At 73.9% G+C, this 55457-nt stretch carries 49 protein-coding genes and 2 riboswitches (2 of these 51 only partly in view); of the genes, 15 read left to right on the forward strand and 34 right to left on the reverse strand.

The genetic code is table 11. The features are described from left to right. Both KLI87_RS29295 and KLI87_RS29300 read left to right on the forward strand, forming a co-directional pair. Positions 1 to 30, forward strand: partial view of a MarR family transcriptional regulator gene (locus KLI87_RS29295; protein WP_308166280.1) — the 3' end only. Its footprint begins 501 nt before the window's first position; 30 of the gene's 531 nt are visible here — the last part of the coding sequence; its start codon lies off the left edge, out of view; the stop codon is at positions 28 to 30. Positions 31 to 287: 257 nt separating this feature from the next. Next, positions 288 to 776 (forward strand): NUDIX hydrolase, encoded by a 489-nt coding sequence (locus KLI87_RS29300; RefSeq protein WP_156216362.1) that lies wholly within the window; start codon positions 288 to 290, stop codon positions 774 to 776. Between the two features lie 33 nt (positions 777 to 809). Here the strand turns inward: KLI87_RS29300 and KLI87_RS29305 are convergent, their stop codons facing one another. From KLI87_RS29305 to KLI87_RS29315, 3 genes are all read right to left on the reverse strand, one after another. Beyond that, positions 810 to 1058, reverse strand: coding sequence for a hypothetical protein (locus KLI87_RS29305; protein WP_156216361.1), 249 nt, complete (start codon positions 1056 to 1058; stop codon positions 810 to 812). Between the two features lie 78 nt (positions 1059 to 1136). Then, complete coding sequence (locus KLI87_RS29310) at positions 1137 to 1847, reverse strand: maleylpyruvate isomerase N-terminal domain-containing protein (protein ID WP_214619520.1); 711 nt, start codon at positions 1845 to 1847, stop codon at positions 1137 to 1139. Positions 1848 to 2090: 243 nt separating this feature from the next. Then, positions 2091 to 2504, reverse strand: coding sequence for a plectin (locus KLI87_RS29315; RefSeq protein ID WP_156216360.1), 414 nt, complete (start codon positions 2502 to 2504; stop codon positions 2091 to 2093). Positions 2505 to 2627: 123 nt separating this feature from the next. Between KLI87_RS29315 and KLI87_RS29320 the strand changes: the two genes are divergently transcribed. Further along, complete coding sequence (locus KLI87_RS29320; RefSeq protein ID WP_156216359.1) at positions 2628 to 3197, forward strand: TetR/AcrR family transcriptional regulator; 570 nt, start codon at positions 2628 to 2630, stop codon at positions 3195 to 3197. Positions 3198 to 3260: 63 nt separating this feature from the next. On the opposite strand, the gene KLI87_RS29325 is transcribed toward KLI87_RS29320, so the two are convergent. Genes KLI87_RS29325 through KLI87_RS29335 form a run of 3 tightly spaced genes read right to left on the reverse strand, consistent with a single transcriptional unit; the run spans position 3261 to position 6159 of the window. Further along, on the reverse strand, positions 3261 to 3920 hold the full coding sequence (locus KLI87_RS29325; RefSeq protein ID WP_214619521.1) for an LUD domain-containing protein: 660 nt from the start codon (positions 3918 to 3920) through the stop codon (positions 3261 to 3263). Between the two features lie 56 nt (positions 3921 to 3976). Then, entirely contained in the window at positions 3977 to 5434 is a 1458-nt protein-coding gene (locus KLI87_RS29330) for a lactate utilization protein B (RefSeq protein ID WP_214619522.1), read from the reverse strand. Further along, entirely contained in the window at positions 5431 to 6159 is a 729-nt protein-coding gene (locus KLI87_RS29335; protein ID WP_214619523.1) for a (Fe-S)-binding protein, read from the reverse strand. The genes KLI87_RS29330 and KLI87_RS29335 overlap by 4 nt, the downstream gene beginning before the upstream one ends. Before the next feature lie 354 nt (positions 6160 to 6513). Here KLI87_RS29335 and KLI87_RS29340 point away from each other — a divergent pair, with 354 nt between their 5' ends. Next, positions 6514 to 6717 carry a DUF5999 family protein gene (locus KLI87_RS29340; protein ID WP_067468352.1) on the forward strand — a complete coding sequence of 68 codons (204 nt, stop codon included), beginning with the start codon at positions 6514 to 6516 and terminating at the stop codon, positions 6715 to 6717. A 96-nt stretch (positions 6718 to 6813) separates the two neighbouring features. On the opposite strand, the gene KLI87_RS29345 is transcribed toward KLI87_RS29340, so the two are convergent. The 3 genes from KLI87_RS29345 to gcvP all read right to left on the reverse strand — a co-directional run bounded on the left by KLI87_RS29345 (position 6814) and on the right by gcvP (position 11632). Next, entirely contained in the window at positions 6814 to 7440 is a 627-nt protein-coding gene (locus tag KLI87_RS29345; protein WP_214619524.1) for an alpha/beta family hydrolase, read from the reverse strand. A 51-nt stretch (positions 7441 to 7491) separates the two neighbouring features. Continuing rightward, complete coding sequence (locus KLI87_RS29350; protein WP_156216355.1) at positions 7492 to 8619, reverse strand: lipopolysaccharide assembly protein LapB; 1128 nt, start codon at positions 8617 to 8619, stop codon at positions 7492 to 7494. Positions 8620 to 8761: 142 nt separating this feature from the next. After that, on the reverse strand, positions 8762 to 11632 hold the full coding sequence (gene gcvP, locus KLI87_RS29355) for an aminomethyl-transferring glycine dehydrogenase (RefSeq protein WP_214619525.1): 2871 nt from the start codon (positions 11630 to 11632) through the stop codon (positions 8762 to 8764). Positions 11633 to 11807: 175 nt separating this feature from the next. Beyond that, positions 11808 to 11903, reverse strand: a riboswitch (glycine riboswitch). Positions 11904 to 12241: 338 nt separating this feature from the next. Here gcvP and KLI87_RS29360 point away from each other — a divergent pair. Further along, positions 12242 to 14647, forward strand: coding sequence for a lysylphosphatidylglycerol synthase transmembrane domain-containing protein (locus tag KLI87_RS29360; protein ID WP_308166283.1), 2406 nt, complete (start codon positions 12242 to 12244; stop codon positions 14645 to 14647). Between the two features lie 204 nt (positions 14648 to 14851). Here the strand turns inward: KLI87_RS29360 and KLI87_RS29365 are convergent, their stop codons facing one another. The 8 genes from KLI87_RS29365 to KLI87_RS29400 all read right to left on the reverse strand — a co-directional run bounded on the left by KLI87_RS29365 (position 14852) and on the right by KLI87_RS29400 (position 21113). Then, entirely contained in the window at positions 14852 to 15454 is a 603-nt protein-coding gene (locus tag KLI87_RS29365; RefSeq protein WP_214619527.1) for a MerR family transcriptional regulator, read from the reverse strand. 404 nt (positions 15455 to 15858) lie between these two features. Beyond that, on the reverse strand, positions 15859 to 16329 hold the full coding sequence (locus tag KLI87_RS29370) for a bifunctional nuclease family protein (RefSeq protein ID WP_214619529.1): 471 nt from the start codon (positions 16327 to 16329) through the stop codon (positions 15859 to 15861). Positions 16330 to 16470: 141 nt separating this feature from the next. Next, the gene (locus KLI87_RS29375) at positions 16471 to 17199 is read right to left on the reverse strand and encodes a MerR family transcriptional regulator (protein ID WP_214619530.1); all 729 of its coding nucleotides are present in this window, start codon (positions 17197 to 17199) and stop codon (positions 16471 to 16473) included. A gap of 153 nt (positions 17200 to 17352) precedes the next feature. Continuing rightward, a complete protein-coding gene (locus KLI87_RS29380; RefSeq protein ID WP_156216352.1) occupies positions 17353 to 17886 on the reverse strand; it encodes an FHA domain-containing protein in 534 nt (177 codons plus the stop codon). A 313-nt stretch (positions 17887 to 18199) separates the two neighbouring features. Then, on the reverse strand, positions 18200 to 18979 hold the full coding sequence (locus KLI87_RS29385; protein ID WP_156216351.1) for a DUF881 domain-containing protein: 780 nt from the start codon (positions 18977 to 18979) through the stop codon (positions 18200 to 18202). Beyond that, a complete protein-coding gene (locus KLI87_RS29390; RefSeq protein WP_214619531.1) occupies positions 18976 to 19308 on the reverse strand; it encodes a small basic family protein in 333 nt (110 codons plus the stop codon). Before KLI87_RS29390 ends, KLI87_RS29385 begins: the two co-directional genes overlap by 4 nt. A gap of 40 nt (positions 19309 to 19348) precedes the next feature. Continuing rightward, positions 19349 to 20185 (reverse strand): DUF881 domain-containing protein, encoded by an 837-nt coding sequence (locus KLI87_RS29395; protein WP_214619532.1) that lies wholly within the window; start codon positions 20183 to 20185, stop codon positions 19349 to 19351. Positions 20186 to 20468: 283 nt separating this feature from the next. Then, complete coding sequence (locus tag KLI87_RS29400) at positions 20469 to 21113, reverse strand: LysE family translocator (protein WP_214619533.1); 645 nt, start codon at positions 21111 to 21113, stop codon at positions 20469 to 20471. Between the two features lie 91 nt (positions 21114 to 21204). Here KLI87_RS29400 and KLI87_RS29405 point away from each other — a divergent pair, with 91 nt between their 5' ends. The 3 genes from KLI87_RS29405 to KLI87_RS29415 all read left to right on the forward strand — a co-directional run bounded on the left by KLI87_RS29405 (position 21205) and on the right by KLI87_RS29415 (position 26533). Continuing rightward, complete coding sequence (locus KLI87_RS29405) at positions 21205 to 22545, forward strand: PLP-dependent aminotransferase family protein (RefSeq protein WP_214619534.1); 1341 nt, start codon at positions 21205 to 21207, stop codon at positions 22543 to 22545. Positions 22546 to 22730: 185 nt separating this feature from the next. Continuing rightward, positions 22731 to 25010 carry an ATP-binding cassette domain-containing protein gene (locus KLI87_RS29410; RefSeq protein ID WP_214619535.1) on the forward strand — a complete coding sequence of 760 codons (2280 nt, stop codon included), beginning with the start codon at positions 22731 to 22733 and terminating at the stop codon, positions 25008 to 25010. 95 nt (positions 25011 to 25105) lie between these two features. After that, positions 25106 to 26533: an aminotransferase class V-fold PLP-dependent enzyme gene (locus KLI87_RS29415; RefSeq protein ID WP_156216347.1), complete on the forward strand. Its 1428-nt coding sequence runs from the start codon at positions 25106 to 25108 to the stop codon at positions 26531 to 26533. 642 nt (positions 26534 to 27175) lie between these two features. Here the strand turns inward: KLI87_RS29415 and KLI87_RS29420 are convergent. Next, complete coding sequence (locus tag KLI87_RS29420; RefSeq protein WP_214619536.1) at positions 27176 to 29674, reverse strand: mannose-1-phosphate guanyltransferase; 2499 nt, start codon at positions 29672 to 29674, stop codon at positions 27176 to 27178. Continuing rightward, on the reverse strand, positions 29671 to 30372 hold the full coding sequence (locus tag KLI87_RS29425) for a CDP-alcohol phosphatidyltransferase family protein (protein WP_374225484.1): 702 nt from the start codon (positions 30370 to 30372) through the stop codon (positions 29671 to 29673). Before KLI87_RS29425 ends, KLI87_RS29420 begins: the two co-directional genes overlap by 4 nt. An 80-nt stretch (positions 30373 to 30452) precedes the next feature. Here KLI87_RS29425 and KLI87_RS29430 point away from each other — a divergent pair, with 80 nt between their 5' ends. Next, complete coding sequence (locus tag KLI87_RS29430) at positions 30453 to 31004, forward strand: NUDIX hydrolase (RefSeq protein ID WP_214619537.1); 552 nt, start codon at positions 30453 to 30455, stop codon at positions 31002 to 31004. On the opposite strand, the gene KLI87_RS29435 is transcribed toward KLI87_RS29430, so the two are convergent. Both KLI87_RS29435 and KLI87_RS29440 read right to left on the reverse strand, forming a co-directional pair. Beyond that, positions 30984 to 32156 (reverse strand): sensor histidine kinase, encoded by a 1173-nt coding sequence (locus KLI87_RS29435; protein WP_250904406.1) that lies wholly within the window; start codon positions 32154 to 32156, stop codon positions 30984 to 30986. The genes KLI87_RS29430 and KLI87_RS29435 overlap by 21 nt on opposite strands. 179 nt (positions 32157 to 32335) lie before the next feature. Continuing rightward, positions 32336 to 33580: an exo-alpha-sialidase gene (locus KLI87_RS29440; protein WP_214619540.1), complete on the reverse strand. Its 1245-nt coding sequence runs from the start codon at positions 33578 to 33580 to the stop codon at positions 32336 to 32338. 230 nt (positions 33581 to 33810) lie between these two features. Here KLI87_RS29440 and KLI87_RS29445 point away from each other — a divergent pair, with 230 nt between their 5' ends. From KLI87_RS29445 to KLI87_RS29455, 3 genes are all read left to right on the forward strand, one after another. After that, positions 33811 to 34362 (forward strand): AAA family ATPase, encoded by a 552-nt coding sequence (locus KLI87_RS29445; protein WP_214619542.1) that lies wholly within the window; start codon positions 33811 to 33813, stop codon positions 34360 to 34362. Positions 34363 to 34423: 61 nt separating this feature from the next. Further along, positions 34424 to 34537, forward strand: a riboswitch (TPP riboswitch). Continuing rightward, entirely contained in the window at positions 34532 to 36265 is a 1734-nt protein-coding gene (gene thiC / locus KLI87_RS29450) for a phosphomethylpyrimidine synthase ThiC (protein WP_214619543.1), read from the forward strand. (Overlaps the previous riboswitch by 6 nt.) A 516-nt stretch (positions 36266 to 36781) precedes the next feature. Next, the gene (locus tag KLI87_RS29455; protein ID WP_214619545.1) at positions 36782 to 37306 is read left to right on the forward strand and encodes a hypothetical protein; all 525 of its coding nucleotides are present in this window, start codon (positions 36782 to 36784) and stop codon (positions 37304 to 37306) included. A gap of 30 nt (positions 37307 to 37336) precedes the next feature. Here the strand turns inward: KLI87_RS29455 and KLI87_RS29460 are convergent, their stop codons facing one another. Next, the gene (locus KLI87_RS29460; RefSeq protein ID WP_156216340.1) at positions 37337 to 38161 is read right to left on the reverse strand and encodes an IclR family transcriptional regulator; all 825 of its coding nucleotides are present in this window, start codon (positions 38159 to 38161) and stop codon (positions 37337 to 37339) included. Between the two features lie 181 nt (positions 38162 to 38342). On the opposite strand from KLI87_RS29460, the gene KLI87_RS29465 reads away from it, so the two are divergent. Next, a complete protein-coding gene (locus KLI87_RS29465) occupies positions 38343 to 39017 on the forward strand; it encodes an MSMEG_1061 family FMN-dependent PPOX-type flavoprotein (RefSeq protein ID WP_156216339.1) in 675 nt (224 codons plus the stop codon). Between the two features lies 1 nt (position 39018). Next, positions 39019 to 39960, forward strand: a complete 942-nt coding sequence (locus tag KLI87_RS29470; RefSeq protein ID WP_214619546.1) for a PDR/VanB family oxidoreductase — start codon at positions 39019 to 39021, stop codon at positions 39958 to 39960. Positions 39961 to 40018: 58 nt separating this feature from the next. Here KLI87_RS29470 and KLI87_RS29475 read toward each other — a convergent pair whose 3' ends face one another. The 12 genes from KLI87_RS29475 to KLI87_RS29530 all read right to left on the reverse strand — a co-directional run bounded on the left by KLI87_RS29475 (position 40019) and on the right by KLI87_RS29530 (position 54442). After that, positions 40019 to 41146: a branched-chain amino acid ABC transporter permease gene (locus KLI87_RS29475; protein ID WP_214619547.1), complete on the reverse strand. Its 1128-nt coding sequence runs from the start codon at positions 41144 to 41146 to the stop codon at positions 40019 to 40021. Next, positions 41143 to 42027, reverse strand: a complete 885-nt coding sequence (locus KLI87_RS29480) for a branched-chain amino acid ABC transporter permease (protein ID WP_214619548.1) — start codon at positions 42025 to 42027, stop codon at positions 41143 to 41145. Before KLI87_RS29480 ends, KLI87_RS29475 begins: the two co-directional genes overlap by 4 nt. Next, positions 42024 to 42782, reverse strand: a complete 759-nt coding sequence (locus KLI87_RS29485) for an ABC transporter ATP-binding protein (RefSeq protein WP_156216336.1) — start codon at positions 42780 to 42782, stop codon at positions 42024 to 42026. The genes KLI87_RS29480 and KLI87_RS29485 overlap by 4 nt, the downstream gene beginning before the upstream one ends. Next, positions 42779 to 43579 (reverse strand): ABC transporter ATP-binding protein, encoded by an 801-nt coding sequence (locus KLI87_RS29490; protein WP_214619549.1) that lies wholly within the window; start codon positions 43577 to 43579, stop codon positions 42779 to 42781. Before KLI87_RS29490 ends, KLI87_RS29485 begins: the two co-directional genes overlap by 4 nt. Beyond that, complete coding sequence (locus tag KLI87_RS29495) at positions 43576 to 44823, reverse strand: ABC transporter substrate-binding protein (RefSeq protein ID WP_214619550.1); 1248 nt, start codon at positions 44821 to 44823, stop codon at positions 43576 to 43578. Before KLI87_RS29495 ends, KLI87_RS29490 begins: the two co-directional genes overlap by 4 nt. 276 nt (positions 44824 to 45099) lie before the next feature. Beyond that, a complete protein-coding gene (locus tag KLI87_RS29500) occupies positions 45100 to 45948 on the reverse strand; it encodes an LLM class F420-dependent oxidoreductase (protein WP_156216334.1) in 849 nt (282 codons plus the stop codon). Positions 45949 to 46098: 150 nt separating this feature from the next. Then, complete coding sequence (locus tag KLI87_RS29505) at positions 46099 to 47397, reverse strand: 2-oxo acid dehydrogenase subunit E2 (protein ID WP_250904312.1); 1299 nt, start codon at positions 47395 to 47397, stop codon at positions 46099 to 46101. A gap of 15 nt (positions 47398 to 47412) precedes the next feature. Next, positions 47413 to 49188 (reverse strand): hydantoinase B/oxoprolinase family protein, encoded by a 1776-nt coding sequence (locus tag KLI87_RS29510; RefSeq protein ID WP_156216333.1) that lies wholly within the window; start codon positions 49186 to 49188, stop codon positions 47413 to 47415. Positions 49189 to 49190: 2 nt separating this feature from the next. Further along, positions 49191 to 51305 (reverse strand): hydantoinase/oxoprolinase family protein, encoded by a 2115-nt coding sequence (locus KLI87_RS29515; RefSeq protein WP_214619551.1) that lies wholly within the window; start codon positions 51303 to 51305, stop codon positions 49191 to 49193. Positions 51306 to 51373: 68 nt separating this feature from the next. Beyond that, on the reverse strand, positions 51374 to 52351 hold the full coding sequence (locus KLI87_RS29520) for an alpha-ketoacid dehydrogenase subunit beta (protein ID WP_156216331.1): 978 nt from the start codon (positions 52349 to 52351) through the stop codon (positions 51374 to 51376). Next, positions 52344 to 53384, reverse strand: coding sequence for a thiamine pyrophosphate-dependent dehydrogenase E1 component subunit alpha (locus KLI87_RS29525; RefSeq protein ID WP_214619553.1), 1041 nt, complete (start codon positions 53382 to 53384; stop codon positions 52344 to 52346). The genes KLI87_RS29520 and KLI87_RS29525 overlap by 8 nt, the downstream gene beginning before the upstream one ends. Before the next feature lie 11 nt (positions 53385 to 53395). Further along, positions 53396 to 54442 carry a hypothetical protein gene (locus KLI87_RS29530; protein WP_214619554.1) on the reverse strand — a complete coding sequence of 349 codons (1047 nt, stop codon included), beginning with the start codon at positions 54440 to 54442 and terminating at the stop codon, positions 53396 to 53398. 250 nt (positions 54443 to 54692) lie between these two features. Here KLI87_RS29530 and KLI87_RS29535 point away from each other — a divergent pair, with 250 nt between their 5' ends. Further along, positions 54693 to 55457, forward strand: partial view of an alpha/beta hydrolase gene (locus KLI87_RS29535; protein ID WP_173390747.1) — the 5' portion only. Its footprint extends 141 nt past the window's final position; only the first 765 of its 906 coding nucleotides appear in the window; its start codon is at positions 54693 to 54695; its stop codon lies off the right edge, out of view.

The following is a 55457-nucleotide window of genomic DNA, read 5'->3' on the forward strand; positions in this document are numbered from 1 at the left end:
CCGCCGCGCGAACCCCACCCGAGGCCGTGACGGGCCCGCCTCGGCGCGCGGTCCGCCCCGGACACGTTCCACCAGCTCACAGGCCCTGCGACCGGGACGGCCGACCCGCCCGGCGGCGCCTTGACGATCTCGTGTCAAGCGTTGTCGACCGCTGTCATGGCCCTTTCGCGCGCCGCCCGCGCGGACCCCGAACGGATTCGCGGCGCCCCGGCGATCTCGCGGACGGATGCGGCCCCGCCCCGCACCGCCCGGGATCGTCCGGTGCCCGGCGCACCTAACCTCGGTACATGCCCGACCTTGCTTACTACGCCTCCCTGCCGCGTGCCCGCGGCGCCGCGGCGGCCCTGCTCCTGGACGACCTGGGGCGGGTCCTGCTGGTCAAGCCCACCTACAAGGAGGGCTGGTTCCTGCCCGGCGGGGTCATCGAGGCCGACGAGTCCCCGCTGTCGGCCTGCGTCCGCGAGTGCGAGGAGGAACTCGGCTTCGTCCCCCGCCTGGACGGGCTCGTCTGCGTCGACTGGGGCTCCCCCCGCGACGGCATCGACTCCGTCAACGTCTTCGTCTTCGCCGGCACCGTCACCGGCGCGGAGGTCGAGGCGATCCGGCTGCCGCCCGACGAGCTGTCCGACCACGTCCTGGTCGCGCCGGAGAAGATCCCCGAACTGGCCGCCCCGCACATCGCCCGCCGGATGGAGCCCAGCCTGCGCGCGCTGGCCGAGGGCCGCGCCGTCTACCTGGAGGACGGACGGGAGCAGCCGTTCGGCGCCGCCACCTGACGCCCCCGGCGCAGGCCGGAGGGGGGCCGCGGTTCAGACGGGCGCGGCGTCGTGCATGCCCCGGGCGTGCTCGGGGTCGGCGACGCGGGCGCAGTGGGCCGAGCAGTACCAGTGCCGGCCCACCTCCACCCCGTGGCCGAGGACCCGGCACTCGCAGTGCTCGCAGATCGGCGCCATCCGGGTGATCGCGCACTCGAACGAGTCGAAGGTGTGGACGCTGCCCTGCGCGTGCACCTCGAAGGACATCGCGTAGTCGTTTCCGCAGACCTCGCAGGTCGCCATCGGGTCACTCTCCTCTCCCCCGCCGCGTCGCTGTGACTGTCTACCCAGGTCACAGCCCCGCTACCCGGGCCCGAGGGCCTACCCGCGGCCGCGGCCGGCGGGCGCCTGGCGGGCGGGGCGGCCGCCCCGCCTGCGCGCGGACCCGCCGGCGGCGACCGGCCGGTCGGCGGGCTCCGGCCAGCGCGGCGAGCGCCCCGAGGAGCACAGCACCGACTCCCACGGGTCCCCCGCGGCGAGCGGCAGGTGCGGGACGCCCCAGTGCCACGCCGACACCAGCAGGTCGGGGTCGCGCGGGCGGTAGTCGGCGCCGGACGCGCGCGCCATGTCCCACGCGTGCAGGTGCCACTCCACGCACGCCGCGCCCGCGTGGTCGCCGACCGTGTACTTGGTGCCCCGGTAGATCAGATGCGTCCGGTCCCAGGTGTCGGGCGTCAGGTCGGCGTAGGCGCCCGCCGACACACCGAACGCCATGATCCGCTCCGGCCCCGGCTCGGCGGGCAGCACCGCCAGCTCCGCCGCGTTCTGCCGGGCCTGCTGCCGGATCAGCACCGCCGACGCGGCGTCCTGCGCGAACAGCTTCGCGAGCCTGCTGTCGGGCGCGTCCTGCAGGTATTCGAGGAAGTTCTCCGCCACGCACCGCAGGTGCCCGGCGAGGTCGATCAGCCGCCAGTCGGCGCACGGCGTCGGCACGTCCCAGTCGGCGACCCCGTCCGCCAGCGCGACGATCGCCCGCACCCCGTCCTGGTAGGACTCCAGGACGCGGTGCCGGTCCGGCGGCGTGCGCTCCACGTGACTTCCCCCCGCGTCCAGAGCACCGTGCGCGTGCCCTCCCCGCCGCGGCGTGCCCCGCACCCCGCCGCCGTCCCCGCGGCGCCTCGGTGCGGACCGCCCCGGCGCTCCCCGAGAGGGCAGACTCTCAGAGTTCGGTGGCCGGTGCCACCCGGTGATGCTGTGTCGTCCCACGTCCGGGGACATCCCGCCCGGTTCCCCGCGGACGGGTGACGCCCGCCGCGCGCCGCGCGGCGGGCCCGCTCACACGGCCGCCGGCCGCGTCCGGAAGCTCAGCCGGTGCGCCTCGCGCGCGGTCCGGAGCCGGTCGACCTCGTCGGTCCACGGCCGGACCGACGGCCGCGCCTTCGCCTTGCGGTAGGCGATCTCGGCGGCCCGGCGGGTCGCCGCGTCCTGCGCCGGGGTCGAGTACACCTTCGGGCCCATCTCGGTGCGCTCGGCGGCCTCGGCGGCGGCGAGCGCGGCGGTCAGCGCCTTGTCGAAGGCGACCACCAGCTCCCGCACCTCCGGCGCGGGCGTGTCCGCGCCCTGGGCGTCCCGCAGCGCCCGCTCCGCCTCCGTCGCCGCCGCGAGCCGCGCCGGATAGTCGGCGGCCAGCCGCTGGTCGGCCTCGTACGGCTCCGCGACGTCCTTGCTCACCCGGCGGCCCAGCGGCATGGTGGTTCTCCCTCAAGCTCACGATCTACTCGTCCGATCCAGGCAAGCGTACGCGGGCTGTCCGGCGTGTCGTGACGGGGCACACCAGGGCCGGGCCCTTTACGTAGTAAGGTAGGGGGTCCTATGGTTCGACAACCGAGCATCAACGCGCAGAACCGCGCCCCGCTGTCCATCGAGCGGATCATCGACGCCGCCCTCCGCATCGTCGACGGCCAGGGCCTGTCCCGGCTCACCATGCGCCGCCTCGGCGACGCGCTGGAGGTCGAGGCGATGGCGATCTACCACCACCTCCCCCGGGGGAAGGAGCAGCTCCTGGACGGCCTCGTCGCGCACGTCGCCGCCGCGCCCGCCACCCCGGGCGGGGCGGGCGGCGCCTGGCGGGAGGACCTGCGCGGCTGGGCCCGCGACTACCGGACGCGGCTGCTGGCGCACGCGGGCGTCCTCCCCCTCGTCGTCACCCGGCGCAACCCCGCCGCGCTGACCGAGACCGTCGTGTCGCTGCGGGAGGTGATGCGGCGCGGCGCCGTCCCCGAGGACGCGGCGGCCGTCGCCGCGCACGCCCTGCTCGGCTACGTGATCGGCCACGCGGCCCTGGAGGTCCGCGGCACCGCCGAGGACGGCGCCGACCGCGCGGTCGACTGGGACGCCCGCTTCGACGCGGGCCTGGACCTCCTCCTCACCGGCGCGGGCTGACCCACGACCGGACATGTCCCCGGACGATCCCAGCCGTCACGAGCCCACCGCGACTTCATGGACTCAGTCCTCGACGACGAGGACCTCCAGATGGCGCGGGCCGTGCACGCCCTCCACCCGCGCCATCCCGATGTCGTGGGTCGTGGACGGCCCGCTGATCCAGGTCAGCGGGCGGGACGGGTCGAGGCGCCCGAGTGCCTCCGGGACCGTTCCCACGATCTGGTCGGCGTGGACCACGCACAGGTGGTAGCCGGGGACGGCGGTCAGCGCGCGCCGCCCCTGGGCCCGGCCGCCGTCCAGCACGACCGTGCCGGTCAGCGCGACGGCCGCCGCGCAGCCGGTGACGACGCCGTCGCACGCCGCGAGCGTCTCGGTGTCGAGCGCCGGGGCGTCGGCCAGCGCGCGCACGCCGTCCAGGTCGGCCAGCCAGCCGTAGGGCAGGTCGGCCGGGACGGCGATCTGCGCGGCCTCCCGGCCCCACAGCGCGGCGGCCACCGCCGTCGGCAGCTCGTCGGCGCTGACGTGCCGCACCGCCGCCCGCCGGTCGGCGACGCGCTCGGTGAACAGCGCGAGGACGTCCGCCCTGGTCTCGGCCTCCGCCTCGGGCAGCCGCCGGGCGTACCCGCGCGGCACCGGCGGGCGCGCCCCCCGCGCCCCGCCGAGCGCCTCCCGGACGCGCCGCAGGATCTCCTCGCGCGACCCGGCCCCGCTCTCCCCGCTCACCAGCCCGCCTCCCCCGTCACGAGCCCGCCCCCTCCGTCACCGGTCCCACTCCCCGCTCACGGCCTGCGGCGCCACCAGGCGCGGAAGCTCTCCGCCGGAGGCGCGGGCAGGTCGCGGGCCTCGGTCCACTTGCCGAGCAGCCCCGGCAGCCGCCGGATCCGGCCGCCGCGCGACAGCAGCCGCGCCCACCGGGTGCCGCGCCGCAGCGCCGCCTCGTAGCGCCGCGCGTCGCCCATCGTCCAGGCGAGGCCGCGCATCATCAGCAGTTCCGGCGTCGGGACGGGACGGCGGCGCCGCGACTCGACCACCCTCCCGCGCAGGTGCACCAGCACCTCCGGGATGTCGATCTTCACGGGGCACACGTCCGCGCACGCGCCGCAGAGCGTGGACGCGTACGGCAGCGACGCGTCGGCGGCGCTCTCCACCCCGCGCATCTGCGGGGTGAGGATCGCGCCGATCGGGCCCGGGTAGACCGGCCCGTAGGCGTGGCCGCCCGTCCGCTCGTAGACCGGGCAGACGTTCAGGCAGGCCGAGCAGCGGACGCAGCGCAGCGCCGCCCGCCCGACCTCGTCGGCGAGCGCCCTGGTGCGCCCGTTGTCGAGCAGGACGAGGTGGAAGGCGCGCGGCCCGTCGCCGGGCGTCACCCCCGTCCAGGACGAGACGTAGGGGGTCATCGCCTCCCCCGCCGCCGAACGCGGGAGGAGCTGGAGGAGGACCTCCAGGTCGGCCCAGGCCGGGACCACCTTCTCGATCCCGGCGAGGGTGATCAGCGTGTCCGGGAGCGTGAGGCACATCCGCGCGTTGCCCTCCGACTCCAGCAGCACCGCCGTGCCCGTCTCGGCGACCAGGAAGTTCGCGCCGGTGATCGCGACCCGGGCGGCGAGGAACCCCTCGCGCAGGTGCGCGCGGGCGGCGCCGACGAGCGCGGCGGGCTCGTCCGGCAGGTCCGGCGGGGCGCCCGGCAGCCCCCGCAGGAACAGCTCGCGGATCTGCGCGCCGTCGCGGTGCGCGGCCGGGGACAGCAGGTGGGACGGCTCGTCCCCGCCGAGCTGGACGACGAGGTCGGCGAGCGCCGTCTCGCGCGCCGTGATCCCCGCCGCGGCGAGCGCGGCGTTCAGACCGATCTCGCGGGCGACCAGGGAGCGGGCCTTCACGACCTCCCTCGCCCCGGTCGCCTGGACGAGCGCGAGCACGATCCGGCGGGCCTCCGCCGCGTCCGCCGCCCAGTGCACGGTGCCGCCCGCCTCGGTGACGGCGCGTTCCAGCTCCTCCAGGTGCGCGTCGAGGTTCAGCAGCGCGTCGTCGCGGATCGCGCGGCCCGCCTCGCGCAACTCCTCCCAGTCGCCCGGTTCGGGCGAGGCCCCCGCCCGCTCGCGCAGCGAGGCGGTCGCGCCGCGCAGGTTGCGGCGCAGCCGGGTGTCGGCGAGCGCGGCGCGGGCGGCCGTGGCGAACTTCGGCGTCGGAAGCGGGACGGGTGCGCGCGCCTCGCCGGCCGTCCCGGAGGAGGCCGTCACACCGGCCCCGTCTCGGCCAGGATCTCGGCCAGGTGCATGACCCGGACGCCGCCCCGCAGCCGCGACAGCGCGCCGCCGATGTGGGCGAGGCAGGAGTTGTCGGCCGCGCACACCACGTCGGCGCCGGTGTCGCGGACGTGCCGGACCTTGTCGGCGACCATCGCCACCGACACGTCGGCGTTCTTCATCGCGAACGCCCCGCCGAACCCGCAGCACTCCTCCGCCGCCGGCAGCTCGACCAGCTCCAGCCCCCTCACCGCGCGCAGCAGCCGCAGCGGGCGGTCGGCGACGCCGAGCGTCCGCAGGGACTGGCAGGTCGGATGGTAGGTGACGCGGTGCGGGAAGTAGGCGCCGAGGTCGGTGACGCCCAGCACGTCCACCAGGAACTCCGTCAGCTCGTAGACGGCGAGGCCCTCGGCGGCGCGGGCCAGCCCCGGGTCGCGGGCCGACCGCGCGATCCTCGGGTAGGCGTCGCGGACGGCGGCGGCGCACGACGCGGACGCCGTCACCACCGCCTCGGAGCCCTCGAACGCGCCGGTGAACCCGCGCGCGAGCGCGGCGGCCTCCCGGTGGTAGCCGGTCGTCCAGTGCACCTGGCCACAACAGGTCTGCCCCGGCGGGTAGGAGACCTCGTGCCCGAGGCGCTCCAGCAGGGACGTCACCGCCTTGCCCGTCGCGGGGAACATCGCGTCGTCGAAGCACGCGACGAAAAGCGCGACGCGCATCCCGGCCACCCCCAGTCGCCGTGCGGAAACCCCTGCTCCCGTGGGACATCGTAGGGGTCGCGGAGGGTGCGTCCGCCTGAAACGATCGCACCCGGCCAGCTCCCGCACCAGGAAAGCACCGGTTGGGAACGTTTGCCTATCCGACGGCGTGTCGTTCTTCGTCCGTTATCGAGCCCGGGGGACGCTATGCCTGGCACCTCGGGGTGAGTCGGGTCACATCTCTCCGGTACCTCGGTACCAAAGGACAACCGTCCCAACGGGCTATGGCCGGTGGGGACGAACCGTTCCACACTGGGGTGCGTCAATAAGGAAAAGCACCACAACCGACGAGTAGTTGAGACCGGAGGCACGCCGATGTGCCCGCACCAGCCGCCCTGTCCCTCCCACGAAGCGCCCGACCGCGACGCCGCGCGGACCCTGGCCGCCCATCCCGAGCAGGGGTGGAGCCTGCTGTGCAACGGCGTCGTGCTCTTCGAGGACACCGGTGAGCTGCTGCCCGACGGGGGAATCATCGCACCGCACCGGCCGACGGACCTGCAGGCTCCGTCCGCCGCCTGACCAGTCTCCACGGGGGACTAGTTCGAACGGGTGATCATCCGCGGGGGCAACGCCCACCTGCCCTTGGCCTCTGGGCCCGCACCGGGCCCAGAGGGTCTATCTCCCGGCCGTCCGCGCCATCGCCGCGGGACGCGCCGCCCAGCGGCGAAGCCATGGCTCCACCGCCTCGCCGACGGCCGCCGGGGACCGGTTCAGATCGTGCCGCTCCCCCGGCAGCACCGTGACGTGAGCGGCGTCCGCCGCGTCCGGGACGCCGAACGGGTCGCGGTCGCCGTTGACGACCAGCACCTCCACGCCGGCGGCCCGTAGCTCCTCCACCCGCGTCTTCTCGGGCTTGCCCGGCGGGTGCAGCGGGAACGCCAGCGCGAGCACGCCCGCCGCGCCGGCATCCCGGGCCGTCCGGCACGCCACCCTGGCGCCGTTGCTGCGTCCGCCCTGCACGTAGGGCACGTTCCCGAACCGCTCCCGCAGCCGCCGGACGACCTCCAGCCACGCCTCGTCCTGCTTGGCGGGCGGGCCGGGAGCCCGCCGCCCCGCGAGCCGGAACGGCTGCGTGACGCCCGCGACCGCGCCGCCGAGCCCGAGCGCCACCTCCCGGACGGCGAGCAGGTCGGCCGCGTCCACTCCCCCGTTCGACCCGTGGGTCAGCGCGAGCAGGAACGCCGGGCGGTCCGGCCCGTCCAGCCGCGCCTCGGCCGGGCCGTGCGGGGTCACGATGTCCATTGGGGCCACCGTAACCCCCGCCCGCCGCGGCCTTTCGGGCGGGGTGGACGTCTAGCCCTCGGGGGTGCCCATGGCGAGGCGGAGGCGTTCGGCGAAGCTCTCGTGGAGCAGCGGGCCCCAGGGGTAGTCGCTGGGGACGTCGACGGCCCGGCCCAGCACCTCGTGGGTCTCGCCGGGGCGCCGCTCCCGCGGGTCGTCGGCGTAGCGGACGGCGAGCAGCGCGTACATGTGGTCGAGGGCGCCGAACGCCTCACCGGCGAGCGCGGGCAGCGTCCCGTCGGTCACCGACTGCTCGACGACCGGCTCCCACCACAGGTCGGCGGGGTCGGCGACCTCGTCGTCGCCGCCGAAGTCGCGGCGGAGCCGGGCCCGCACCTGCCCGGCGACGCCCGGGTCGGACAGGCCGCGCCGCCACACCTCGCCCGCCTCGGCGCCGCGCCCCCGCAGCGGCAGCGTGCGCGCGAGCAGCTCGGTCGCCAGCGGGCCGACCTCGGGGTCTGCGGGCTCGGACGGGTCGCCGAGGGAGGCGTGGAAGGCGGCGATGGCCTGGTCGAGGTAGGCGATGCCGAGCAGCGTCGCGAGCCGCGCGTAGGCGTAGGGGGCGCCGGCGCGGTCGATCAGCCTGAGCCCGGCGGTCAGGACCCGCTGCGCCGCCGCGGGCTCGGCACGCTCCAGCAGGCGCTGCGCGAGGTCGTGCGCGGCGGGCGGCGCGTACTCGGGGTCGCCGGTCGCGACGACCGCCTCCCAGTGCCCGCGCGCGGTCTCGAAGTCGCCCTCGTCGTCGGCGATCCTGGCGAGCGCGAGATGCGCCGGGGGCAGGTAGGCGGGGTTGCCGAAGTCGACGACGGCCCGCCACGCCGGCGCCGCTCCGCCGGGTTCCCCGGCGCGCTCGTGGGTGAGGGCCAGGTGGTAGGCGGCGCGCGGCCCGTACTCGGGGTCGCCGGTGGCGATGGCGGCCCGGTCGGCGTCGCGCGCGCGGGCCACCTCGCCCGCGTCGTCCAGGACGACGGCGAGCCCGAGCGCCGCCCGCGCCCGGTAGGGGGTGTCGCCCAGCGCGAGCACCCGCTCGAACAGCAGGGCGGCCCGGTCCGCGGCGCCGCTTTCGGCGAGCGTCCGGGCCTCCTCGCACAGCCTGGCCGGATCGTCGGTTGCGGACGCCGGGTCCGCGGGCTCGGTCATCGCTCTTCTGCCCTCTGGGGGTTCGGGGACCGCCCAAGCCTAGCGATCCCGCCACGCCCGCGTCCCGCGCCGACACTCCCCCGCGAGCCGAACCGGCGACCGGTTCCGGAGGCCCGGGGACGGCCCCGGGCCCCCGGCGGGATCAGTCCTCGAACGCCTCCGGCGGCGGGCAGGAGCAGACGAGGTTGCGGTCGCCGTACGCCTGGTCGATGCGGCGGACGGGCGGCCAGTACTTCGCCTCCCGCAGGGCGGGCAGCGGGTAGGCGGCCTCCTCGCGGGCGTAGGAGTGCTTCCAGTCGTCGGAGACCAGGTGGTCCGCCGTGTGGGGGGCGTTCTTGAGGGGGTTGTCCTCGCGGTCGTAGCCGCCCTCGGCGACCCGCTGGATCTCGCGGCGGATCTCGATCATGGCGTCGCAGAACCGGTCGAGCTCGGCCAGGTCCTCGGACTCGGTCGGCTCGATCATCAGGGTGCCCGCGACGGGGAAGGACAGCGTCGGGGCGTGCAGGCCGTAGTCGATGAGCCGCTTGGCGACGTCCTCGGCGGTGATCCCCGTCTCCTTGGTGATCTTGCGGAGGTCGGCGATGCACTCGTGCGCGACCAGGCCGTTGCGGCCGGTGTAGAGGATCGGGTAGTGCGGGGCGAGGCGCGCGGCGACGTAGTTCGCGCCGATGATGGCGCCCTCGGTGGCGGCGCGCAGGCCGTCCGGCCCCATCATCGCGATGTAGGCCCAGGAGATCGGCAGGATGCCCGCCGAGCCCCACGGCGCCGCCGAGATCGGCCCGACGCCCGAGTCCGGGCCCGCCTCCGCGCGGAGCGGGTGGTTGGGCAGGAACGGCGCGAGGTGCTCGCGGACGCCGATCGGGCCGACGCCGGGGCCGCCGCCGCCGTGCGGGATGCAGAACGTCTTGTGCAGGTTGAGGTGCGAGACGTCCGACCCGAACTCGCCGGGGCGGGCGAGGCCGACGAGCGCGTTGAGGTTGGCGCCGTCGACGTAGACCTGCCCGCCGGCCTCGTGCACGGCCGCGCAGACGTCGGTGATCGTCTCCTCGAACACGCCGTGCGTGGACGGGTAGGTCACCATGATCGCCGACAGCCGGTCGCCGTGCTGGGCGATCTTGGCGCGCAGGTCGTCCAGGTCGACGTTGCCGCCCTCGTCGCACTTCACGACGACGACGCGCATCCCGGCCATGACGGCGCTCGCGGCGTTGGTGCCGTGCGCCGAGGACGGGATGAGGCAGACGTCGCGGTGCCCCTCGCCGCGCGCGACGTGGTAGCCGCAGATGGCGAGGAGCCCGGCCAGCTCGCCCTGCGACCCGGCGTTCGGCTGGAGCGACACCTTCGCGTAGCCGGTGATCTCGGCGAGGAAGCCCTCCAGTTCGCCGATCAGCTCCAGGTAGCCCCGCGCCTGCTCGACGGGCGCGAACGGGTGGATGTTCGCGAACTCCGGCCAGGTGACCGGCTCCATCTCGGTGGTGGCGTTCAGCTTCATCGTGCAGGAGCCGAGCGGGATCATCGAGCGGTCGAGCGCGATGTCCTTGTCCTGGAGGCGGCGCAGGTACCGCAGCATGGCGGTCTCGGAGTGGTGCGCGTGGAAGACCGGGTGGGTCAGGTAGGGGCTCTCGCGGCGCAGCCCGTCCGGGATCGCGTCGCCGTCCACCGGGGCCGCCGGGACGCCGAACGCCTCCAGGACGGCGGCGACGTGCTCGGGCAGCGTCGTCTCGTCGCAGGCGACCGCGACGTGGTCGGCGCCGGAGGGGCGCAGGTTGACGCCGCGCTCGCGGGCGGCGGCGACGACCTCGGCGGCGCGTCCGGGGACGCGGGCGAGGACGGTGTCGAAGAACGCGCCGTGCACGACCTCGACGCCGCCGCCGCGCAGCCCGGCGGCGATCTCGGCGGCGCGCCGGTGGGCGCGCTGGGCGATCGCGGCGAGGCCGTCGGGCCCGTGGTAGACCGCGTACATGCCCGCCATGACGGCGAGGAGCACCTGCGCGGTACAGATGTTGCTGGTGGCCTTCTCGCGGCGGATGTGCTGCTCGCGGGTCTGGAGCGCGAGGCGGTAGGCGGGGGCGCCGGCGGCGTCGACGGACACGCCGACGAGCCGTCCGGGGAGCTGCCGCTGGATGCCCTCGGCGACGGCCATGTAGCCCGCGTGCGGCCCGCCGAACCCGTAGGGGACGCCGAACCGCTGCGCGGAGCCCACCGCGATGTCGGCGCCGGACTCGCCGGGCGGGCGCAGCAGCGTCAGCGCCAGCAGGTCGGCGGCGACCACGACCTTGGCATTGCGCTCGCGGGCCTGCGCGGCGACCGGCTCCAGGTCGCGGACGGCGCCGGACGCGCCCGGGTACTGGAGCAGCACGCCGAAGAAGTCGCCCTCGGGGAGCCCGCCGGACAGGTCGGCGGTCACCACCTCGATGCCGAGCGGGACCGCGCGGGTGCGGACGATCTCGATCGTCTGCGGGAGGACGTCGGCGTCCACCAGGAACGTTCCGGGCTCCTTGCGGCGCGACACGCGGTGCGCGAGCGCCATGGCCTCGGCGGCGGCGGTGCCCTCGTCCAGCATGGAGGCGTTGGCGACCGGCAGCCCGGTCAGGTCGCTGACGACCGTCTGGAAGTTGAGCAGGGCCTCCAGGCGGCCCTGGGAGATCTCCGGCTGGTACGGGGTGTAGGCGGTGTACCAGCCCGGGTTCTCCATGACGTTGCGCAGGATCACGCCCGGGGTGGTCGTCCCGTGGTAGCCGAGCCCGATCATGGAGGTGAGGACGGTGTTGCGGGAGGCCAGCTCCCGCAGCCGGGCCAGCGCCGCGGTCTCGCTCAGCGCGGGCGGGAGGTCCAGGGGGCGGGTGGTGCGGATCGCGGCCGGGACCGCGTCGTCGACGAGCGCCTCGGCGCCGGAGTAGCCGATCACGGCGAGCATCCGGGCCTGCTCGTCCTCGGACGGGCCGATGTGCCGGTCCGCGAAGGCGGTCCGGGGATGCTGCGGCGAGGCCACCGGGGCGAAGTACTGGGCTGTCATGGGGAGAGCCTCCTGGCTGCTGCGGTCGCTCAGGGCCACCGCCGGCACGGGCCGGCGGCCGGTCTCCCCCTCTGTCATCGGCACCTGAGAGCTTCCCCCGCGCGCGGCGGGATTTCCCCTTCGGTGAGCCGCCCTTCCCCCGGAGGGGAGATCGACGCCTGCTTTCCAGAGGTGCCTCGCCCAGGCGGTCCTTTTGCCTGAGAGGTTCCGGGGAGGTTGCCCCTTCGGCGCCCCGCACCGGCTTGCGCGAGGGCTCTCCCGCCCAGGGTCGACGGCATGTCTGGGGCAAACCCTACCCGGCGATCGTCGAGCCAGGCTTGGGCGGGCCTCGGGACTTCCGTCCGGAGACCCCGGTGACCTGGGCGGCGGCGGGCATACCCCCCAGTACGATGAGAACGGCCCGCGCGGACGGGCGGTAGGGGCGGCGTCCGGTCGACGAGGCGCCGCCGGTTCTGGGACGCTGATCACGATGACGGATGGCCAGTGCGGCGGCACGGTGTGACACGGCGGCACGAGGCGGCGCGGCCGGCCGATGTGCCCCCGGCCCGCGCCGGGGAGGCGCCCCCGGGGCCGGACACGGAGGCCCCGAGGCGCGGCACGGCCGTGCCCGTGGACGATCCGCCGCGTCCCGACCGGATCCGGCGCCCGGCCGACGCGATCCGGTTCGCGGCCTCGTGCGTGCTGCTCGCGGCCGTGATGCTGCTGGTGTCCTTCGCGCAGCAGACGACGCACGGGCTGCAGACCGACATCGCCGAGGGCACCGCGCACGCGCCCCGGCTGCTGCTGTCGCTGGCGACGCTGGCCTCCAGCTTCGGGGTGCTGGCCGTCCCGGTGGCGTTCGCGGTCGAGCGGGTGGTCCGCAAGGACGGCAAGCGCGTCGCGATCGCGCTGCTGGCGGCGGTGATCGCCTTCCTGCTCACGATCGGGCTGGACGACCTGGTGGTGCCCTCGGCGCCCGGCGGCGTGCTGGACTCGCTGATCTGGGGCGGCACCGAGACCGCGCCGGTGCACACCGACATCGCGCCGGTGATCGCGTTCGTGAGCGCGGTGGGGATGGCGGGCCGGGCCCGCTGGCAGGCCGCGACGTGGACGATGATCGGGCTGGCGGCGCTGACCGGGCTCACCGCCTCCTACGCCTCGGTGGCGGCGCTGGCGGCGACGTACCTGCTGGGGCGGGCGATCGGGCACGGCACCCTCTACGCGGTCGGGACGCCGAACCCGCGCCCGCCCGGGACGGCAGTGGTCGCGGCGCTGGAGCGGCTCGGGTTCCGTCCCGAGCGCGCCGCCTACCTCGACCCGGCGGACGGCGACACCGAGGAGCCCCGCCGGTACGGGGTCGCGCTGGCGCCCGACGAAGACGAGGACGCCGCGCGCGTCCCCGCGCGGCGCGGCGAGTGGAACCTTGAGGTGCGGGTGCTGGACCGCGACCAGCAGACCGCCGGGGTCCTGTACCGCGTGTGGCGGCTGCTGCGGCTGCGCGGCGCGACGACCGGCCGGGCGCTGCGTTCGCTGCGCCGGTCGCTGGAGCAGGAGTCCCTGATGGCCTACGCCGTGGACGCGGCGGGCGCGCGGACGCCGCGGCTGGCGGGCACCTCGGAGGTCGGCACGGAGGCGGCGCTGCTCGCCTACGAGCACGTGCCGGGGCGGCGGCTCGGCGACGTCCCCGACGAGGAGGTCACCGACGGGCTGCTGACCGACGTGTGGCGTCAGTTCCGGCGGATGCAGGCGGGGCGGCTCGCGCACCGGCGGCTGGAGGGCCACGCCGTCCTGGTCGGCGACGACGGCCGCGCCTACGTCACCGACCTGCGGTCCGGGGAGGTCGCGGTCGGCGACCTGGCGCTGCGCCTGGACCTCGCGCAGCTGCTGACGACGCTGGCGCTGCGGGCGGGCCCGGAGCGCGCCGTCGCGACGGCGGCGGCGGTGCTCGGCGAGGAGGCCCTGGCGGCGGCCGTCCCGCTGCTCCAGCGGGTGGCGCTGTCGCGGGCGACCCGGGCGGCGCTGCGCCAGGACCGGGGCCTGCTGACCCGGATCAGGGAGCAGATCGTCCGGCTGAAGCCGGAGACGGAGGCGGCGCCCGTCCGGCTGGAGCGCTTCCAGCCCCGCACGATCTTCAGCATCGTGGCGCTGTCGTTCGCCGCCTACATCGTGATCCCGCAGGTCGCCAGCCTGGACATCGCGCATCTGGTGTCGACGGCGACCTGGTGGTGGGTGGCGGTGGCGCTCGGTGCGGCCACGCTCACCTACCTCGCCGCGGCGTTCATGCTGATGGGGTTCGTCCCGGAACGGCTCCCTCTGGGCCGGACCGTGCTCGTGCAGGTCGCGGCCTCGTTCGTGAAACTGGTGGCGCCCGCCGCGGTCGGCGGCGTCGCGATCAACACCCGCTACCTCCAGCGCTCGGGGGTGCGGCCGGGGCCGGCGGTGGCGAGCGTCGGCGCGTCCCAGCTGGTCGGGATGGTCACGCACATCCTGCTGCTGATCCTGTTCGGGTTCCTCACCGGCTCCACGAACAAGGCGACGCAGGACCTGGCGCCCTCCCGCACGATCGTCATCGCCGTGTTCGTGCTGGCGCTGGTGGCGGGGCTGACGCTGACCGTCCCGAAGGTGCGCCGGGTGGTGTCCTCGCGGATGCGGAGCATGTTCTCGGGCGTGGTGCCGCGCCTGGTGGACGTCCTGCAGTCGCCCCGCAAGCTCGCCACGGGCATGGGCGGGACGCTGCTGCTCACGGTGGCGTTCGTGCTGTGCCTGGACGCCTCGATCCGGGCGTTCGGCGGCTCGCTGCACTGGACGTCGGTGGTGGTGGTGTTCCTGACCGCGAACGCGCTGGGCTCGGCGGCCCCGACCCCGGGCGGCCTGGGCGCGGTCGAGGGCGCCCTGACCCTGGCGCTGACGATCTCCGGGCTGGCGGCGGAGACCGCGACGTCGGCGGTGCTGCTGTACCGGCTGCTGACGCTGTGGCTGCCGGTCCTGCCGGGCTGGGCGGCGTTCGCCTACCTGCAACGCAAACAGGCGATCTAGAAGCCGGCGAGCGCGCGCACGGGACATCCGCTACGCCGAGGGTGCGGACTCGCGAGGCGGCGAGGTGGACCAGGCGGCGCGGACCCGGAAGCTGGGGCCCTGCGGGGCTCGGAGGCCGGTGCGGCGCTGTGCGTCGTCGCGGGGCCGGAGCCGGGTGGTGTGCGGGGCGGGAGGCCGGGGGCGCGGGGGTGGGCGCGGACCGGGTCAGCCGGTGCGGCGGGCCCGGCGGCGGTTGGCCAGTTCGTCGTGGGGGTGCTCGGAGGGGTCGTCGTCGGTGGCGGCGCGTTCGCCGGGGAGTTCGGCGAGGCTTCCCTCGACCTCCTGCCAGACGCGGCCGAGGGCGATCCCGAAGACGCCCTGGCCGCCCTGGAGCAGGTCGACGACCTCGTCGGCGGAGGTGCACTCGTAGACGCTGACGCCGTCGCTCATCAGGGTGATCTGGGCGAGGTCCTGGACGCCCCGGTCGCGCAGGTGGGTGACCGCCGTGCGTATCTGCTGGAGCGAGACGCCCGTGTCCAGGAGGCGCTTGACGACCTTCAGCACGAGGATGTCGCGGAAGCTGTAGAGCCGCTGGCTGCCCGATCCGTGGGCGGCGCGGACGCTCGGGTCCACGAGCCGTGTGCGCGCCCAGTAGTCGAGCTGCCGGTAGGTGATCCCCGCCGCGGCGCACGCGGTCGGGCCGCGGTAGCCGACATCCTCCGGCGGCGCCGTCACCTGGGTCTCGAAGAGCAGGCCCTGCTCTCCGGCACGCCGGGACGCCATGTGCCTGTCGGGGGTCGCCTTGCCCTCGCCGCTGCTCACCGCCACGCGGACCTCCGGCTTCTATCAGCCCGTGGCGCTTCGTCAAGGGGGTTTGACGAATTACACCACGGGTGTTCCACCAGCACGGTAGGTGCCGGTCAGGGCGTGGTCAACGTTCACCGTCGGCGCGTCGCATGCCCGGATGAACCGGCTTCACGTGGGCAAACTGCGCACCTTCGCCGTCACCGCACTCCTACCCCGATCGTCGCCCATCGGAAACGGCCAGGTCCAGGGCAATGCAAGACCAATCGCGGCGGGGCATGACCTTGCACCCCAGAGTGACATATCCCACGGAACCCCTACATTACACCCGATCACCCAGGGTGATCGTTCGGGGGGTGCCTTCAGGGGCCGAGCGGGGAGGTGGAGGGCATGCGGGCAGGGTCGGCGGGCAGGGTCGGCGGGCAGGGTCAGCCCGCGCGGCCGAAGTCCTCGGGCGAGATCGTGTCGAGGAACTCGCGGAACTTCTCGACCTCGTCCTCCTGCTCGTCGGGGATGGCGACGCCGGCCTCCTCCAGCACGTCCTCGCTGGCGAAGATCGTGGCGCCGGTGCGCAGCGCCAGGGCGATCGAGTCCGAGGGCCGGGCGCTCACCTCCACGCCGTTGGAGAAGACGAGGTCGGCGAAGAAGATCCCCTCGCGCAGGGCGGTGATGTTCACGGCGCGGAGCTGCACGCTGAGGGCGTCCAGGACGTCCCGGAACAGGTCGTGCGTGAGCGGGCGGGCGGGCAGCACCCCCTGCTGGGCGAAGGCGATCGCGGTCGCCTCGACCGCCCCGATCCAGATGGGCAGGTAACGCTCGCCCTCCGTCTCCTTCAACAGGACGATCGGCTGATTGGAGGGCATCTCGACCCGGACGCCGACGACCTCCATCTGCTTCACTGCGGCTCCCTGATGGTTCTCGCTGTCTCGATCGCCACGTACACCGGACCGATTCCTGACCGAACCCTGTAGCCAAAGTACACCCCGTGTCGGACCGTCCGTCGCGCCGCCGGGGAGGCAAAATCCTCCGCACCCCCGTGATCAGGGATCGAGGCTCTCACGGAGTCCGTTCGCGACGAGCGCGGCGTGCAGCCGCACCGACAGCGCGGCGATCTCGCGCGCGGTCTCGGCGGCCTGCTCGTGGGCGCCGGGGCTGCGGCGGCGGAGCTGGGGGGCGACCATCTGCTCGATCAGCCCGACCTGCCGGTCGGCGGCGGCCTTGACCGCGCGCAGGTGCCGGACCTCGAAGCCGAACTCGCCGAGCGCGGCGGCCGTGCGCGCGATCGCGAGGTCCTCGCCGTGGTAATGGGCGCCGATCCGGCGGACGAGGCCGTACTCCTCCAGGCTCGCGAGCAGGTCCTCGCCGATGCCGGCGCCGTCCAGGAGCTGGCGGCGGGTCAGCCGGACGGCGGGCTCCTCCGCCGTCGTGTCGGCCGCCACGAGGTTGCGGGGGCGGCGCCGCCCGTTCTCGGGGGCGGCGCGGCGGGCGCCGAGCGGCGGTACGGCCTCGCCGCGGTCGCGGGCCTCCAGGTGCTGCCTGATCACCCGCAGCGGCAGGTAGTGGTCGCGCTGCGCGGTGAGCACGAACCGGAGCCGCTCGACGTCGCCGTCGGCGAACTTCCGGTAGCCGGACGGGCTGCGCTGCGGCTCGATCAGCCCCTCGGACTCCAGGAACCTGATCTTGGAGATCGTGACGTCGGGGAAGTCGGGCCTGAGCAGGCCGAGGACGTCCCCGATCGTCATCAGGGACCGGGCCGGGCGCGGATTCATGGCCGCCCCTCCCCTCGCCGCCGGAGGCCCGTCACCGGGGCGCCGGCGGCCCCGCGGGCGCCCGGCACCGGCCGGGCCCCTCGGCGGGACGACCCGTGGCGGGTGTGCTGACCGGCGACGTCCACTCCGCTGGCGCTCCGCTCCGGGTCCCGGTCAGCCGTGCTGCGGGTTCGTCAGGAAGACCAGGCGGAACTTGCCGATCTGCACCTCGTCGCCGCCCGACAGGCCGGCCTGGTCGATCCGCTGGCGGTTGACGTAGGTGCCGTTGAGGCTGCCCACGTCGCGGACGGAGAACACGCCGCCCTGGCGGGCGAACTCGGCGTGCCGCCGGGACACGGTGACGTCGTCCAGGAAGATGTCGCTCTCGGGGTGGCGGCCTGCCGACGTCTGGTCCTTGTCGAGCAGGAAGCGGCTGCCGGCGTTCGGGCCCCGCTTGACCACGAGCAGCGCCGTCCCGGGGGGCAGCGCCTCCACGGTCATCTGCTCGGGACCGACCGGCTCCTCGCCCTGGTCGGTGTCGAGGGCCTCGAACCCGCCGATGGAGATCGTCGAGGTCGACTCGCCCGGCGACTCCCGGGGAGGCAGCGGCGACGGCGCGCTCCGGGTCAGCGGAGTGCCGCAGTTCGAGCAGAAGCGGGCATCATCCGGGTTGGCGTGACCGCACTGCGTGCAGTAGACGCTCGGCATCGATCGGCTCGGCCTCCTACCATCGGCGTGCCGCACACGGACGCCCCGCTGCCGCGGGTACCGCCTGCGCCACGCGCATCCATCAACCAACCCACGCCGGGGACCCGTCCCCCGACCACGGTCCAACTCACCGCCCGCACGCGGCAGTCGCCGCAACTTACGCGGGTATCACCCGAGGGGTCAACTGGAGCGGTGAGCCCGGCTGCCCCAAAGCTACCTTCGCCGATGATCGCCGGTCTATGCCGCCGCGCGGACGGCCGCCGATCACGACGCCTGGGCCGAGCCCCCGGTTTACCGCTCCCCCCGTCTCCCCTCACGGAGACCGTATCGCGCGAACGGCGATCCTCGCGCGCGGGGTGATCGACACGACGGCTCCGGCGCCCTGGAGCGTCTTCACCACGCCGCCGGGGATGTTGAGCGCGGTGGCCATGGTGTGGGGGTCGCCGATGGCGAGGAACCGGTACGGGGCCTGCAGCAGCCGCCCGTCGGCCTGGACGCCGTCCTGCTCGTCCAGGAAGTAGGTGTCGACCCCGGCGCGGACCTCGTTGACCTGGATGACCTCGGCGCCCGCGTCGCGCAGCTCCTGCAGCGCGTCCAGCAGGTGGAGCGCCCGCACGCCGTGCCTGCGGTCGTCGATCGCGACCTCCACGCCCGGCCCCTCGGCCGGGAGGGTGCCCGCTAGGAGGCCGTAGGTGGTCGCCCGTCTGCGCGCCTCCTCCAGCGCCGTCCCGCCCTGGGCGTCACGTTCGAGACCGGCCTTGGTCTCCTCCAGGTCGCGAAGGTCTCCCCTCAGCCGCTCGGAGCGCTGGCCCAGGTCGGACAGGATGCCGACCAGCTCGTCCTGCCGCGCGGTGGCGAACGTGGTGTCGCGCTTGTTCGCCTGCACCTGGGCCACCACGGCGAACCCCAGTAGCAGGCACAGAAGCCCGCCGGCGAGTTGCCCCCAGGAAACGCGGGGGCGCAGCAGATCCAGTACCCCGCCGACGCCCTTGGGAGCCTCCGAGGGCGGGGCCGATGACCTGCGTGAGCCTTCGTCCGCCGGGCTCTGGCCGCCGGAAGCCTCGGGCGCCGGGTCCTCGCCTGGTGCGGTCATGCGCCGAACAGCTTCCGCCGGATGGCCGCCGCGTTGGAGAAGATGCGGATGCCGAGGACGACCACGACGCCGGTGGAGAGCTGGGAGCCGACGCCGAGCTGGTCCCCGAGGAAGACGATCAGCGCGGCGATGACGGTGTTGCTGACGAAGGAGACGACGAACACCTTCTCGTCGAAGATCCCCTCCAGCCGGGCCCGGACGCCGCCGAACATGGCGTCCAGCGCCGCCACGATCGCGATGGGCAGGTAGGGCTGGAGCCAGAGCGGGACGGTCGGCTCGAAGATGAAACCGAGCGCCACCCCGATCGCCAGCCCGATCAGCGCGATCACTCCCGGCCCACCTCTCCCCCGTTCCCTGTTCCGCCCGCCCTCATCGGCCCTCCCGGAGGGTGGCGTAGCGCAGCTGGAGCCCGGCCGCCGCGGGCAGGCGCACCTCGTCGGAGCGGCGCGTCGCGTAGCCGATCCGGTAGCGCTCCTGGAGCTGCCGGAGCCGCCGGTCGGCCGCCGCCCCCTCGAAGCCCTTCCGCAGGGTCCCGGGATCGCCCAGGGCCGTCACCTCGTAGGGGGCGCGGAGCGGGCGGTAGTCGACGAGGATCGCCTCGCCCGCCGTCCTGATGGCCGTGACCGGCGTGACCCGCTGGCCGTTGATCCCGATCGCCCTGGCGCCGGCGGCCCAGAGGCCGTTCACCGCGACCTGGATGTCCTGATCATAGACCCGGCCGTCGTCCGCCTCGGGTCCGCCGCCGGACGGCGCCTCGTCGTGCGGCGCGTCGTCCAGCGTGATGACCAGCCCGGATCCCGCCGCGGGCGCGGCCGCGGCGGCCGTCCTCGCCTCGGCCAGCTCCCGGCGCGCCCGGCGGCCTGCGTCGCTGCGCGCCAGGGCGGCGGCCCGCCGCCGCTCGGTCTCGTCCCGCAGCCGGTCCAGGCGCCGCTGCAGGGCGTCGGTCTCGCCGGTGCGGGCATGGATCTCGTCGATGAGCCTGGCGCGCTGCTCGGCCGCCACGGGCTCGCTGCGGCGCACCTCGGCCCCCGCCACGGCCAGGAGCACCCCCACGAGCACGAGGACGAGCAGGACGCCGCCGCCCCCGAACCGGCTCCGCCGCGCGCCGTCCGCGCCCCCGCCTCCGCTTGCCTCCCGCCGGGCCGCCGCCTCCGCGTATCCGGGGTCGAGCAGTTTTCCGGAGAACAGGTCGAGGAGCAGTGACATGGAGGCGTCCGGGCGCCCCCAGCCTCCCGTCTTGGACGACCCCTCCGTCGCCTCGTCGCCCTGAGGTCCGCGCGGGTCCCGGACGCCGGGCACGGGCGTATCCGGCCGCCCGGACGGTGGTTTACGGTCGCCCGGTTCAGGAGGTTCCGGGGTGCCGTGGCGTGCGATCACGAGCCCATCATGGCAAGAGCCGGCGCGTCGTCCGCACAGGCGGCCCTCCGCCGCCCCGCCGTGCCGCGCCGGTGCGGCCCGCATGCGGGACGGGCTTGGAGGAGGGGCGTGCTCAGGCCACGGGGGCGCGGGAGCGGTCGAGGCCCATGCGCAGGGCGAGGCCGGCCAGGACGGAGCCCATGAGGTAGCGCTGGACCCGCTGCCACCCGGGGCTGCGGGTGAGGAACGCGGCGATGCTCCCGGCCCCGAGGACGATGAGGACGTTCACGGTGACGGCGACCAGGACCTGGACGGCGCCGAGCATGAGGCTCTGCAGGGCGACGTGCCCCCGGTCGGGGTCGACGAACTGCGGCAGCAGCGACACGTAGACGACGGCGATCTTCGGGTTCAGCAGGTTGGTCACGAGGCCCATCGTGAAAAGGCGGCGCGGAGGGTCGGCGGGGAGCTCCCTCGGCGCGAACGCGGACGCGCCTCCCGGCCGGACCGCCTGCCAGGCGAGCCAGAGCAGGTAGACCGCGCCGCCCAGCTTGATCGCCGTGTAGAGGGGCGGGACCAGGGCGAAGACGGTGGTGAGCCCGGCGGTGGCGGCGACCACGTAGACCAGGAAGCCCGCCGCGACGCCGCCGAGCGAGATCAGACCCGCGCGCCTGCCCTGCGTCACCGACCGCGACACCAGGTAGACCATGTTGGGGCCGGGGCTGAGGACGATCCCGAGGGCGACGAGGGCCATACCGGCCAGGGCGGCGAGCGAGATCATTGCACTTCCTCCAGTGGGTTGCCCCGATGCTAGGACTCGGAGCGGAATCAGTGCAATAATCACTTTGCTCTCGGTGCAATTTGGGGAATGCATGGATGACTTTCGGCGGGTGGCGGACGCGGTGGCCGCCGACATCAGGGCGGGGCGGCTGCGCCCCGGCGAGCGGCTACCGCCGCAGCGCTCCTTCGCGCGCGCCCGGGGCATCGCCAACTCCACGGCGAGCCGCGTGTACCAGGAGCTCGCGCGCCGGGGCCTGGTGACCGGCGAGGTGGGGCGCGGCACGTTCGTCCGCTCGGCGGAGCGCGCGGCCACCCCCGCGTTGGCCGAGCCGACGAACGCCCGCGTCAACCTCGAACTCAACTATCCCGTGGTGCCCGAGCAGGGCGCGTTGCTCGCGTCCGGCATGGAGCGCCTCCTACGTCCGGACGCCCTGGACACCGCCCTCGGCCTTGTCGGCGTGGGCGGCACCGCGGACGCGCGCGAGGCCGTGGCGGGGCTGCTGTCCACGCAGGGCTGGAGACCCGCGCCGTCCGAGATCCTGTTCGCGGGGAACGGCCGCCAGGCGCTCGCGGGGGCGGTCGCCGCGCTGGTACCGCCGGGCGGGCGGCTCGGGGTCGAGGCGCTGACCTACCCGGTGATCAAGGGCATCGCGTCCAGGCTGGGCGTGACGCTCGTCCCGATCCCGATGGACGAGCACGGCCTGCGCCCCGACGCGCTGGCCGACGTGCACGAGCGCGCGCGGCTCGCGGCCGTCTACGTCCAGCCGACCTTGCAGAACCCCTACGGGACGACGATGCCGTGGGAGCGGCGCGCCGCGCTCGCCGCCGCGCTCGCGCGCCTCGACCTCCACGCCATCGAGGACCGCGTGTGGTCGTTCGTCGCCGCGGACGGCCCGGCGCCCCTGGCCTCGCTCGCGGCGCGGCGCACGGTGGTCGTCGACAGCCTCTCCAAGCGGCTCGCGCCGGGGCTCACGCTCGGTTTCGCGGTCGTCCCCCAGCCGCTCACCGGACGCGTCGCCTCCGCGTTGCGCTCGGGCGCCTGGGCGCCCGCCCGGTTCGCGCTGGACGCGGCGTCCGGCTGGATCGCCTCCGGGGCGGTCGAGGACGTCGGCGAGGCCAAGCGCGCCGACGCCGCGTCCCGCCAGCGGATCGCGGCCGAGCGCCTCGCGGGCGCCGCCGTCCGGACCGACCCGTGCTCGTACTTCTGCTGGTGGGACCTCCCCTCACCATGGCGCGCCGACACCTTCGTGGCCGCCGCCGGGCGGCGCGGCATCGCCGTGACCCCGGCGGCCGCGTTCGTCGTCGGGACGGCCGGGGCCCCGCGCGCGGTCCGCGTCGGCCTCGCGTCGCCGCCTCCGGAGACCCTCGCCCGCGCGCTCACGGTGCTGGCCGAGATCGCGGCGGGCACGCCCGAGGACGCGGAGATCGACTGAACGCCCGCCGACCTGCGGGAAAGGGCCCCGGCGGCCCGGCGCCGGGTGATCGTGCCCGGGCCCCTGAACCTCCGGGGCGGGCGGCCGCGCCACGAGTTGTCCACAGGTCGGCGGATGGCTGGACTTCGGGGAACGGGTCGTCCATCGTTCTTGGAGAGCGGGGAGATCAGGCTGGGGGCGATGGGATGATCGAGGTCTGTGGGGTCGGGCAGCGGACCGGCGGGGGCCGGCGGACGCTGCGGGACGTGTCGCTGACGATCGCGAGCGGCGAGCTCGTCGCGATCATCGGCGGCAGCGGGGCGGGCAAGACGACGCTGCTGGACGCCATCGCGGGCGTACGGCCGCCTTCGGAGGGCGAGATCCGCCACAACGGCGGCGGGGGCACGCTCGGATATGTCCCGCAGGACGACATCGTCCATATGGAGATGCCGCTGCGGCGCACCCTGCGGTACGCGGCGGGGCTGCGGCTGCCCTCGGGGACGTCCCCGCAGGCCGCCGAGAAGGCCGTGAACGAGGTCCTGGAGGCTCTGGCACTCACCGAGCACGCGGGGCAGCGGGTCGGGGCGCTCAGCGGCGGGGAGCGCAAACGGGCGAGCATCGCGGTCGAGCTGTTAACCCGTCCTGGCGTCTTCTACCTGGACGAGCCGACCTCGGGCCTCGACCCCGCCACCGCCGCCGACCTGATGCGCCTGCTGCGCGGGCTCGCAGACGCCGGGACGACCGTCATCGTCACCACCCACCATCCGCCGGACGTCGCGGTGTGCGACCGCGTGGCCGTCCTCGCGCCGGACGGGCGGCTCGCGTTCTACGGCTCGCCCGCCGAGGCCAAGCGGAGGTTCCAGGCCGACGGCATCGAGGACATCTACCTGCGCCTCGCCGGGGAGGAGGCCCCCCGCGAATGGGCCGGGCGGTTCGACGCCCCGGGCCGCGCCGCGGGCCCGGGGATCGGCGCCTTCGCCCAGTGGGCGCTGCTCACCCGGCGCAACCTCGACCTGCTGACCCGCAACCGGCTCACCCTGGCAGTCCTGGCCGGTTCGCCGCTCATGGTGCTGGCGATGTTCGCGGTCCTGTTCCGGCCGGGGGCGTTCTCACCGGCCTCCCCCAGCCCGAGCGCGGGCGTGATGATCCTTTTCTGGATCGCGTTCGGCGGCTTCTTCTTCGGACTGACCTACGGGCTCCTGCAGATATGCACGGAACTGCCCGTCCTCAGACGCGAACGCTTCACCGGCCGCCGCCGACGGGTCACCCGCACCGGACGGCCGCCGGCGCCCACACCGCTGAGCGAGGCGACATTCCAGGAGGCCCGTCTCCCGTCCGGCAACGGCACCCGCCCAGCAAAGGAGCCGTCAAACGAACAGCGCCCCATAGAGCCTCGCATCCTCGGAGCCGACCGGGAGATGGCCGCCGATCGCGCCATGGAGGCCGAAAACGAGGCTGAGCCCGCCTCAAGAGCAGAAGACACCCGGAGATCGGATGCTCACCGGCCCGCGGACGCCGGCCGGAGCCCAGACGCCGGGCGAACCGCCGGGCGAACCATGGCGCGGGAACCGGACACCGGGCGAAGCATGACGCCAGGCCCGGAGGCCGGACGCAATACGCCGTGGGCCCCGGAGGCCGGGCAGAGCATGATCCAAGACCCGGAGGCCGGACGCGGTACGACGCGGGACCCGGAGGCCGGGCGAAGCATGACACAAGCCCCTGAGGTCGGCCGGAGCGTGACGCCAGGCCCGGAGCCGGGGCGGAGCGTGCCACAGGGGCCGAAGGCCGGGCAGACCTCGGCGCGGGAGCCCGAGCCCGGGCGAAGCATGACGCAGGGCGCGGAGGCCGGGCGGAGCGCGACACGGGAGCCGGGGGCCGGGCGGAGCGCGTCTGAAGACCCGAAGGTGGCCGCCGGGCGTGGCGGGAGGAGGGATGGCGGGCTGCGGGTCGGTCCCTACGTGCTGGCGAAGGTGGCCGTGCTGCTGCCCCTGCTGGCCGTCGTGGACGCGCTGATGCTCGGCGTACTGCGCACGCTCGACCGGCTGCCGCCGATGGGTTGGCGGACGTTCGGGGCGCTGTTCGTCACGCTGCTGCTCTGCTCGCTCGCCGCGCTGGCGCTCGGGCTGCTCGTGTCGGCGGCGGTCACCGATCCCGCGCAGGCGACGATGGCGCTGCCGATGCTCTGCTTCCCCCAGGTGCTGTTCGTGGGGGCGATCCTGCCGGTGCCGGTGATGGCGGCGCCGGGGAGGTGGTTGAGCTACGCCATGTCGAACCGGTGGGCGTTCGAGGGCCTCGGGCACAGTCTCGGGGTGGAGCGGCTCTGGGGATCGGGACGGTCCCCGCTGGGCCCGCCCCTGCTCGCCTCCTACGGCGACACCTTCTCGCGTTCACTCCTCGTCGACTGGGCGCTGCTGGCCGGATTCGCGGCGCTGTTCCTCGCGGGCACCTGTCTCGTCCTCTCGCGCAGGGCACCAAACGCTCAATGATCGACCAAAAAAGGTCACTCTGCCCCCTTGCATAACACCCTTCCGTTTTGGAGCGTCCTTTTAGGGTGTGCCGCTATTAGAGTCGGGGGTAGACGATGTCTGACTTCCAGGTCGACGCCACGCCGACACTCCATCCCGAGTACGCAGCGACTCGGCGACTCGACGAGCTTCGCGCCGCCGAGTACGGGCACCTGGACGAGCGCGGCCAGGTCTACCTCGACTACACCGGCTCGGGGGTGGCGGCCCACGCGCAGCTCCGCGCGCACTTCGAGCGGCTGTCCGGGCACTGTTTCGGCAACCCGCATTCGGAGAGCCCGACCTCCAGCGCGGCCACGGCCCTCGTGGAGGAGGCGCGCGCGGCGATCCTGAGGTTCTTCAACGCCTCCCCGGACGAGTACGCGGTGATCTTCACCGCGAACGCCACCGGGGCCTGCCGCCTGGTCGGCGAGGCGTATCCGTTCCGGCGCGGCACGGGGCTCATCCTGACGAGCGACAACCACAACTCGGTGAACGGGATCCGGGAGTTCGCGCGGGCGCGCGGTGCGCAGGTCACCCATCTGCCGGTCCGCGCACCGGATCTCCGCGTCCCCGGGGAGGAGGTCCGCGCCGCCCTCGGACGCCGCCGGGGCCTGTTCGTGTTCCCGGCCCAGAGCAACTTCACCGGCGTCCAGCATCCGCTGCGCTGGATCGAGCTCGCGCACGCGCGCGGCTACGACGTGCTGCTGGACGCGGCGGCGTTCGTCCCGGCGAACCGCCTGGACCTCTCCCGGGTGCATCCCGACTTCGTCCCCGTGAGCTGGTACAAGGTGTTCGGCTACCCGACCGGCGTCGGCGCGCTGGTCGCCCGGCGCGCGGCGCTGGCCCGGCTCCGGCGGCCCTGGTTCGCGGGCGGGACGATCCAGGCCGTGAGCGCCCTCGGGGGCTGGCACATCATGGCCCGCGACGAGACGGCCTTCGAGGACGGCACCCTCAACTTCCTGTCGATCCCCGACGTCGAGTTCGGCGTCCGCTGGATCGAGGACATCGGCATCGACCTCATCCACCGGCGCGTCCACCACCTGACGTCCTGGCTCCTGCACCGCCTCACGGGCCTGCGCCACCCCGACGGCTCACCCATGATCGTGCTCTACGGGCCGGACGGCACCGACCGCCGCGGCGGCACGGTCGCCTTCAACGTCCTCGACCGCCGGGGCCGGATCGTGGACGAGCGGATCATCGCCCGCGACACCGCCGCCGCGGGCATCTCCATCCGCACCGGCTGCTTCTGCAACCCGGGCGCCGGCGAGGGCGCCTTCGGGATCTCCGAGCGCGCCCTGCGCGGCTTCGGCTTCGTCGGCCGGGGCGCCCGCTCACTGGAGGACTACCTCGGCATCCTCGGCCTCCCGAGCGGCGGCGCCGTCCGCGCCTCCCTCGGCCTGGTCTCGAACACCGCCGACGTCGAGCGCCTCGTCACCTTCCTGGAGGCCACCTACAGCGACCGCGTCCCGGACCCCGGCGGCCTGAAACCTCGCGAACGCTGCTGAGGCCCCACCCCAGACAGTCCACCTCCCGCCTCCGATCGAGCACGAAACGCCTGCCAAAAGCATGCCGACCCGCCCACACGAGCCCCGCGAACGCTGCCAAGACCCGGCCCCATACGGTGCGCGCTCTGCCGCCGATCGGGCGTGGAACGCTTGTCAAGGTGTGCCGCGATTCGCCCGTGCGAGTCCCGCGAGCGCTGCTGACCTCGCGCCAACGGTCCGCGCCTGACCCTCGGCCCGCCCGGGCCCGTGGCCGTGGGGCTCAGGAGCATGTCGGCGTTCGCCGTGGGGCGGTGGTCAAAGCCTGTCGGCCTCGTTGCGCAATCCCGCGGACGGCGCAGCCCCTTTAACCTGACCTTCGGCCCGCCCGGGCCCCTGGCCGTGGGGCTCAGGAGCGTGTCGGCGCTCGCCGTGGGACGGTGGTCAGGGCCTGTCGGCCTCGCTGCGCAATCCCGCGGACGGCGCAGCCCCTTTAACCTGACCTTCGGCCCGCCCGGGCCCTGGCCGTGGGGCTCAGGAGCATGTCGGCGCTCGCCGTGGGACGGTGGTCAGGGCCTGTCGGCCTCGCTGCGCAATCCTGCGGACGGCGCAGCCCCTTTAATCGGCGTGTCCCTTTCTGCTTCACGCCGTGGTGTGCGGGTCGGGTCAGGTGCCTGTTCGCTCCACCACCGTCGCCCACTGTTCGAGCAGGTCCTGGGCGGAACCGGTGTCCGGGCCCTCGGCCCACAGGTGGGTGACGGGCTCGGCGGGGTCGGGGAGGACCAGGACCCAGCGGCCGTCGTCCTCGACCACCCGCACGCCGTCGGTGGTGTCGACCGTGCGGCCCCCGGCGGCCTCCACCACGTGGCGCATCACGCCGCCCTTGGCCGCCCACGGGGTCGGGACGGAGCGCCGGAGCAGGTGGGCCTCGGGGATGCGGCGGTCGATGCGGGAGAGCGTCAGGCGGGTTCTGGCGACGAGGCCGACGAGGCGGATGAACGCGGCGATCCCGTCCACGGTGCCGCTGAACTCGGGCATGAGGAAGCCGCCGCGACCGTCGCCGGCGAAGATCACCTCGGGGTGGGCGGCGGCCCGGGTGAGGACGTCCTGCGAGGTGGACGTCCACTCCACCTGGACGCCGTGGAAGCGGCAGACGCGCTCGGCGACCCGGGTGGTGGTCACCGGGAGCGCGACGCGTCCCGTGCGGCGCTCGGCGGCGACGAGGTCGAGCATGACGAGCAGGGCCCGGTCGTCGCCGACGGGTTCGCCGTTCTCGTCCACGAGCGAGATCCGCTCCCCCACCGGGTCGAACCGGACGCCGAACGCGGCGCGGGATGACGAGACCAGGCTGCCGAGGCGTTCCAGGTCGCGCATCCGCTCGGCGAGCGTCTCGGTGGGGTTGGCCTCGTCCAGGCCGTTGTTGCGGGTGAGGACCTCGACGCCGAGCTTGCCGAGCAGGTTCGGCAGGACGAGCGAGGCGGTGCCGCCAGCGCTGTCCAAGACGATCTTCAGGCCGGCCTCGCGGACGCCGCTGATGTCCACGCGGCGGAGCAGGTCGCGGGTGTAGGTCTCCACGACGCGGGGCGGGTAGGTCAGCTCGGCGATCTCGCCGGGGAACGCGCGGCGGTACTCCTGGCGGCCGAACACGCGCTCCAGCCTGCGCCGCGCCGCCTGGGACAGGTCGGCGCCGTCCGCGTCGAGGAAGAGGATGTCGACGCCCTGGGGGTCGCCGAGGGTGGTGCGGATGTAGATGCCGCCGACGCAGTCGGCGCGGCCGGTCTCGAAGCGCGCGACGGTGAGCGGGGTGACCTCCAGGTCCAGGACGTCGATCGCGCCGGCCGTCAGCGCGCTGATCACGGCCCGTTTGAGGGTGCGGGCGGCGCGGGAGACGTCGCGTCCGGCGACGACCGTGGTGCCCTTCTTGAGCGTCGTCGCGTAGGCGCTGGCGAGGCGTACCGCGAGCTCCGGCGTCATCTCCACGTTGACCAGCCCGGACACGCCGCGCGGGCCGAACAGGCTGCGCTGGCCGCGCGACTCCCAGATCACGCTGGTGTTGACGACCGCGCCGGCCTCGATGGTCTTGAACGGGTAGACCTTGACGCCGCTGGAGACGTAGGCCTCGGCCTCGATGACGCACTCGTCGCCGACGACCGCGCCCTCCTCGACGCGGGCGCCGGCCATGATGTCGGTGTTCTTGCCGATGACGCAGCCGCGCAGGCTGGTGGACGGGGCGACGAACACGTTGTCGTGGACGATCGCGCGGTGCAGGAACGCGCCCTCCTTCACCACGACGTTGCTGCCGAGGACGGTGTACTCGCGTAACTCGACCCCGGCCTCGACCTTGGCGTAGTCGCCGATGTAGAGGGGGCCCTTCAGGACGGCCTCGGCGTCCACCTCCGCGCCCTCGGCGACCCACACGCCGGGCGAGACCTCGAAGCCGCCGAGGTCGATGCCGACCTGGCCGGACAGCATGTCGGCCTGCGCCCGGAGGTAGCTCTCGTGGGTGCCGACGTCCTCCCAGTAGCAGTCGGCGACGTACCCGAACAGCGGCGCGCCGTCCGCGAGGAGCCGCGGGAACACATCGGCCGACCAGTCGACGACCTCGCCCGGCGCGACGTGGTCGAGGACCTCCGGCTCCATGACGTAGATGCCGGTGTTGACGGTGTCGGAGAACACCTGGCCCCAGGTGGGCTTCTCCAGGAACCGGCGCACGCGGCCCTCGTCGTCCACGATGATGATCCCGAACTCCAGCGGGTTCGGGACGCGTTTGAGCCCGATCGTGACCAGGGCGCCGCTGCGCCGGTGGAAGCGCACCATGTCGGTCAGGTCGATGTCGGTCAGCGCGTCCCCGGAGATGACGAGGAACGGGTCGTCGCGCAGCGCCTCCCCCGCGTTCCGGACGCTGCCCGCGGTGCCGAGCGGGATCTCCTCGGTCGCGTAGCTCAGCGCCATGCCGAGCTCGTCGCCGTCGCCGAAGTAGTTGCGGATCAGCGCCGCGAGGAACTGGACGGTGACGACGGTCTCGGTGAACCCGTGCCGCTTGAGCAGGCGCAGCACGTGTTCCATGATCGGCCGGTTGACGAGCGGGAGCAGCGGTTTGGGCTGGTTGGCGGTCATCGGACGCAGCCGCGTCCCCTCGCCCCCCGCCATCACGACGGCCTTCATGTGGAGTTCCGGCTCCTCTCCGAGCGCCGGCCGACGGGGCCGGCGCCCGGCGGCGCGCCCCCGGCCTGATCGCTCGCGGCGTCCGGCGGCGGGCCCGGATCCGGGGCGGGATCCGGCGGCGAGGCGCGTCCGGCCAGCACCAGCCGGCGCGTCTGCGTCCAGTACAGGACGGCCGCCCACCAGTAGAGGACCGTCCCCCAGATGGCGAAGGACCATCCGATGACCTTCGCCGTGGTCCCCGCGCCGCCGTCGTGGTCGCCGAGCAGCAGCAGCGGGAAGGCGTACAGCAGGCAGAGCGTGGCCGCCTTGCCGATGAAGTGGACCGGCAGCGTCCCGCCGTACCCGAGCCGCCGGACGATCGGCGCGATCGGGAGGATCGCCACCTCCCGGGCGACCAGCAGCACCACCAGCCACAGCGGGATGATGTCGCGGATCGTCAGGCCGACGAGCGTCGCGAAGATGTAGAGCCGGTCGGCGGCCGGGTCGAGGACCATGCCGAGCTTGCTGGTCTGGTTGAGGACGCGCGCGAGCTTGCCGTCCAGCCAGTCCGAGAGGCCGGCGAACACCAGCAGGCCGAGCGCCCACCAGTCCGCCTCGGCCAGGACGAGCCACAGGAACAGCGGGACGCCCACGAGCCGCGCCATGCTCAGGACGTTGGGCACCGTCCAGATCCGGTCCTGCCCGGCCACAGCATCCACCGCCGCGCTCGCCTCCCCTGTGTCCCTTGATCCTGACCCTACCGGTAAGGGTTGGAAAGCCCCCCGATAGCGTGCGGGGCATGCGATGGACGGTGCACGGCGAGCGTTCGGTCTACGACAGCCCCTGGATGGACGTGCGGCTGGCCGACGTCGAACTGCCCGACGGGCGGCGCTTCGACCACCACCTCCTGCGGGTGCGCCCGGGGGCCGGGGTGGTCGCCGTGGACGGGGCGTCCCGCGCGCTGCTGATCTGGCGGCACCGCTTCATCACCGACCGCTGGGGCTGGGAGGTCCCGGGCGGGCGCGTCGAGGAGGGCGAGGACCCCGGCGACGCGGCCGCGCGCGAGCTGATCGAGGAGACCGGCTACCAAGCCGGCCCGATGCGGCGGCTGCTGGAGGTCCCGGCGTCGCCGAGCGTCCACGACGGGGTCCACCACTTCTTCCAGGCGGACGGCGCCGAGCGGATCGGCGAGCCCACCGACGTGGAGGCCGAGCGCATCGAGTGGGTTCCGCTGGCGGACGTCCCGGAGCTGGCCGCGCGCGGCGAGTTCGGCTCCGCGGTCGCCCTCGGCGCGCTGCTCTACCTGCACACCCTCGCCGCGACCGGCCGCCTAGGGGCCGACCGGGGCTGAGTCCTTGACGGGGAGGACGGCGGTCACGACGAAGCCGCCGCCGTCCCCGGCGCCCGCGTCCAGCGTGCCGCCGATGCTGCGCGCCCGCTCGATCATGCCGAGCACCCCGAACCCCTCCGGCGTGCCCCCGGACGGCCCGCGCCCGTCGTCGGCGACCCGGACGACCAGCCCCTCCCGCTCGCGCGCCAGCCCCACCGAGACGGCGCTCGCGGCGGCGTGCTTGACGACGTTGGTCAGGGCCTCCTGGACGATCCGGTACGCGGCGACGCCGACCTCCGGCGGCAGCGTCCCGATCTCCGCGTCGTCGAGCGCCACCCGCAGCCCCGTCGCGCGCGCGGCCTCCGCGAGACCGGCGATCGCGGTGACGCCCGGCAGGATCTCCGGCGGGCCCGCCTCGGTGCCGCGCAGGACCTGGAGGGTGCCGCGCAGCTCCGTCCGGGCGTCGCGGCAGGTCGCGGCGATCGAGGCGAGCGCCTCGCCCAGCTCGTCGCGGTCCAGGGGCCGGTCGCCGCGCACGAGGTGCGCCGCCGCGCCGGCCTGCACGCCGATGACCGTGATGCTGTGCGCGAGCAGGTCGTGCAGGTCGCGCGCGATCCGGAGGCGCTCCTCGGCGACCCGGCGGCGCGCCTCCTCCTCCCGCGTCCGCTCGGCGCGCTCGGCCCGCTCGGTGATCGCCGCGACCCGCGCCCGGTGGCCGCGCCACACCTGCACGGCGATCGCGACGGCGACGACCCCCTCGATCACCGCGATCTGCTCGCGGACGCTGCTGCCGCCCGCCCGCATCGCCATCCCGACGACGCACGTCAGGAGCAGGAACCCGGCCACGCTGAGCACGACCCGGACGCGCCGTCCGAGCACCGCGTACCCGAACATCGCGATGACCTCGGCGGGCACCAGCGCGTGGTGCTGGTACTGCATCAGGTGGTAGGGCAGCGCCAGCACGACCAGCGCCGCCAGCGCCGGCCCCGGGTGCCGCCGCAGCAGCACCAGCGGCACGTGCACCGCGACCAGCAGGACCGCCCCGAGGGCGTCCAGCGGCCGCACCCCTGGCCACATCCCCGCCGCGACGGCCGCGCACGCCGCCAGCGCGCCCACCGCCGGCACCATCACCGCCGGCGCGTCCAGCGCCCGGACGCCCGGCCGTCCCCGCATCACCACGCCCCCATCTTCCCCGACCGCCCTCGCCTTCCGCACCCGCCCCCGCCCAGCCGCCCGGACCAGCACACCCCCGAACCCGCCAGGACCGCTGCCCCCCACTTCCTATGGCCGGCTCCTCGGTGCGACCGCCGGTAGGCCCCGCGCCTGGGATTGGGTGCGGGGCCTCGGGTGGGTCAGCAGGTGCAGCCGTTGACGGCCCAGGGGAGGTTGAACCTGCGGTAGAGGATCGAGCGGCTGGAGGCCGTGTCGCCGGTGTCGAGGTTGCTCTCCACCAGGGCGCCCACCATGTGGTCGGCGGTCTTGACCATGCTGGAGTAGCCGCCCTCGGCGCCGCCGTCCGACGGCGGCTTCGGGCCCTCGGAGAGCGGGCGGCTCCGCTCCCACGTCCGGGCGTTGTCGTAGCTCACGCGCACCCGCATCTTCTGGCGGGTGTCGGTGCTCGCGGAGTTGAGGAACAGGGTGCGGCGGGGAGCGTCCGGCTCGGCGTTGTTGTATTGCAGGACCGATGCCTGGTTCTTCGGGTCGAGGAGGGTGTCGTCCCAGGTGTAGGCGCCGAACCGGCCGGTGATGCCGCCGCGGGCCACCCAGCGGCGCTTGTGCCGGTTCCAGGAGTCGAGGGTGGGCCGGTCGTTGCGGTAGAGGGTTCCGTCGTCGAGCTGGGTGATGGTGGCCTCGCCGGTCTCCTCGCCGAGCTTCTGCACCTTCCAGGTCCTGCCGTGGTCGGTGCTGTAGATGTTGCGGTGCTGGGCGGGGATCACCAGGGTGCCGTCGTCCATGGAGAGGCCGGCGCCGGGGCCGACCGCGTCCCACGCCCAGTCCTTGCCGTCGGCCTTCTTCTTCGGCAGCAGCGTCGCGGTCATGTCGGTGGGCGCGGACTCGCCGTTCGCGCCGGTGAAGCTCTGCCCGTCGTCGGTGCTCTTCATGACGTAGACGCGGCGCTCACCCCACCTGGTGATCGCGGTGGTGGGCTCGCCCGTGTCGGGGTTGGCGCCGCCGCTCTGGCTCTTGTCGGCGGCGTTCCACGACAGGAACAGCCAGACGGTGCCGGTGGAGCGGTCGACGACCGGGGCCGGGTTGCCCCAGGTGCCCATGCCCGACCCGACGGCCTCCTTGAGACCGGACCAGTCCCCGGGCCTGGTGCCGTCGCGCACGCCGCGCTTGTAGAGGAGGTTGATGTTGCCGTAGTCCTTGTTGCTCTTGGCCCTGCCCTCGGCGAACGCCAGCAGCGTGCCCGCGTTGGTCCGCACGATCGCCGGGATGCGGAACGTGTGGTAGGCGACCCCGTTGAGCGATTCCTGGTTCGCGCCCCGGAAGAGCACGTCGACGGTGTGGTACTCCTCCCGGCCCTTGGCCGGGTCGTCGGTCGCGGAGGCGGACGGGGCGAGCAGCGCGGTCCCGGCCGCTCCCGCGGCGACCATCGCCGACAGTGCGCCGAGGGTTCGCGGACGAGTCGTCCTAGCTGTGTGCACGGTGACTCCAACCTGACGCGGGGAGGTGCCTGCCTTGATCATTTGCAAAGTAGACAGCGAAGGTTAACGAAGATCGAACTCGTCGGCCGGGGGCGCGGCATGATGGCGGTGCCGGAGAGGGGACGTGAACGCATGTCGCATGGGAAGCGGCGCGGTTCCGCACGTGTGGGCGAGGGCCGGTGAAGGCCGTCTACCTCATCACCGGGATCCAGGCGTCCGGGAAGTCGACGGTCGCGCAGGCGCTCGCGGAGCGGCTGCCCCGCTCGGCGCATGTGCGCGGTGACCTGTTCCGCCGCATGGTCGTCGGCGGGCGCGCCGAGATGGCCCCGGAGCCGTCGCCGGAGGCCGTCCGGCAGCTCCGGCTGCGGCACCGGCTGACGGCGGCGACCTGCGACGCCTACTTCGACGAGGGGTTCACCGTCGTCGCTCAGGACGTCGTGCTCGGCGGGCACCTCGCCGAGATGGTCCGCCTCGTCCGGTCACGTCCGCTGCTCGTGGTGGTGCTCGCCCCGCGTCCCGAGGCGGTCGCCGCGCGGGAGCGGGCCCGGGGCAAGGACGCCTACGACGCGTGGACGGTCGAGCTGCTCGACCGGACGCTGCGCACCGGGACGCCGCGCCTCGGGCTGTGGCTCGACACCTCGGACCAGACCCCCGAGCAGACGGTCGGGGAGATCCTGGAGCGCGCCTGGCCGGAGGCCGCCGTCGGCCGCCCGGCCGCGCCGTCCCGCTGACGGGCCTTTATCCCACCCGCGGCGGTTGCGGCAACGGGGGTGCGGCGGGTTACGGTCGTCAGCGACAGATCGCGGGGGCCCGGCGAACCGGGCTGAGATAGCGGCTGGGACGGCCGCTGACCGCTGGAACCTGACCGGGTAATGCCGGCGTAGGGAGAGATCGAGTCGTATGACCGAGACCGTGGTTTCCGCTGCCCGCAAGACCTACCTCCAGGGCTCGCGGCCCGATGTGCGCGCGCCGATGCGGGAGGTGCCGCTGACCGACGGCGGGTCCGTCGTCCTGTACGACACGTCCGGGCCGTACACCGACCCGGCGCATGAGACGGACGTCCGCCGGGGGCTGCCCGCCCTCCGGGACGCGTGGATCGCCGAGCGCGGCGACACCGCCGCCTACGAGGGGCGGGCCGTCCGTCCCGAGGACGACGGGCGCCGCTCCGGCGACCCGCTGCGCGACCGCGCGGCGTTCCCGCCGAGACGGCCGAGGCGGGCGTCCGGAGGGGCGGTGACCCAGCGCGCCTACGCCCGGCGGGGCGAGGTCACGCCCGAGATGGAGTTCGTCGCGCTGCGCGAGGGCGTGGCGCCGGAGTTCGTCCGGGACGAGCTGGCCGCCGGGCGCGCGGTGCTGCCCGCGAACGTCAACCACCCCGAGATCGAGCCGATGATCATCGGCCGGAACTTCCTGGTGAAGGTGAACGCCAACATCGGGAACTCGGCCGTCGCCTCCTCCATCGAGGACGAGGTCGAGAAGATGGCGTGGGCGACCCGCTGGGGCGCCGACACGATCATGGACCTGTCGACGGGGCGCGACATCCACACCACGCGGGAGTGGATCCTGCGGAACTCGCCCGTCCCGGTCGGGACCGTGCCGCTCTACCAGGCGCTGGAGAAGGTCGGCGGCGACCCGGCGGAGCTGACGTTCGAGGTGTTCCGCGACACCGTGATCGAGCAGGCCGAGCAGGGCGTGGACTACATGACCGTCCACGCCGGGGTGCTGCTGCCGTACGTGCCGCTGACGGCGCGCCGCAAGACCGGGATCGTGTCGCGCGGCGGGTCGATCATGGCGGCGTGGTGCCTCGCGCACCACGAGGAGAACTTCCTGTACACCCGCTTCCGCGAGCTGTGCGAGATCTTCGCCGCCTACGACGTCACCTGGTCGCTCGGGGACGGGCTGCGCCCCGGCTCGATCGCCGACGCCAACGACGAGGCGCAGTTCGCCGAGCTGCGCACCCAGGGCGAACTGACCCGGATCGCCGCCGAGTACGACAACCAGGTGATGAACGAGGGCCCCGGGCACGTCCCGATGCACAAGATCAAGGAGAACGTCGACCTCCAGCGGGACTGGTGCGACGACGCGCCCTTCTACACGCTCGGCCCGCTGACCACCGACATCGCGCCCGGCTACGACCACATCACCTCCGCGATCGGCGCGGCGATGATCGGCTGGTATGGCACCGCGATGCTCTGCTACGTCACGCCGAAGGAGCACCTCGGGCTGCCCGACCGCGACGACGTCAAGGCGGGCGTGATCGCCTACAAGATCGCGGCGCACGCGGCCGACCTGGCGAAGGGGCATCCGGGCGCGCAGGCGTGGGACGACGCGCTCTCGGACGCGCGGTTCGACTTCCGCTGGGAGGACCAGTTCAACCTCTCGCTGGACCCCGACACCGCCCGCGCGTTCCACGACGAGACGCTCCCGGCCGCGCCGGCGAAGACCGCGCACTTCTGCTCGATGTGCGGGCCGCACTTCTGCTCGATGAAGATCACGCGGGACGTCCGCCGCTACGCCGACGAGAACGGGCTCGGTGAGGGCGAGGCGCTGTCGGCCGGGATGCGGGAGAAGGCGGACGAGTTCCGCGCCGCCGGAGGCCGCGTCTACCTGCCCCTCGCCCCCGGCGGATCCTGACCGTCCGCCCCGGGCCCGCCGCCACCGCACAACCCGCGGCGGGCCCGGGGCACCCCCCCCCCCGCGGGAGCGCGGGCGCCGACCTGCATGGCAGGCTCCCTCGCCGGGCGGCGCGGGGTAATTCATCCCTGAGAACATCGGCTCCTCCTTGGCCCGTAAAGTGATCACCACCTTGGCCGTCACAAGGCCGCCGGGCCCCTCATGCGCGCACTCAGAAAATGGCTCGCTGACGAATAGGCCCTCTCGGCGGCGGATATGGGGAGGCGATCGACCGGTCGCCGATCCGCTCCGGGTGCGGTGGCACGACCTGTGCGACGCCGCCTCTGAGGGCGGTGGCGACGCACGTCGGTCGAACCCGACCTGATCGCCTTTCGGAATCTGGAAAGCGACCTCGGCACCCTCGCACTTCGGCTGCCGCCGCCGGACCGCATCCGGACACGGTGAAGCGCCAACTGGGTGCGGATATGGGACGTCTTTCCTATCAATCGGTGTCGGTTCGCATGATGGAGGTTCGAAATGCGCGCGCTAATCGGGGGACTGCTGTCCCTGGTGCTGTCGGTGGTCCTGGTCGGGGTGCTCGGCGCGCCCGCGTCGGCCGCCTGTAGCACCGCTTGGGGGTCGCAGGACAAGGGGACGCTGCACGACCACGCGGACGGGCCGCTGGAGCGGGTCCGCACCGGCCGCCAGGACTGTTACGACCGGCTGGTCATCGAGGTGGCGGGGTCGGGATTCGGCTACCTCGCCGGGTATGTCGACGAGGTGGTGCAGGAGGGGTCGGGCAACCCGGTCCCGCTGCGCGGGGGCGCCAAGCTGCGCGTCATCGTCCAGGCCGCCGCCGCGAGCGGGTTCCCGGCGAGTTCGCCCGAGCTCGCGAATGTCGGCGGCTACACCACGTTCCGGCAGGTGGCGGGGGCGGGGTCGTTCGAGGGCCAGACCACGATCGGCGTCGGGGTGCGGGCGCGGCTGCCGTTCCGGGTTCTCACGCTGCCGCGTGCGGGAGGCGGCACGCGGCTCATCGTCGATGTGGCCCACACCTGGTAGCCGGAGCGCCGTCCCGCGCCCCGGCCCGTGTCAGCGGTGGTCGGAGTCGATCGCCAGTTCGGTGACCAGGGTCGTGATGGCGCGGGCGGTCTCGACGACCTGGGGGGCGATGACGTCCCGCAGTTCCGCCTTGTCCAGCGGGCGGGCGATGGAGACGTTGATCGCGGCGATCGGACGGCCGGACGCGTTGAAGACGGGGGCGCCGACCCCGCGGATGCCGAGGACCATCTCCTCGTCGTTGAGGGAGTAGCCGCGGCTGCGGATGCGGTCGAGCTCCTGGCTGAGCTTGTCGAGGTCGGTGATCGTGTACTGGGTGACGGCCTCCAGCGCGCCGCCGCCGAGGATCTCCTCGACCTCCTCCCTGGGGAGGAAGGCGAGGATGGCGCGGCCCAGGGAGGTGGCGTGGACGGGCAGCCGGCTTCCGACGAACAGGCGGAGGGCCAGGAGGTCGTCGTTCAGCAGGCGCGCGACGTAGACCACGTCCGCGCCGTTCAGCAGCGCCATGTTGACCGTCTCGCCGGTGCTCTCGCGCAGCCGCTGGAGGTAGGGGCGCGCCATCTCCGGCAGTTCCCGGCTGCTCAGCGCCGCGCGCGCCAGCGAGATCGCGTTGAGGCCCGGACGGAACGTCCGCGCCTCGGTCTCCTCCAGGTAGCCGAGGCTCAGGAGCGTCTGGCAGAAGCGGTACGCGGTCGCGCGGTTGAGGCCGGTCAACGAGGCGATCTCGCCCGTCGTGAGGGCGGGCCGCCTCTCGTTGAACAGTTCAAGGATGGCGAGAGCGCGCGAGACGGACTGGATGAGGTCCTTCTTGCCGTTCTCGGCCTCACCAGGCGAAGAGTTGTTCGATGTGCGAGCCACAAGCACGATCTTAACCCACCGCGGCGGATACTTCACTCGCGCGCCCCGCGACGCCAGGCGTCGAGGAAGGTTCTGGCCTTACTCCGCTGGTGCACTGGGGGATGGTGACACGTGTCCGGAACCGCCGATCCGGTCGGCGTCAAACCTGGTCCGCCCAGGTGGCGCGGAGTATGCTCACCATATGAGCGTGCAGTCGAATCGTGAACAAGATCGAGGCCCGGCAGCGGTGCCGTGGCGGACCGGTCACCGGCGGCTCGGGGCGGCCGAGACGCGCGGTCTGCTCGGCGAGCCCGACCCGGAGACGCGGTTGAAGATCCTTGATCATCTCGACCGGAACTGCCTGACCTTCATCGCCCACTCGCCGTTCTGCTGCATGGCCACCGCCGACGCCTCCGGCGCGACCGACTGCACGCCCCGGGGCGACTATCCGGGGTTCGTCCGCGCCCTCGACGAGCGGACGCTTCTCATCCCCGACCGGCTCGGCAACAAACTGGGCGACTCCTTCTCCAACATCGTCGAGAACCCGCATGTGGGGCTGCTGTTCTTCGTTCCGGGAGTGGTGGAGACCCTCCGGGTGAACGGGCGCGCCTACGTCACCGACGACGGGGACCTGCGGACGATGCTGGAGCAGGACGACGTGCGCCCCGAGCTGGCCACCCTCGTCGAGGTCGACGAGGCCTACCTGCACTGCGGCCGGTCGCTGCTGAGGTCGCGCCTCTGGGAGGACGACATGCGGGACCTGGCGCAGGAGATCCCCTCGCCCGGCACGTTCTGGGCGGACGCGGCGGCGACGGAGGGGCTGGACGCCGAACGGCTCGACCGCCTCTTCGACGACGGCTACCAGGAGCTCTACTGAGATGATGACCCGTGAAGGCGGCCGCCTCCTCACCGTGACGGGCATCGACCGCCCGGCCCGCGACATCGTGGCCCTCCACCTGGCGGACCCGGCGGGCGGCCCGCTCCCGGAGTGGGAGCCGGGGGCCCACATCGACGTCCAGCTGATCACGCGCCATCTGCGCCAGTACTCGCTGTGCGGAAGTCCGGACGACAGGACCGGCTACCGCATCGCGGTGCTCAGGGAGCGCCTGTCGCGCGGGGCGTCCGCCTATGTGCACTCCTATCTGGACGTCGGCAAGAAGGTGCGCGTGTGGGAGCCGCGGAACCACTTCGGGCTGCGTCCCGCCGAGCGCTACGTCTTCCTGGCCGCCGGGATCGGGATCACGCCGATCCTGCCGATGGTCATGCGGGCGCGGGAGGCGGGCGTCCCGTGGCGGCTCGCCTACAGCGTCCGGACGCTGGAGGAGGCCGCGTTCCGCGACGAGCTGGCCGGGCTGGGCGAGGCGGTGACGCTGCGGGCCACGGGCACCGGGGGGCGGCTCGACCTCGGCCGGTTCGTCGGGGACTTCCGGGAGGGGACGGGCGTCTACTGCTGCGGCTCCCCCGGCTTCGTCGAGGCCGCCGAGAAGGCCGTGGCGGGGTGGCCGGAGGGGAGCTTCCACGCGGAGCGCTTCGTCCCGGTCCCCCGCGACTTCGGCCCCAGCGAACCGTTCGTGGCGGTGTGCGCGCGGTCGGACGTGCGCGTGCGGGTGGACGCCGGGGTCGGCCTCCTCGCCGCGCTCCGCCGCGAGGGCGTCCGGGTGGCCGGAGGCTGCCTGAAGGGGGTGTGCGGCTCGTGCGCCGTCACCGTGCTGGACGGCGTGCCCCAGCACCGCGACTCGCTGCTGGGCCCCGGCACCCTGGACCGCATGCACGCCTGCGTCTCCCGCGCCGCCACGCCGGAGATCGTCCTCGACGTCTAGGAGACGGGGAAGAGGGGGGAGGCGACCGGACGCCTCCCCCCTCCCGCTCTCCCCCGCCTCACCCCTCGGCGGGCGACCTCCCGGTCGTGACCGGCGAGACCGCCCCGGCGGGACGCGCGGGACCGTCGTCCGCCGGGACGGGCGGGCGCGCCTCGAACTGCACCTCCGCCGCTCCTAGCAGGCCGGCCGGACGCCATCGCAGCATCAGGATCAGCGCGACGCCGAGGGCCGCGAAGGAGATCCCGCTCGGCGCGTGGACGTCGACGCCGGCGACCGACACGCCGCTCTCGACCCGGCGCAGCAGCTCGTTGAGCACGGTGACCACGGCGGTGCCGAGCAGCGCCCCGCTGATGCCCCCGATGCCGCCCACGATCGCCATGGCGACCACCAGGACGAGCTGCGGGATGTAGAACGACCCCGGCGAGAAGGCGGTGAGCAGCTGGGCGTAGAGCGCTCCGGCGACGCCGGTGATGAACGCCGACAGCACGAACGCCCACAGGCGGGCGCGCAGGACCGACACCCCGGCCGCCTCGGCGGCGGCGGGCTGGTCCCGGACGGCGCGGGCCCGCAGGCCCGCCCCCGACCACTTGAACCACGCGCTCAGCGCCACCATCGCGGCGAGGCTGATGTAGACCCCGGCGAACGTGGTGTTCTCCGGCACGCTGAACAGCGACTGCGGGCCGCGCGTCAGCGGGGTCGCCTGGGCGAGCACGTTGCTGACGATGATCAGCAGGCCGAGGGTGGCGATGGAGGCGGCCGCGCCCGACAGGCGCATCAGCGCGGGCCCGGTGAGCAGCGCGAGGAGCGCGGCGGCGCCGCCCCCGATCAGCAGCGCGGGGACGAAGCCCACCGCGAACCCCGCGAGCGGGCCCGGCAGGTCCGGCAGGGTGATCTCCTTGTCGAGCACCGGCATCGCCGCGATCCCGCCCGCGTACGCGCCGACGGCCATGAACGCGACATGGCCGAACGAGACGATGCCGGTGTTGCCGACGAACACCTGGAACCCGATCACCAGGATCGCGTTGATGCCGAAGAGCAGGACGATCTCCGCCATCGTCGGGGCCATGAACAGCAGGCCCCCGAGCAGCGTCACCACGCCGGCGGCCAGCAGCGCGCCGGCCGTCGCGCCGAGGCGGCCGAGGAGACCGGGTGGGCTGTCAGTGCGCAACGCGAGCCTGAGCATCATGCTGCCTCCGTTCTGGCACCGCTGAGCCCGCCGGGGCGCAGCACGAGTAGGGCGATGACGACCGCGAACACGATCGCCTGCGCGTAGGTGATCGCGCCCGAGGGGAGGACGACGTTCATGGCGACCTCGATGCCGCCGAGGGCCAGCCCGCCGAGCATGGCGCCGGAGGTGCGGCCGAGGCCGCCGAGGACGATCGCGATGAACGCCTTCAGCGTGGGCTCCATGTCGGAGCGCGGCGTCACCGCGCCGACCTTGGTGAACCAGAGCAGCCCGACGATCCCGGCGATCGCGCCGCTGATCGCGAAGGCGATCATCAGGACGCGGTCGGGCCGGATGCCCATCAGGCGGGCGGTCCGCGGCGACTCGGCGGCGGCGCGCAGCTGGGCGCCGAACGGGGTGCGGTGGAGCAGCCCGTAGAACGCCGCGACGACGGCGGCGCCGCTGGCGATCGTGACCACCTGGAGCACGGGGACGCGCAGCCCGCCGGCCGCGATGACGCCCGTCAGGAAGTCCGGGGCGTTCAGCACCCGTGGCTTCTCACCGAAGATCAGGATCGCGACGTACTGGATGATCAGGAGCACGCCGAACGAGGTGATGAGCAGGGTGATCGGCGGCGCGCCGATGAAGGGCCGGAACGCGACCCGTCCCATCGCCATCGACAGCGCGGTGACGAACAGGACGCACAGCGGCACGACCAAAGCGAAGGGCAGCCCGGCGTCGACCAGGACGCAGGCCGCGTAGCCCGCCCACACCAGCAGCAGCCCGTAGGCGAAGTTGATCAGGTTCATGACGCTGAACACCAGCGTCAGGCCGAGGGCGAGCAGGGCGTAGGTGGAGCCGACGCTCAGCGCGTCGAGCACGTGCTGGACGAACGCGGTCATCGCTGCTCGGCCCCCTTCAGCCCGAAGTACGCCTCGATGAGCAGCTCGTCGGCCTTCATCTCCTCGGCGTCGCCGTCCAGGACCTTCTCGCCGAGCTTCAGGCAGCAGGCGCGGTCGACGAAGTCGAGGGCCCGCCGGGACGACTCCTCCACCACGATCAGGCTCTGGCCCGCCTCGCGGAGCCTCCGGAGCACGGTGTACACCTCGTTTCCCATCTTCGGCGCGAGACCCAGGCAGGGCTCGTCCAGGACGAGCAGCTTCGGCGCGGCCATCAGCGCCCGCCCGATCGCCAGCATCTGCTGCTGGCCGCCGGACAGGTCGCAGCCCCGGGCCGTCCGCCGCTCGGCGAGGACGGGGAAGGACGCGTAGACCTGGTCGAGGACGTCGCGCTCGTGCCGGCGCCGCTCGGCGGTCGACATCCGCCGCCGCAGGCAGGTGCCGCCGATCAGCAGGTTCTCCTCGATCGACAGGGTCGCGAAGATGCCGCGGCCCTCGGGCGCGAGCGCGATCCCGAGGCCGGCGCGCTCCTCGGCGGGCATGCCGGTGACGTCCGCGCCGTCGAACCGGACCGTGCCCTCCCAGGGCGCGAGCAGCCCGGAGATCACCTTCATCAGCGTCGACTTGCCCGCCCCGTTCGCGCCGAGCACGGCCACGGCCTCGCCCGGCGCGACGGTCAGGGACACGCCCTTGAGCACCTTGGTCGCGTCGTAGCCGACCACGAGGTCGGAGACCTGGAGCAGCGGTTCCGCGGTCATTGCGCCCCCAGGTACGCCGCGACGACGCGGGGCTGCTCGAAGGCCTCCCGCGGCTCGCCCTCGAAGATGACGGTGCCCTCGTCGAGCACCTGGACCCGGTCGCTGATGCCGAGGACGAGGTTCATGTCGTGGTCGATGACCAGGACGCCGCAGCCCCGCTCGGTGCGGATCAGGTGGATCAGGTCCTTCAGCTCGGCGGTCTCCCCGTCGTTCAGCCCGGCGGCGGGCTCGTCGAGGAGCAGCACCCGCGGGTTCCCGGCGAGCGCCCGCGCGATCTCCACCCGGCGCTGCGTCCCGTAGGAGAGGGTGGAGACGATCTCGCGGGCGACGTGCTCCAGGCGCAGGTCGCGCAGCAGGCCCTCCACGTCGTCCTTCGGGGTCTCCGCCGGCGCCGCCCCGCCGTCGCGGGACGGGCCGCCGGACGGGCCCCTCGGGGAGGCGTTGCGGCCCACGAGCACGTTCTCCCGCACCGTCAGGTCGCCGAACAGCTTGAGGTTCTGGAACGTCCTGGCGATCCCGCTCCTGGCGCGGCGTGCGCGGGACGCGCGGGTGACGTCGCGGCCGCGCAGCCGGATCTCGCCCTCGTCGATGCGGAGCGCGCCCGAGACGCAGTTGACCAGCGTGGTCTTGCCGGAGCCGTTCGGCCCGATCAGGCCGAGCACCTCGCCGGCCGCGAGCGTGAGGTCGGCGCCGGCCAGCGCGGTGAGTCCGGAGAACCGCTTGACCGCGCCGGTCACCCGCAGGAGCGGCTCCCCCGCGCCGGGGCCGGCGGCCGCCGGGGCGGGCGGGGCGCTCACGCGGCCCCGCTTCGCAGCGAGGTCGCGTTGTAGGCGGTCACGGAGGTGAACCTGCCGCCTTCGAGCCCGACGATGGTCGGGCTCCAGACCGCGTACCCGTCCTTCCACTGGTCGAGGGTGCCGCCGGGGACCTTGAGGCCGCGCTGCTCGCGGATCGCCTTGGCCGCCGACGCGGCGTCGGTGACGTCCTTGCGTTGCAGGGCCGTGTCGATGGCGAGGAAGGTCTGGTAGGCGCCGGGGGCGTTGGCCTGCTCGGGGAAGTGCCCGAACATCCTCTCGTAGGTCTTGGCGAAGGTGGCGATGGCCGGGTCGGTCTTCGGGTCGGTGCCCGCGCCGTCGAAGTAGACCTGGGCGGCGTAGTAGATGTCGTCGGCGCGGCCCGCCCCGACGAGCTTCGGCAGCTCGCGGGTCTGGAGGGTGATGTTGCCGAGCACCGGGGTGTCGACCCCGGCGGCGCGCAGCTGCTTGACGAAGGTGCCCACCGCCGGGAAGACCGCGAGGGCCTGGACGACGTCGGGGCGGGCGGCCTTGATCTTGGAGATGGTGGAGCTGAAGTCGGACTGGCCGCCGAGCGAGTCGACCCGGTCGACGCCGCCCACCTTGCCGCCGCCGCCCTCGTAGAGCCTGCGGTAGGCGGCGTCCTGCTCGGTGAAGTAGGCGAGCCCGGGGTCGAGCACCTGGAAGGTGGACGTCCACTTGCGGTCCAGCGCGTACCTGGCCTGCCCCAGCCCGAGTTCGGTGGTGGTGATGCCGCCGCTGAAGAAGCGGTCGCCGACGGCCTTGCCGAAGACGGTCGAGGACGCGGCGAGCGACAGCGTCAGCAGCCCCTCCCGCTGCCCGATGCGGGCGGCGGCGACGCCGGTGTCGAAGTCGTCGGCGACGACGAGGATCTGGGCGCCCTTGGTGATCAGCGAGCGCGCGACCTGCGCGGCGATCGCGGGGTCGGACTTGGTGTCGCCGGCGATGGTCTGGATCTTGCAGCCCTTGACGCCGCCCCGGGCGTTGATCTCCTGGACGGCGACCTCCAGCCCGCGCTTCCCGGCGACGTCGAAGAACGAGGCGAACCCGCTGTCGGCCTTGGCGATCCCGACCAGGATCCTGCCGTCCCGGCAGGCGAGCGAGCCCGAGCCGCCGCTCCTGCCGCCCGAGGCGGCGCCGCTGGAGCAGGCCACCGCCCCGGCCAGCGTCGCTCCGGCGGCCACCAGAACCGGCCAGCGGCGCTTCATGATGTGTGGGTGCGGCATGGCACCTCCAAGGTCAATCGACATGCGTGCACATGTTCGCGAAGTGAACTTACGCTAACCCGCCGGTTTTGCCCGGTCAAGGCCGTGGAGTCTTTGACATTTACGCAGGAAGAACGGTCAGCATCGACGATCGGCGAAGCCTCAACACCGTTGAAGTGTTCGCCATACGGTCGGCCATTCATTTTGAAGATGCGAACGGCCGTGCTCGGCGCGCGGCGGGGAGCGCGCGGTGCGGCCCGGACCGCCCGCCGGGGACGGCCGGGTGCCCGCGCCATCTCAGCTCCGCCCGCCCTGGGACGGCCCGTCCAGGCCCAGGGCCGCGCGTAGTTCGGCGACCCGTTCGCGGGCCGCCGCGGCGTCACCGGGCGGAAGCCAGAAGACGCACCGGTGCGCCCCCGCCTCCCTGTAGCGGGCGACGTCGGCCGGGTCGCAGCCGTAGACGGTCACCGGCGCGTCCGCCCAGCCGGCGGCGCGCGCCCGCCCGCGGAACTCGGCGATGCGGTCCGGCAGGTCGGGCGCCGGCTCGGGCAGCCACTCCGTCCCGTAGTCGAGGATCCGGTCCAGCACGGTCGGGCCGCTGCCGCCGACGAGGATCGGCACCGGCGACTGGACGGGCTTCGGCCACGACTGGATGCGGTCGAACGACACGTGCGGCCCCGAGTGGGAGGCCACGTCCTCGGCCCAGATCGTCCGCATCGCCTTGATCCGGTCGGCCAGCACCGACAGGCGCCGCCGCGGATCGGTGCCGTGGTTCAGCAGCTCCTCGCGGTTCCAGCCCGCCGCCACGCCGAACAGGAACCGCCCGCCCGACAGCCGGTCGAGCGTGGCGACCTCCTTCGCCGTGGTGATCGGATCGCGCTGCGAGACCAGGCAGATGCCGGTGCCGATCCGCAGCGTGCGGGTCGCGCACGCGGCGGCCGTGAGCGCGATGAACGGGTCGAGGGTCCGCGCGTACTCGGGCGGGACGTCGCCGCCCTCGGGCTTGAAGTGCGCCGTGCGCTCGACCGGCATGTGCGTGTGCTCCGGGAAGAACAGCGACTCGAACCCGCCGTCCTCGGCGAGCCGGGCGAGCTCCGCCGGTGTCAGGCCCTGATCCGTCGCGAAGACGGCGAGACCGAACTTCATCGAGAACTCCTGAGGGAAGGGTCCAGCGCCCGCACGGCGCACGTGGTGCGCCGTGCGGGCCGCCGAAGGCCGGGGTGGGGGGCGGCGCCGGCACGGCGGACGTGCCCGGCGCGGCCCGTGGGCCTCCCGGCCGATCCGGGAGGCCGCGGTTCAGATGTCGAGACCGGCGGCGAGCCCGCCGCTCTCCAGGCGCTCGCGCGCCGCCGTCAGGAAGCGCGCCGCGTCGGCGCCGTCGATCACCCGGTGGTCGTAGGTGAGGGCGAGGTGGAGCATCGACCGCACCACCACCACGTCGCCGAGCGCCGGATGCGCCACGGCCACGGGCCGCCGCACGACCGCGCCCGCGCCGAGGACCGCGACCTGCGGTTGCGCGATGACCGCCGTGGAGAACAGCGCGCCCCCGGCGCCCTGGTCGTCCAGCGTGAACGTGGCGGCGCTCAGGTCCTCGGGGCCGAGCCGCCCGTCCCGCGCCCGCTCGGTGAGGTCGGCGATCGCGCGGGCCAGCCCGGCGAGGTTGAGGTCCCCCGCGTCCCGGACGACCGGCGCCACCGGGCCCCGCTCGGTGTCGACCTTGATCGCGAGGTGCGCGCCGTCCGGATGGACGACCGCCTTGCGGTCCGGGTCGACGCGCGCGCCGAGGACCGGGTACGCCCGGAGCGCGCCCAGCGCCGCGAGCGCGAGGAACGGCCGCAGCGTCAACTCGACGCCCTCACGCGCCCGGAAGGACGCGGCGGCGGCCTCGCACGCCCGGACGGTCCCGGTGACGTCGACCTCCACGACGGTGGTCAGGTGCGCGCTGGTGCGCATCGACTCCATCAGCCCGGCGGCGAAGGCCCGGCGGGCGGGCGAGAGCTCCTCGAACCTCCGCCCGTGCGGTTCCACGGCGGCGGGGGCGGGCGGTGCGGGCGCCGGCCGCGGCGGACGTGCGGCCCTCAGCACGTCGCCCCTCCGGATCCGGTCGCCGTCCTTGGCCGGGCGCAACGTCGCGATGTCCACGCCGTGTTCGCGTGCGAGCCCGCGGACGAAGGGCGTCACGAACGCTCCGGACGCCGCCCGCCCCCGCCGTACGCCGCCGTTGTGGACGGCCGCGGCCTGGACGGCACCGGCCGCGACCGGCTGCGGAGCCGGTGGCGGGGTGGGCGCGGAAGGCGGGGTGGGTGCGGGAGGCGGGGTGGGAACCGGTGGCGGTGCGGGTGCCGCCGCCGGGCGCTCGGCCTCGGTGATCGTCGCTATCGGGGTACCGGTGTCGACCGTCTCGTCCTCCTGGACGAGGATCGCCTGGAGGATCCCCGACGCGGGCGCGGGGATCTCCGTGTCGACCTTGTCGGTGGACACCTCCAGCAGGGGTTCGTCGGCCTCGACGTACTCGCCGACCTGCTTCAGCCAGCGGGTGACGGTGCCCTCGGTGACGCTCTCACCGAGTTGCGGCATGGTGACGGGGACGTCCATGCGCGGAGCCCTCTCTCAAGAAGCCTGGGAAGGCGGTCGAGCGGACGCGGGCTCCGCGCGCAACAGCGCCGTGGCCGCCTCGTCGATGGACAGGTCCTCGCGCAGCGCGACGCCGTAGACGTCCCGCGCGCGCCGGGGGCTGATCCAGCCCTCCCGCACGTCCTCCTGGACGCGGGCGGGATCCCGGTCCACCGCGGGCCCGTACCCGCCGCCGCCGGCGGTGATCGACACGATGCGCTCGCCGTCCGCGAGCTCGACCAGGCCCTGCGAGGACAGCTCGGTCAGCTCGCCCGAGCGGTCGCGGCGCAGGTGCCGGGTCAGGCCGCCCGCGCCGCCGCCGCGCACGCCGAGCGCCGGGTGGACGGCGCCGTCGGACCCGTAGGCCACGGTCATGGACGTGCCCACCGGCCCGTACTCGACCTCGGCCGACGGGGCGCCGCGGAACCGGCCCGCGCCCTCGGTGTCGGAGACCAGCCGCTGGCGGCTCACCCGGATGGGGTGCGTCATCTCCGCGATCTCCACGCTGTCGCGGCGCAGCATCCCCGCGCAGCCCACATGGAAGATCGTCAGCCAGGCGTCCGACCACGGGGTGGCGGCGCCGCCGGTCACCGCGAGGAAGATCTGGTTGACGAACGGCCGCCCGCCCGACCTCGGATCGACGCCCGACACGACCGCGGCGGCCGCCGGGATGACGGCGCCGCACTCGGCGAGCCCGATGCCCTCGGCCAGCTCGGCCATGCCGCGCTGGACGGCGTTGGTCACCCGGTCGGCCAGGTTCGTCGTCGCCGCCGAGCAGCTGTGCGGATGCCGCGGGACGCCCACGGCGCAGCCGTCCCGCAGCCGGACCCGGACGCGGCGCAGGCTCCCGGCGTTCGGCGGGACGCCCTCGCCGATGGAGTTGAAGACGCCGATCAGCGCCGCCGTGGCGGCCGTCGACTCGGTGAGGTTGAGGCCGTTCGGCAGGCAGTCGACGTTCTCGGTGAGATCGACCTCGATCTCCTCCCGCTCCGGGCGGACCTCAACGCCGATCTTGATGTCGAGGCCGTCGGGGATGCCCGGAAAGGGGTCGTGCCTGGTGGACAGGCTCAGCCGCCCGGCGGGCAGCTCCGCGATGGCGGCGCGCATCCGGCCCTCGCTGTAGGCGAGCCACTCGTCCACGAACTCCTGGAGGACGTCCCAGCCGAGCTCGTCGCCGAGTTCGAGGACGCGGCGCTCGCCGAGGCGCACCGCGCCGATCAGCGCGAGGTAGTCGCCCCACCACTGGTCGGGGACCCGGACGCGGAGCCGCAGCATGCGGAGGATGTCGTCGTTGTCCTGGTAGTCGGTCTGGACGCGGCAGGCGTCGAACAGGAGGGTGCCCTCCTCGTAGACGTCGCGGGCGTCCGTCATGTAGGTCGTCGGCTTGGAGTTGCCGCAGTCGGCCTGGTGGGCCTTCGCGAGGACCGAGAAGCGGTGGACACCCGCGTCGTCGACGACCGGCACCAGCATGGCGTGGTCGGCCGCGTGGGAGTTGCCGTTGTAGGGCGAGTTGTGCAGGTAGGCGTCGCCGCGCCGCATCTCGGGGTGGAAGCGCAGCACCGCCCGCGAGATCAGGTCGGGGCCGCTCATCATGTGGATGGGCAGGCTCTCCGCCCCCATCACCAGCTCGTGGTCGGCGCTGACGATGCAGCACGAGAAGTCGTGGGCGCTGTTGAGCACCCCCGACCGGCTGGAGCGGAAGACCGTGTTCATCATGGCCTCCACGACCACGTTCAGGCGGTTGCTGATCACCGCCATGCGCACGCCGTCCATCGTCACTTCCCCCCTCGTCCGGTGGCGGCGCCCCCGGCCGGGACGGCGGCCGGGGCCGCTCCCGTCCCGGGGACGACGTGGATGGTGCCGCTGGGGCGGCGGGTGAACACGGCGCCGTCGTCGATGACGATGGTCGTGGTCGCCGACTCGACGATCGCGGGCCCGCGCAGCTCCGCGCCGACCGGCACCGCTTCCAGCCGCCAGACCTCGGCGGCGACGGTGCCGACGCCCGGCAGGTAGATGTCACGTTCCAAACGCGTACCGTCACCGGTCCCCGCCTCGGGCAGGACGGGCTCGGTGATGCGGCAGCGCGCCCGGACGTGCCAGCTCTCGAACTCGATCGGCGAGCCGGGGTCGTCGACGGCGAACGCGTCCCGGTGGACCTCGTGGAACGCCTTCTTCAGCCGTTCGAGCCCCTCGGCGTCCAGCGCCCCCTCCGCGCCCATCTGCACCTCCAGCTCCCAGACCTGGCTGGGGTAGCGTGCCTCGGCGGAGAACTCGACGGACGCCTCGACGGCGCCGGCGCCGGGTCCGGCGATGAACGCGCGGGCCCGGTCCGCGAGGTCGGCGAGCACCGCGTTGACACCCGCGAAGTCGAACGCCTCGGTGGTGGTGCGGAACGTCGTCTCGAAGCCGCGCGACAGCTCGGAGATCAGCGCGCCCGCCGCGCTCAGCGCCGGTCCCATGATCGGGACGATGACCTCGCGGCAGCCGAGCCGCCGCGCGATCGCGACGGTGTTGAACCCGGCGGCGCCGCCGCCCCCGACGAGGACGGCCTGCGCCGGGTCCACGCCCTTCTGGCCGCTGATCTCCTCGATGGCGCCGACCATCCGCTCGGTGGCGAGCCGGTGGACGGCGCCCGCCGCCTCCAGCAGGTCCAGCCCGAGGGGCTCGGCGATCTGGGTCCTGATCGCCTCGCGCGCCGCCTCGATGTCGAGCGCGGACCGGCCGCCGAGGAAGTAGCCGGGGTCCAGGTAGCCGAGGACGAGGCACGCGTCGGTCATCGTCGGGCGGGTGCCGCCCCGCCCGTAGCAGACGGGCCCGGGGTCGGCGCCCGCGCTCTGCGGCCCGACGTGCAGGAGCCCGCCCCGGTCCACCCACGCGATGCTGCCGCCGCCGGCGCCGACGCTGCGCACGTCCACCGACGGGAAGCCGGTCATGTGGCCGCGGAACGGCTCGCCGATCCAGGACTCGCGCGTCCAGGGGATCCGGCCGTCGCGGACGACGCTGACGTCGTAGCTGGTCCCGCCGGTGTCGGCGACGATCGCCATCGGCGCCGTCGTGTCGAGGCCGGCGAAGAACCGCCCGGCGACCGGGGCCATCGCCGGGCCGGAGTTCAGCGAGTGGATCGGGGAGGCCGCCACGTCCCCGGCGTCCAGCGCGCCCCCGGCGGAGGTGACCATGAGGACCCGGCCGCCGAAGCCCGCGTCCCGCAGCCGCCCCTGGAGCCCGCTGATGTAGGCGGTCATCAGCGGCTTGAGCGAGGCGTCGATCGCGGTCGCCGAGGCCCGGCGGTACTCGCGGACGCAGGGATTGAGCCGGTGCGAGAGCGTCACCGGGACGTCCGGCAGCAGCTCGCGCAGCAGTTCGCCCACCCGCAGCTCGTGGACGGGGTTGGCGATGGACCACAGCAGGCACACCGCGACGGCCTCGACCCGCTCCCGGCGCAGCCGGGCGGCGAGGCCCGCCACGGCCTCCTCGTCGAGTTCCCTGACCACCTCCCCCTGCGCGCCGACGCGCTCGGGGACCTCGAAGGTCAGCGACCGCGGGACGTAGGGCTCGGGGTAGGGCTGCCGCTGGTTGAAGATGTCGCGCCTGCCGCCCTCGCGCAGCAGCAGGATGTCGGGATGGCCCTCGGTGGTGAGGAACGCCGTCCGCGCGACCTTCCTGGTCAGGACGGCGTTCAGCCCGCGCGTGGTGCCGTGGACGAGCATCGTGCCCCGCTCCAGCAGCTCCCGCCGCGCGCAGCCCCGCTCGGCGGCGGCGACCTCGAAGGCGTCGAGGATGCCCTGGACGGGGTCGGCGGGCACGGTGGAGCTCTTGTGGACGCTCAGGTGGCCTTCGTCCTCGATGACGAGGTCGGTGAAAGTGCCACCGGTGTCGACTGCAAACCTCATGAAGACGTTCCTGCTCTCAAGGTCGCCGCGGCGACGGTCGGTACTGGCGACGGTCGGGGGGCGAGGGGTCAGTAGGCCGCGAGCCCGCGGAGTTCACCGGCGATGCGCTCGGCGGTGGGCACGATCTCGTCCTCCAGCGCGTGCCCGTACGGGATGGGGACGCGCTCGGTGCCGACGCGGACGACGGGGCCGTCGAGGCTCTCGAAGCAGTGCTCCCCGGCCCACGCGGCGACCTCGCCGCCCCAGCCGCAGAACTCGACGGCCTCGTACACGACGGCGAGCTTGCCCGTCCGCCGCAGGGACGCCTCGATCGAGGCGGTGTCCAGGGGCCACAGGTAGCGCAGGTCGATCACCTCGCATCCGACGCCCTCGGCGGCGAGCCGATCGGCCGCCTGGAGGCTGCGCTCGACCATCCGGCCGGCCGACACGATCGTGATGTCGTCGCCGGCGCGCACGACGCTCGCGCCGAAACCGTCCGGCCCGGTACGCGCATCGATGTCCCCTGACGTGCGGAAATAGAGGTTCTTGCTCTCCAAGAAAATCACGGGATCGTCCGAACGTATAGCGTGCCGGAGCATCCAGTAGGCGTCCGAGGGGTTGCTCGGCATCGCGACGACCAGCCCCGGGACGTGCGCGAAGAGGCTCTCCAGGCTCTGCGAGTGCTGCGGCCCGTGGTTGGTGCCGCCGCCGCCCGGCATGCGGATCGTCAGCGGCACGCTGAACTGGCCGTTGCTCATGTAGCGGATCTTCGCGCCGAGGTTGATGATCTGGTCGAGGGCCAGCAGGACGAAGTCCGAGAACATGATCTCGACGACCGGCCGCATGCCCTCGGCGGCGGCGCCGATCGCGAACCCCACGACCCCGGCCTCGGAGATCGGGGAGTCCAGCACGCGGTCCTCACCGAACCGCTCCAGGAGCCCCTGCGTGACCGTGAAGACCCCGCCGAGCGCGCCGACCTCCTCCCCCATGACCACGACGGTCTCGTCGGCCGCCATCTCGTCCTCCAGGGCGCCGCGCACCGCTTCGGCGTACTTGACCTCACGCATGGTTCTGCAGCTCCGGGGAGGTGTAGACGTAGGATTTCGCCGCGGCCGCGGGCGGGCGCCCCGCCGCTTCGGCGCGGGCCAGCGCGGCCTGGACGTCGGCGGCCACCTCGGCGTCGATCTGGGCGACCCGGTTGCCGGGGAACGCCTCCAGCCGGGCGCGCAGGTTGGCCATCGGGTCGTTGAGCGCCAGCCAGTCCCGCCCGGCCGTCTTGGGCCGGTACCGGTAGTCGGGGTCGGAGAGGCTGTGCGGCCGGACGCGGTACACCCCGCATTCGAGGAAGGCCGGGACCCCGGCCCGCACCCGCGCGACCATCTCCTTCGCCGTCCGGGCGACGGCGACCACGTCCCGGCCGTCCACGTAGCGCGCGTGGATCCCCGTCCCCTCGGCGATGCGGGCGATGCCGCCCGGCGCCCCGAACAGGCGGTCGGACGGCATCGAGTGCGCGAGCCCGTTGTTCTCGCAGACGATCAGGCACGGGCTCTCCCAGAACCGGGCGAGCAGCAGGGTCTCGTGGGTGACGCCCTGCGCGAACCCGCCGTCGCCGATGAAGGCCACCGCGATGTCGTCGCCGCCCCGGCGCCTGCGCGCCCAGGCCGCGCCCGCCGCCCACGGCAGGCCGCCCGCGACGATGGCGTTCTCGCCGAGGAACCCGCTCCGGCGGTCGTGCAGGTGCATCGATCCGCCGCGCCCGCCGCTGACGCCGGAGGTCCGGCCGAAGAGCTCGGCGAAGACGCCCTCCATGGTCACGCCCTTGGCGAGCGCGTGGCCGTGCCCCCGGTGGGTGCTCGTGACCATGTCGCCCTCGCGCAGCGCGGCGCACACGCCGACCGCCGCCGCCTCCTGCCCGAGCGAGGAGTGGAACGACCCGGACATGCGTCCGAGCCGGTGCATCTTCTCGATCTCCAGCTCGACGGAGCGCACGATCGACATGCCGCGGTAGAGCGCGTGCGCCTCGGTCAGATCGGCCTCGCCGATCGGGAGGCCGGTGAAGGTGTCATCCGGCCTGTGCGGACTCGCCGCTGTCTGCGTCATCGAAGCTCACTTCACCGAAACGGGTGGGATTGCAGGTCGTGCCAGGCGGCCGCGACGGGCAGGTCCTTGACGGTCCTGAGGCCCGGGGCCGCCTGGAGCACCCCGGGGATGCTGTTCACCAGCTGCGCGGACGTCGCGGGGATCGCGTCCATGCCCGGCGACAGCGTGAGGTTGACCGGGTGGAGGCCCTCGACGCTGATGGAGTCGACGGTCTCGAACCCGGCGCTCCGCGGCCGCAGGTGCAGGACGAGGTCCAGCCGGACGAACAGCTGCCCGCCGACGTGCCCGGTCGCCCGCTGCCGGAAGCCCTCGGTGCGCCCGGCGGGCACGTGGCCGTACCGGGTCGGGGCCGCGGTCTGCGCCACGAACGGCTCGAACCGCTCGGTGACCGGGCCGTCCAGCAGCAGCCCGAGCCGCTCGCAGACCAGCTCGATCGACTCGGGGAACCCGACGTGCCCGGCGATGGTGCCGGCCTGGTGGCCCTCCTCGAACTCCTCGGGCGTGTACCCGATGCCGAGGCGGCGGTGGATGTTCTCCCCGAAGCCGGACACGTCCACGGCGCGGTGCCCCCGGATCGCCCGGACGTCCCATGACACGCCCGTCGCGGCGGCGAGCAGCGAGTCGAACAGGAAGCCGGGGTTCACCCCGGTGCCGAGGACGGTCGCGCCGCCCTCGCGCGCCGCCGCGTCGACGCGCGCCGCCGCGGGGGCGTGCCGCGTGAACGGGAAGGCCAGCTCCTCGCAGGGCGAGACGACGTCCACCCCCGCCTGGGCGCAGGCCACGACGTCGTCCTCGGTGTCGCGCAGGAACGAGCCCGTCGCGTAGAGCATGATCTCGGGACCGGCCGCCAGCACGTCGGCGAGGTCGCCGACGACGACGGGCCCGCCCCGCGCGGCCGAGCCCACCACCTCGTGCAGGGGACGGCCGACGGCGTCCGGTTCCTTGGTCGCCGCACCGACGATCTCGAACCCCGTCCGATGCTCCAGCAGAAGACGGGCGGCCGCGCCGCCGATGCTGCCGAGGCCGCACAGGCCGATCCGGACCGGAGGACGGTTCATCACGCCTCCCTTGCACGATTAGCGAACATGAGTACGTATTATGAGCACTCAGCGCGGAGTGTCAAGAGCTGGACGCCCCCTCCCCCGCTTCGGGTCTTCGCTGGCAGATGGCACATCAGCAGCGCGTAGGCGCGGGCGAGATCGTCCGGGGCACTATCCCGATTCTCCCGGGCTAGGCTATGTTCACTATCCGTGCATCCGACCGCATAAGGTCGGATGTCGGGACCCACGAGAGGATCAGGGAGCCGGAATGGCAGAACCACGCGCGGTCACCGTGCCCAGCGACGGCGACCGGCTGAGCGGATTGCTCTACGTGCCGGACGCACCCGGCCCCCATCCCGCCGTCGTCCTGGCGGGGGGATGGTGCTACGTCAAGGAGGTGGCCCAGCCGCTGTTCGCGGAGGTCTTCGCCGAGGCGGGCATCGCCGCGCTCGTCGTCGACTACCGCCACTTCGGCGACAGCACCGGCACCCCGCGCCGCCACATCGACCCCTGGCGGCAGATCGAGGACTACCGCAACGCGATCTCCTACCTCCAGGGGCGCGACGACATCGACGCCGACCGGATCGGCGCCTGGGGCATCTCCTACAGCGGCGGGCACGTCCTCATCCTCGGCGCCGTCGACCCGCGCGTCCGCGCCGTCTGCTCGGTCGTCCCCGTCATCGACGGGTGGGACAACCTCCGCCTCTCGCACGGCACGGTGAGCTTCCGCGCCCTGCGCGCCGCCCTCGCCGAGGCCCGCGCCCGCCTGTTCGAGACGGGCGAGCACACCTACATCGACCACCAGCCCGTCGCGCTGGGGGCCGTCGGCACCTTCCCCTTCCCCGCGAGCCGCGACACCTTCGCGCGCATCAAGGCGACCGAGGCCCCCGGCTACGTCGGCGACGCGACGGCCCAGTCGACCGAGATGCTGCTCGCCTACAGCGTGCGCCCCTTTCTCAGCCGCCTCGTCGCCACGCCGACCCTCATGTGCGTGGCCGAGGGCGACGACCACACCCACTGGGACCTCGCGGCC

Source organism: Actinomadura sp. NEAU-AAG7 (assembly GCF_018603865.1).
Classification (GTDB): Bacteria; Actinomycetota; Actinomycetes; order Streptosporangiales; family Streptosporangiaceae; genus Spirillospora; species Spirillospora litoris.

Excerpts from the sequence above, each read along its gene's own strand:
- KLI87_RS29300 (WP_156216362.1), top strand. The coding sequence starts at position 288 with ATGCCCGACCTTGCTTACTACGCCTCCCTGCCGCGTGCCCGCGGCGCC.
- KLI87_RS29305 (WP_156216361.1), bottom strand. The coding sequence starts at position 1,058 with ATGGCGACCTGCGAGGTCTGCGGAAACGACTACGCGATGTCCTTCGAG.
- KLI87_RS29315 (WP_156216360.1), bottom strand. The coding sequence starts at position 2,504 with ATGCCGCTGGGCCGCCGGGTGAGCAAGGACGTCGCGGAGCCGTACGAG.
- KLI87_RS29320 (WP_156216359.1), top strand. The coding sequence starts at position 2,628 with ATGGTTCGACAACCGAGCATCAACGCGCAGAACCGCGCCCCGCTGTCC.
- KLI87_RS29335 (WP_214619523.1), bottom strand. The coding sequence starts at position 6,159 with ATGCGCGTCGCGCTTTTCGTCGCGTGCTTCGACGACGCGATGTTCCCC.
- KLI87_RS29340 (WP_067468352.1), top strand. The coding sequence starts at position 6,514 with ATGTGCCCGCACCAGCCGCCCTGTCCCTCCCACGAAGCGCCCGACCGC.
- KLI87_RS29345 (WP_214619524.1), bottom strand. The coding sequence starts at position 7,440 with ATGGACATCGTGACCCCGCACGGCCCGGCCGAGGCGCGGCTGGACGGG.
- KLI87_RS29350 (WP_156216355.1), bottom strand. The coding sequence starts at position 8,619 with ATGACCGAGCCCGCGGACCCGGCGTCCGCAACCGACGATCCGGCCAGG.
- gcvP (WP_214619525.1), bottom strand. The coding sequence starts at position 11,632 with ATGACAGCCCAGTACTTCGCCCCGGTGGCCTCGCCGCAGCATCCCCGG.
- KLI87_RS29375 (WP_214619530.1), bottom strand. The coding sequence starts at position 17,199 with ATGAATCCGCGCCCGGCCCGGTCCCTGATGACGATCGGGGACGTCCTC.
- KLI87_RS29380 (WP_156216352.1), bottom strand. The coding sequence starts at position 17,886 with ATGCCGAGCGTCTACTGCACGCAGTGCGGTCACGCCAACCCGGATGAT.
- KLI87_RS29385 (WP_156216351.1), bottom strand. The coding sequence starts at position 18,979 with ATGACCGCACCAGGCGAGGACCCGGCGCCCGAGGCTTCCGGCGGCCAG.
- KLI87_RS29395 (WP_214619532.1), bottom strand. The coding sequence starts at position 20,185 with ATGTCACTGCTCCTCGACCTGTTCTCCGGAAAACTGCTCGACCCCGGA.
- KLI87_RS29400 (WP_214619533.1), bottom strand. The coding sequence starts at position 21,113 with ATGATCTCGCTCGCCGCCCTGGCCGGTATGGCCCTCGTCGCCCTCGGG.
- KLI87_RS29405 (WP_214619534.1), top strand. The coding sequence starts at position 21,205 with ATGGATGACTTTCGGCGGGTGGCGGACGCGGTGGCCGCCGACATCAGG.
- KLI87_RS29410 (WP_214619535.1), top strand. The coding sequence starts at position 22,731 with ATGATCGAGGTCTGTGGGGTCGGGCAGCGGACCGGCGGGGGCCGGCGG.
- KLI87_RS29415 (WP_156216347.1), top strand. The coding sequence starts at position 25,106 with ATGTCTGACTTCCAGGTCGACGCCACGCCGACACTCCATCCCGAGTAC.
- KLI87_RS29420 (WP_214619536.1), bottom strand. The coding sequence starts at position 29,674 with ATGAAGGCCGTCGTGATGGCGGGGGGCGAGGGGACGCGGCTGCGTCCG.
- KLI87_RS29430 (WP_214619537.1), top strand. The coding sequence starts at position 30,453 with ATGCGATGGACGGTGCACGGCGAGCGTTCGGTCTACGACAGCCCCTGG.
- KLI87_RS29435 (WP_250904406.1), bottom strand. The coding sequence starts at position 32,156 with ATGCGGGGACGGCCGGGCGTCCGGGCGCTGGACGCGCCGGCGGTGATG.
- KLI87_RS29440 (WP_214619540.1), bottom strand. The coding sequence starts at position 33,580 with ATGGTCGCCGCGGGAGCGGCCGGGACCGCGCTGCTCGCCCCGTCCGCC.
- thiC (WP_214619543.1), top strand. The coding sequence starts at position 34,532 with ATGACCGAGACCGTGGTTTCCGCTGCCCGCAAGACCTACCTCCAGGGC.
- KLI87_RS29455 (WP_214619545.1), top strand. The coding sequence starts at position 36,782 with ATGCGCGCGCTAATCGGGGGACTGCTGTCCCTGGTGCTGTCGGTGGTC.
- KLI87_RS29465 (WP_156216339.1), top strand. The coding sequence starts at position 38,343 with ATGAGCGTGCAGTCGAATCGTGAACAAGATCGAGGCCCGGCAGCGGTG.
- KLI87_RS29470 (WP_214619546.1), top strand. The coding sequence starts at position 39,019 with ATGATGACCCGTGAAGGCGGCCGCCTCCTCACCGTGACGGGCATCGAC.
- KLI87_RS29475 (WP_214619547.1), bottom strand. The coding sequence starts at position 41,146 with ATGATGCTCAGGCTCGCGTTGCGCACTGACAGCCCACCCGGTCTCCTC.
- KLI87_RS29480 (WP_214619548.1), bottom strand. The coding sequence starts at position 42,027 with ATGACCGCGTTCGTCCAGCACGTGCTCGACGCGCTGAGCGTCGGCTCC.
- KLI87_RS29485 (WP_156216336.1), bottom strand. The coding sequence starts at position 42,782 with ATGACCGCGGAACCGCTGCTCCAGGTCTCCGACCTCGTGGTCGGCTAC.
- KLI87_RS29495 (WP_214619550.1), bottom strand. The coding sequence starts at position 44,823 with ATGCCGCACCCACACATCATGAAGCGCCGCTGGCCGGTTCTGGTGGCC.
- KLI87_RS29500 (WP_156216334.1), bottom strand. The coding sequence starts at position 45,948 with ATGAAGTTCGGTCTCGCCGTCTTCGCGACGGATCAGGGCCTGACACCG.
- KLI87_RS29505 (WP_250904312.1), bottom strand. The coding sequence starts at position 47,397 with ATGGACGTCCCCGTCACCATGCCGCAACTCGGTGAGAGCGTCACCGAG.
- KLI87_RS29510 (WP_156216333.1), bottom strand. The coding sequence starts at position 49,188 with ATGGACGGCGTGCGCATGGCGGTGATCAGCAACCGCCTGAACGTGGTC.
- KLI87_RS29515 (WP_214619551.1), bottom strand. The coding sequence starts at position 51,305 with ATGAGGTTTGCAGTCGACACCGGTGGCACTTTCACCGACCTCGTCATC.
- KLI87_RS29520 (WP_156216331.1), bottom strand. The coding sequence starts at position 52,351 with ATGCGTGAGGTCAAGTACGCCGAAGCGGTGCGCGGCGCCCTGGAGGAC.
- KLI87_RS29525 (WP_214619553.1), bottom strand. The coding sequence starts at position 53,384 with ATGACGCAGACAGCGGCGAGTCCGCACAGGCCGGATGACACCTTCACC.
- KLI87_RS29530 (WP_214619554.1), bottom strand. The coding sequence starts at position 54,442 with ATGAACCGTCCTCCGGTCCGGATCGGCCTGTGCGGCCTCGGCAGCATC.